The sequence below is a fragment of the Mycobacterium sp. KBS0706 genome (genome assembly GCF_005938675.2).
Taxonomy (GTDB): Bacteria; Pseudomonadota; Alphaproteobacteria; order DSM-16000; family Inquilinaceae; genus Inquilinus.
The window spans coordinates 1-57,671 of the sequence record NZ_VCCH02000032.1; the positions used below are offsets into that span (position 1 = coordinate 1).

Below are 57,671 nucleotides of genomic sequence, written 5' to 3' on the forward strand. Positions count from 1 at the left end.
AGCATGCGCAGATGCCGCGCGGCACGCTCCTCCTCGGGAGTGGCCGGGGCTTCTGAGGTCTGGTCGGTCTGCGCGTTGTTCATAGAACGTATCATGAACAAAAATCGCGGCTAAAGCTATGAACATTGCGTTTACGAATTCCCGCCCTTTGCCGACAGGCGCGGGAGCAGGCTGGATCGCCACGCCCCAATCAAATGATTCGGCCGGCTCACCCTCGCGGCCACGGCTTCGTCATTCCAGTGCCGACGGCCGGAAGGCGCGGCGGGATTTCGTGTTGCGCGAGAGCGAAGAAGTAGCTCAGCGCGAACACGCGGACGGCACTCGACATATTGCCGTCGACCGGCAGGGATCGCTCGATCCGCGTCAGGAGAACGTTGAGCGGCACATCTTCCCGGTCGGTGATGGCGTCCAGCGCCATCCAGAACGGCTGTTCCATTCGAACGCTGGTTCGCCGTCCGGCGATGACGACGTCGCGGGTCGTTGCATCATTCATTCAAGCACGCACCATCACCTGAGTATCGTAGAATCAGCCCCCACCCTGGTTGTGGCGCCTCCATGGCACACGACAAATGCGGACTCAATTGATGGCGTCGACCGAGCTGTCGCCAGCAATGCTGCGTTACAAAATTCCCTGATCCCGCAACGTCCGGAAATTCTTTGTTGATCGGCCGCGATTATATAGGCGGCGTGCTGATCGAATCCTCTCCCCCTCCCCTCCCGCCGGCCGACGCGATGTCGTCCGCCGGGACGCGCCGGCCGCGCCGCCGGATCATCCTCTTCGTTGCCGTGCTGGGCGGCCTCGCTTTGGCGGCGATGGCGGCCAGGCCATGGCTGTTCGCATCCCCGGCCGACGGCCTGATGACCGCCGCGGCCGTTATCGGCGATGTCGAGCAGACCGTGCTCGCGACCGGTACCCTGAAGCCGGCCCGGCTGGTCGCCGTCGGCGCCCAGGTCTCCGGCCGCATCACCTCGGTCAAGGTGGCGCTTGGCCAGACGGTGACCAAGGGCGACCTCGTCGCCGAGATCGACTCCGTGACCCAGCAGAACAGCCTGCGCACGGCCCAGGCCTCGCTCGCCAACCTCCAGGCCCAGCGCACGGAGAAGGAGGCGACGCTGACCCTCAACCAGCTGACCCTCGCCCGCCAGAAGGCGATGGCGGCGCAGCGGGCGGCCTCGCAGGCGGACCTGGAGAGCGCCGAGGCCAATGTCCAGGTGACGAGCGCCCAGATCGAGCAGCTCGACGCCCAGATCGCCGAGGGGCAGGTCGCGATCGAGACCGCGCAGGTCGACCTCGGCTACACCCGGATCACCGCCCCGATCGACGGCACCGTGCTGTCGATCGTCAGCCAGGAAGGGCAGACGGTCAACGCGACGCAGTCGGCGCCGACCATCATCATCCTCGGCGACCTGAGCGTGATGACGGTGCGCGCCGAGATCTCGGAGGCCGACATCGTCAAGGTCAGGCCCGGGCAGCCGGTCACCTTCACCATCCTGGGCGACCGCAGCCGCCGCATCGAGGCGGTGCTGGAGTCGATCGAGCCCGCCCCGGAATCGATCCGCAGCGATTCCAGCTTCAGCACCACCAGCACGAGTTCCTCGACCTCCAGCAGCTCGTCCTCCACCTCCTCGGAGGCGATCTACTACATCGGCGTCTTCAGCGTGCCGAACGGCGACAACTCTCTCCGCACCTACATGACGGCCGAGGTCCATATCGGGCTCGGCCAGGCGAAGGGCGTCCTGACGATCCCGTCGGCCGCGCTCGGGACACGCGGCGCCGACGGCACCGCCGCGGTGCGGGTCGTCGACGGCGCCGGCCAGGTCGCGGAGCGCAGGGTCGCGGTCGGGCTCGACAACGGCGTCGTGGCCGAGGTGCGGTCCGGCCTCAGCGAAGGCGAGCGGGTGGTGACCGGCGAGCAGACGGCGTCCGCCGGCACCGGCGGGTTCGGCCCGCCGCCGATGGGGCCCTGACGCCATGGCCGAACCGCTGATCACCCTGAGGCGACTGCGGCGCGAGTACCCGTCGGGCGACGGCAGGATCACGGCCCTCAAGGACATCGACCTCACCATCGAGGCCGGCGAGATGGTGGCAATCGTCGGGGCCTCCGGCTCCGGCAAGTCGACGCTGATGAACATCCTCGGCTGCCTCGACCGCCCGACCTCCGGCAGCTACCGGATCTCGGGGCGGGAGACCGCCGCGCTGGAGGCCGACGAGCTGGCGGCCCTGCGCCGCGAGCATTTCGGCTTCATCTTCCAGCGCTACCACCTGCTGGGCGAGCTGACGGCGGCCGGGAATGTGGAGATGCCGGCGATCTATGCCGGGCGCCGGCCGGGCGATCGCCAGGGCCGGGCCGCGGCGCTGCTCGGCCGCCTCGGCATGACCGACCGCACCGGCCACCGCCCGGGCCAGCTTTCGGGCGGGCAGCAGCAGCGCGTGTCGATCGCCCGGGCGCTGATGAACGGCGCCGAGGTGATCCTGGCCGACGAGCCGACGGGCGCGCTGGACCGGCACAGCGGCGACGAGGTGCTGCGCATCCTGGCCGAGCTGCAGGCCGAGGGGCGGACGGTCATCATCGTCACCCATGACATGGCGGTCGCCAGCCGCGCCCAGCGCATCATCGAGATCAGCGACGGCACCATCGTCTCCGACCGCCGTGTCGCCGCGCCGCCGGCTGCGGCACCCGCGGCCCGGTCGTCGCCGGCGGCCGCCCTCAGCCCGTGGCGGGCCTGGCTCAACCGCCTGCGCGAGGCCTTCCGCATGGCGCTCTTGACCATGCAGGCGCATCGGCTCCGCACCTTCCTGACCATGCTCGGCATCATCATCGGCATCGCCTCGGTGATCTCGGTGGTGGCGCTGGGCCAGGGGGCGCAGCAGAAGGTGCTGGCCAGCATCGCCAGCCTCGGCACCAACACGCTGGAGATCTTCGCCGGCAAGGATTTCGGCGACGTCCGCTCGGCCAAGGTCACCACCCTGGTCGTCGCCGACGCCGACGCGCTGGCCGGGCAGCCCTATGTCGCGGCCGTCACCCCGACGGTCTCGAGCAGCAGCACGGTGCGCCGCGGCGCGACGGAGGCGAGCGCCCTGATCAACGGCGTCGGCGTGCAGTATTTCGACGTCAAGGGCACCAAGGTCCTCCAGGGCCGCCTGTTCGGCACCGACGCCGTGCGCGGCATGGCGCAGGACGTCGTCATCGACGAGAACACGCGCAAGACGCTGTTCCCGGATTCGGCGGAGGACCCGATCGGCCAGGCCATCCTGGTCGGCAACGTGCTGTGCCGCGTGGTCGGCGTCACCGAGACGCAGCAGGGCGGCTTCGGCTCCAGCCAGAACCTGTCGCTGTACCTGCCCTACACCACGGTGCAGGCGCGGTTCCTCGGCAACACCTCGCTGCGCAGCATCACCGTCCGGGTCAGCGACGAGGTCGGCACGGACTTCGCCGCGCAGGCGGTCACGGCCTTCCTGACCAAGCGCCACGGCGCCAAGGACTTCTTCATCCTCAACACCGACGACATCCGCCGCACCATCACCAGCACGGCCGGCATCCTGACGCTGCTGGTCGCGGCGATCGCGGTGATCTCGCTGGTCGTCGGCGGGATCGGGGTGATGAACATCATGCTGGTCTCGGTGTCGGAGCGGATCTCCGAGATCGGCGTGCGCATGGCCGTCGGCGCGCGCCGGGGCGACATCCTGCAGCAGTTCCTGATCGAAGCGGTGCTGGTCTGCCTGATCGGCGGCGTGCTCGGCATCGGCGCGGCGCTGGGCCTCGGCGCGGCGGTCGGCGCCATCAGCTCCGACTTTTCCCTGATCTATTCGCCGGTCTCGATCGTCGCCGCCGTCCTCTGTTCCAGCCTGATCGGCGTCGGCTTCGGCTACCTGCCGGCCCGCAACGCCTCGCGGCTCGATCCGGTCGTGGCCCTGTCCCGGGACTAGCAAGCCGTTGGCGCGATCGGAGACGTCAGCCCGCCGCGAGGGCCCGGCGCAGGATCAGCGGAATGATCCCGCCGGCGCGCAGGATCTCGATCTCTAGCGTGGTCTCGACGGCGGCGGTGGCCAGCAGCGCCTCGGTCCCGCCCGCGGCGCGATGCAGCGTCACCGCGACCCGGGCCCGCGGCGCCAGCCGATCCGGATCGGCCTCGATCGCGAGGCGGTCGCCGGGCGCCAGCCCCAGCTCCGCCGGATGCCGGGCCAGCCGCAGCGGCAGGACGCCCATGCCGATCAGGTTGGAGCGGTGGATGCGCTCGAAGCCGAGCGCCAGCACCGCGCGGACGCCGAGCAGCGCCGCGCCCTTGGCCGCCCAGTCCCGCGACGACCCCATGCCATAGCGCTCGCCGGCGACGATGACGACGGCCTCTCCTTCGGCCTTGTAGCGCTCGGCGGCGCGCCAGAGCGGTAGCACCTCGCCTGACCCGGCGTGGATCGTGGCGCCGGCGGCGATCCACGGGGCCAGCAGGTTGCGGACGCTGCGGTTGGTGAACAGGCCGCGCAGCATCACCTGCCAGTTGCCGCGGCGCGCGGCGAAGACGTTGAGGTCGCGCCGATCCTCGCCGCACGCGGCCAGATGCTCCGCCGCGGCGCTGTCCGCCGGGATCTGCCCCGCCGGCGAGATGTGGTCGGTGGTGATGTCGTCGCCGAGCACGATCAGGGGATGGGCCCGGTAGGCGCCGAGCCGGGTGCCCGTGCCGAAGCCGGCGAAGGGCGGCCGGCGGATATAGGTCGAGGCCTCATCCCACGGGAACAGCGGCGACTCCGGGGCGTCGAGCCGCGCCCAGTCTACGCTCGCCTCGGCCTGGTCGTAGGCGGCGGCGTAATCGGCGGGGTCGACGGCGGCGGCGAGGGTCGCGTCGATCTCCTCCCCCGTTGGCCAGAGATCGGCGAGCCGGACCTCGGCCCCGCCGGCCGACCGGCCGATCGGATCGGCGAGGATGTCGCGGTTCACGTCGCCGGCCAGGGCGAAGGCGACGACCAGCGGCGGCGAGGCCAGGAACCCGGCCTCGAGCTGCGGATGGACCCGGCCCGGGAAGTTGCGGTTGCCGGAGAGGATTGCGACCGGGAGGATGCCGCGCCCGGCCATCGCCCGCTCGATCGCCGGCGTCAGCGGCCCGGAATTGCCGATGCAGGTGGTGCAGCCATAGCCGACGATGCCGAAGCCGAGGGCTTCGAGATCCTCCAGCAGGCCGGCCCGGCGCAGGATGCGCTCCGCCGTGGGCGATCCCGGCGCCAGCGATGTCTTCACCCAGGCCGGCGGCCTGAGGCCGAGGCGCCGCGCCTTGCGGGCCAGCAGCCCGGCGGCGACGAGGAGGCGCGGATCCGAGGTGTTGGTGCAACTGGTGATCGCCGCAACGGCGACCGCCCCGTCGCCCGGCTCGCCGGCCTGCGGTGCGGCGGATGGTGCCGGCAGCATCGGGGCCAGGGCCGGAACGGTCGCGCTGGCCGGGATCCGATCCTGCGGCCGGCGCGGGCCGGCCAGGCTGACCTCGATTTCGCCGAGGTCGAGCCCGACCGTCTCGCTGTAGCGCGGCGTCGCCGCCGGATCGAACCAGAGGCCCTGGCGGCGGGCATAGTCCTCGACCAGCCGGAGCTGCGCCTCCGTGCGCCCGGTGCCGCGCAGATAGCGCAGCGTCTGGTCGTCGATCGGAAAGTGGCCGGAATTGCCGCCGAACTCCGGCGCCATGTTGGCGACCACGGCGCGGTCGCCCGCCGACAGGCTGGAGACGCCGGGGCCGAAGAACTCGACGAAGCGGTCGGCAAGGTCGATCCGCCGCAGCCGTTCCGTGACAGTCAGCGCCAGGTCGGTGGCCAGCACGCCCGGCCTCAGGCAGCCGGTCAGCCGGACGCCGACGACATCGGGCACCCGCATCATCACCGGCATGCCGAAGCACACGCTCTCGGCCTCCAGCCCGCCGACGCCCCAGGCCAGCACGCCGATGCCGTTGATCATCGGCGTGTGGCTGTCGGTGCCGATCAGGGTGTCCGGCATGGCCCAGGCGACGCCGTCGCGCTCGGCCGTGGCCACCACCGTCGCCAGCCGCTCCAGGTTCAGCGTGTGCATGATGCCGGTGCCGGGCGGGTGCACGCGGACGCCGGTGAGCGCCTTGGTCGCCCATTTCATGAAGCGGTAGCGCTCGGCGTTACGGCCGAGCTCGCGCTCCATATTCCGGCGCATCGCGTCCGGTACGCCGAACACGTCGACGGCGAGGGAATGGTCGGTGGAGACATCGACCGGCAGGACCGGGTTCAGCCGGCGCGGGTCGCCGCCGGCCTCGGCGAGGGCCGAGCGCATCCCGGCGATGTCGACCAGTGCCGGGCCGCAGGTGGTGTCGTGCATCAGCACCCGGCCGGGCAGGAACGGGATCTCCTCACCGCTCGACCCGGTGCCGAGCCAGGCGAGGATCGCCGCGGCCGCGCGCGGCGCGTCCTCACCGGCATTGCGCAGCACGTTCTCCAGCAGGATGCGGTGGATGTGGGGCAACCGGTCGAGATCGGCGCCGGCCGCGTCCCGCAGATCGACGATGCGATATCGGCGGCCGCCGGAGGTCAGCGACGCGGCGGCCATGGCCATCCCTGGTGTTCCCCGAATGCGAAAGCGGCCGGGCCGGTCCGAACGTGGTATCGACCGGCCCGCGTGTCCGCCCTTAATTTGCTTTATATGGAGCAAAATGCAATTTAGATTCAAGGGCACCAGAGCTGCCGCCCCGTCAGCCGGGTTTGGAAGCCTGACGCCGCTGCCTGAAATATTGACCCGTCATGGCGAGCCCCGAAGGGGCTTGGCCATCCAGCGGCACCGGCCACTGGATGGCCACGGCGCTGCGCGCCTCGCCGTGACGAAAAGAGAACTGGGAACGATCTCAAAGGCCGCCAGAACAAGAAGCCGAAGCCGATGACCGAGCCGGGGATCCTCAGCGTGCGAGGAGATACGCCTCCATCGAATCGTCGAGCGCGTCCAGCCACGGCGTGTGGTGCGTCGGCGACATCGTGCCGGTCATCAGCGACCGATAGGCGTTGTTGCGGAAGCCCATGATGTCCTCCGCCTTGTGGTGCTCCCACTCCATGAAGGTCTTGTTCGTGCCCTCGATGTCGAAGCTCGGATAATCGGTCTCGGCCAGCAGCTCCTTCACATAGTCGCCCTGGAACCAGATCATCTGCTCGGCACCATCGAGGGTCTCCTCCCGCGCGCGCCATCTGGCGAAATTCGCCTTCAGCTCCTCTTCCGGCGGCAGCGTGATGCGGCCCATCATGACGTCGCGGGCCCACCAGGCCTGAACGTCGAACATGTTGAACGTATAGAACTGGTCCTGCATGCCGATGTAGAACAGCTGCGGATTCCGGTCGAAGACCACGCCCTTGTACAGGCTGTCGCTCCACAGCCGGTTGGCGGTCTTCAGGCGCAGGTCGTCCGGCAGGAACGGAAAGTGGTGCTGGTAGCCGGTACACAGGATCAGCGCGTCGACGTCCTTGGTCGACCCGTCCAGGAAATGCGCCGTGCGGTTCTCCAGCCTGACCAGCAGCGGCCGCTCCTCGAAATTCTGCGGCCATCTGAAGCCCATCGGCTTGGAGCGATAGCTGGTGGTCACCGACTTGGCGCCGTATTTCCAGCATTGCGAGCCGATGTCCTCGGCCGAGTAGCTGCGGCCGACGATCAGGATGTCCTTGCCCTTGAACTCGAGCGCGTCGCGGAAGTCGTGCGCGTGCAGCACCCGGCCGTTGAAGGTCTTCACGCCTTCGAACTGGGGGACGTTCGGCGTCGAGAAATGGCCGCTGGCGACGACGACGTAGTCGAACACCTCGTCATACATGCGGTCTTCGACGCGGTTGTGGGCGGTCACCGTGAATGTCTTGGCGTCGGCATCGAACCGGACCATGCGCACCGGCGTGTTGAAGCGCACCCAGGGGCGGACATTCGCCTTGTCGACCCGGCCCTTGATGTAGTCCCACAGCACGGCCCGCGGCGGGTAGGACGCGATCGGCTTGCCGAAATGCTCCTCGAAGGAATAGTCGGCGAACTCCAGGCATTCCTTCGGGCCGTTGGACCAGAGGTAGCGGTACATGCTGCCATGCACCGGCTCGCCGTATTCGTCCAGGCCGGTGCGCCAGGTGTAGTTCCACAGCCCGCCCCAATCGGCCTGCTTCTCGAAGCAGACGATCTCAGGGATCTCGGCGCCCTTCTGAGCGGCCGACTGGAAGGCCCGCAGCTGGGCGAGGCCGGACGGGCCGGCACCGATAACGGCCACTCTGGTCATGGATCATTCCCCTGTTGCAGGCATGGTGTTCTTCGTCGTTTCAATCCGGCCAGATCCCGGGGCTGGTCGGGGTGCCGTCATCATAGGCGGAGAGCCAGTTGATCGTGTCCTCGCGGTAGCGCGTCAGCCCCTTGTAGTCGACCAGCTCGGGCGGCAGGGTGCGCAGCACGCGCGGCAGGCGCCGCGCCCATTTCTGCACGGTCACCAGCTCGTTCATGCTGATCAGGTAGCAGCGGATGACGAACAGGATCGCGTTCGAGCGCGGCAGCCGCCACAGCGACTGCAGCTCGACCCGCAGATGCACCTTCTCGCCGACATTGGCCGGCGTCACCGTTGCCCGGTCCGGGCCCCATTTCGGATAGTTCTCGGGGCTGGTGTCGAGGCGCGGGTTGATCGTCATGGTCCAGTTGAACCGGCGCACCGGCTTGCCCTGCTGCAGGTTCAGCAGGAATTTCAGGGCGCGGTCGAATACCCCGATCTGATGCGCCAGCGGCACCGGCCCGTGCCATTCCATGAAGTTCATGCCGATGTCGAAATCGAGCGACCAGTCGGCCTGGGTCGTGACCATGCCGGCATCCATCCAGAGGTTGCCGTTGCGCTGGTCGACGATGCAGAAATCGCCCTGCGCCTGCCGGGTGATGTATTCGAACGGCTCACAGGGCAGCGTCGACGGGTTGCCGAAGGTGAAGCTGTCGTCGATGCCGAGCGGCCGGTTGATCCAGCGCCAGCGGTCGCCGTCCCGGGTCAGGCTGAAATGCTCGGGGTAGCCTTCGGCCTGCTGCTCCATCAGCAGCTCCAGCGTGTCCCATTGCGCGCTCATCATGTGCGGCAGGGCCTGGTAGCGCAGCGGGTCCTCGGCCAGCACCAGCTCGCGGTCGCGCATCTCGGCGACATAGTGCTCGTCGACGTCGATCAGGGTCTCGTAGACCGTGCCGGTCTCGCCGCGGACATGCGGCTCCATGTTGACGGCGTACATGTAGCTGTCTTCGTGGAACGGGAACGGGAAGCGGCGGATGGTCTCCGGGTTGTTGCGGTAGCTGAAATCGTCGCGGAAGGTCTCCTGCCTGAAGACGATCGCCATGTCCGGCCTCCTTGTCCCGCTCCGGTCACAGGTCGAGATGCAGCGTGGTCCCCTCGAAGCGGGACACGCAGACCATGACCTTGCGGCCGGACGCCTTTTCCTCGTCCGTCAGATAGACGTCGTGATGCAGCAGCGTGCCGTCGCAGGCGACGACCGCGGCCTCGCACTGGCCGCAGGCGCCGCCGCGGCACAGGAACGGCGCGTCGACGCCCGCCGCCTCGATCGCCTCCAGCATGCTTTCGTGGCGGCCGACCTGGACGGTCTTGCCGGAGCGCGTCAGCCGGATGGCGAAGGGCTTGCCGGGAAGCGATCCCAGGAAGCGCTCGGAGTGCAGGTTCTCGGCCGGCCAGCCAGCCTCCACCCCCGCCTTGAGCACGCCGTCGATCATCCCGGACGGACCGCAGACATAGAGATGCGTGCCGAGCGGCTGGCTGTCGAGCAGGCGGCCGAGCGGGATGGTCCCGCCCTCCGCATCGCAATACACCGAGACGCGGTGCGGGCCGTAGCGGTCGACCAGCTCGCGCCAGTAGGCGCCGCGATCGCGGCTGCGGATGGCATAGTGCAGCTCGAACTCCCGGCCCTCGCGGTCGAATTGCTGCATCATGGCGAGGAAGGGCGTGATGCCGATGCCGCCGGCGAGCAGCAGGTGCTTGCGGCCGCGCCAATCCGGCTGGAAAAGGTTGACCGGGTGGCTGATCTTCAGCTCGTCGCCTTCGCGCAGCCGCTCATGCAGGAAGGTCGACCCGCCGCGCGACTGCTCGACATGCAGCACGCTGACCTCATAGGCCGAGCAGTCATGCGGCGGCGACATCAGCGAATAGGCGTTGCGGCGCGTATGGCCGCCATCGTCCATGACCACGATGATGTGGGCGCCGCCGGAGAAATGCGGCAGGGGCGCGCCGTCCAGCCGCTCGAAGCGGAAGCGCTTGACCCGTTCGGCGACCGGGGTGATCCGGGCCACGCGGACGGGGATCTCGATGCCGCCGCTCACCGGAACACCTCCTCCGGCGCCGGGGCGCTGCCCGGCGCCTCCGCATCGACATTGACGCCCTGGAAGGCGGCGAGCCGGCGCGAATAGTGGTCGCGCACCAGCAGCGCCAGCCCGCAATGGCTGCAGGGGAAGACGCTGGTGGTCACCGCCTCGGTGATGCCCTTGCAGTGCACGCACTGGACACGCCGGGCCAGCGAGCCGCGATGCTCGGTGATCACCGAGGCGTGGTCGATGCCGTGGTCGAGGGCCACGGCCATCGCCTGGCCGATGAAGCCTTCGGTGCCCGCGAGGTAGAGGCGCGTGCCCATCCGCGCGGTCGCCAGCGTGCCGTTCAGCCGGAACAGCAGCGTCGGCACGGTGGGCGCCGTCCAGCACGCTTTGGCGCCGAGGCCGAGCAGGGCCTGGTCATGCCCCCTGCCCTGCGAGCCGCCGGGCGCATAGAGGATCTCGCTGCGGGACAGGATCGCGCCGTCGAGCGCCGCCCGCTGGTCGAGCAGGGCCAGGGCCCCCTCCCCTTCGAGGGCGAAGATGTGCCGCCGGGCGTGGGGTTGGAGGACGAGGCCCTTATAGACCGGCCGGCTCTTGATGCCCGCGACCAGCATGGCCGGCCCCTAGCCCACCGCGGTCCGCTTCTTCTTCTCCGGGTCGTCGAAGGGCAGCGTGTGGGCGATGGCGGACGCCTCCACCGCCTTGCCGCGGACTTCGAGCTTCGTGCCGTGCACCGCCTTGTCGACGTCGAGCCGGACGATCGCCATGGATTTCCGGGTCAACGACGAATAGCAGGGACAGGTGATCACGCCGACCTTGCGGCCGTCGGCCCAGACCTCGTCGCCGGCATCGGCCGGGCGGTCGGCGTCGATCAGCAGGCCGAAGATCCTGAAGCGCTCGCGGCCCTTCAGGCGGGCATGCTCCTCCGCGCCGCGGAAGCCGGTCTTGCCGGGGCTGACGGTGAAGTCGAGGCCGAGCTCCCACAGTGAATCCCCCGGGCCTTCATCGGCGAAGGGGTACATCTGCGAATTGTCGTAGGGGTAGAACAGCAGGTAGCTCTCGACCCGCAGCATGTCGAGCACGCTGAAGCAGCAGGGGATGATGCCCATGCCCTTGCCCTCGTCGAGGATGGTGTCCCAGACCAGCGGGGCGTCCTGGCCGCGGACGAAGATCTCGTAGCCGCGTTCGCCGGTATAGCCGGTGCGCGAGATCATCACCGGCGCGCCGAACAGCGTCGTCTGCATGTGGTGGAAATATTTGAGGTCCCGGATGCCGGGGACATGCCTGGCGAGATAATCGACCGCCAGCGGGCCCTGCAGCGACAGGTCGTGCAGGTCGTCGTCGAACAGCACGGCACAGTTGCGGCCGGCCGCCTGCTTGACCACCTCCTCATGGCCGGAGCCCGAGCCGTGCACCAGCATCCAGGAATTCGGCCCGGTGCGGTAGGTGATGCAATCCTCGGTGAAATAGCCGCGATCGTTCAGCATGCAGCCATAGACAGACCGGCCGGGGGTGATCTTGGCCATGTTGCGGGTGGTCACGTAGTCGAGCACGGCGATGGCGTGCGGCCCGACCAGATGGACCTTCTTCAGCCCCGACACGTCCATCAGGCCGGCCTTGGTGCGGACCGCCACATGCTCCTGCGACATGTCCTTGTCGTAGGTCCAGGCGGTTCCCATGCCGCTCCAGTCCTCGAGCTTCGACCCGAGAGCGCGATGACGATCCGCGAGAGCCGAAAAGCGCCATGATAGAGCCATGTCCGGTCCCCTGTTTTCACTGTATAGAATATTTGTTTCCTGAATATAAGCGCGGGTTTCTCGGCATGACAAGCCGTTCCTGCGCCCTCAGATGTCGAGGGTCGTGTCCTGCTCCCATTGGGTGAAGTGGGACGCATAGGCGTTCCATTCCTGATGCTTGAGCTTGAGATAGGCGGCGGAGAATTCCGGGCCGACCGCCTGCTTCAGGCCTTCGTCGGCATCATAGGCCCGCAGCGCATCGAGCAGGTTCAGCGGCAGGCGCGGCGCGTCCTTCACCAGATGGCCTTCGCTGTACATGTCGATGTCGTGATGCGGGCCGGGATCGCAGCGATGGCGCAGGCCGTCGAGGCCGGCGGCGATGATCACCGCCTGCAGCAGATAGGGGTTGGCGGCGCCGTCCGGCAGACGCAGCTCGAACCGCCCCGGGCCGGGCACGCGGACCATATGCGTGCGGTTGTTGCCGGTCCAGGTCACCGAGTTCGGCGACCAGGTCGCGCCCGAAATGGTGCGCGGCGCGTTGATCCGCTTGTAGGAATTGACCGTCGGGTTGGTGATCGCGGCCAGCGAGGAGGCATGCTTCATGATGCCGCCGAGGAAATGCCGCCCCTCCGCCGACAGCCCGAATTCGGCCGTCCTGTCGGCGAAGACGTTGACCCGGCCGTCATTGTCCCAGACCGAGATGTGGCAGTGGCAGCCATTGCCGGTCAGCCCCTTGAACGGCTTCGGCATGAAGGTGGCGCGCAGCCCGTGCTTCTCGGCGATGGACTTGACCATGAACTTGAAGAAGGAGTGCTTGTCGGCCGTCTGCAGCGCGTCGTCGTACTCCCAGTTCATCTCGAACTGGCCGTTGGCATCCTCATGGTCGTTCTGATAGGCGCGCCAGCCGAGCTCCAGCATGCAGTCGCAGATCTCGGTGATGACGTCGTAGCGGCGCATCACGGCCTGCTGGTCGTAGCAGGGCTTCGCCGCCGTATCGCGGTCGTCCGAGATCCGGCCGCCATCGGGCGTGATCAGGAAGAATTCGGCCTCGACGCCGGTCTTCACCCGCTTGCCCTCGGCCTCGGCCTCCTGGACCAGCCGCTTCAGCACGTTGCGCGGGGCCTGGGCGACGAGCTGGTCGTCCATCCTGCAGTCGCCTGCCACCCAGGCGACCTCCTTCTTCCAGGGCAGCTGGATGACCGAGGACGGATCCGGCACGGCGAACAGGTCGGGATGGGCCGGCGTCATGTCGAGCCAGGTGGCGAAGCCGGCAAAGGCCGCCCCCTCCTCCTGCATCGCCGTGATCGCCTGCGCCGGCACCAGCTTGGCCCGCTGGCCGGCAAACAGGTCGGTGTAGCTGATCATGAAATATTTGATGCCCTTGTCTTTGGCAAAGGCAGCAAGGTCCAGCGTCATTCTCGTCTCCCGTGAAGCTCCCAGAAACATTTTGTTCTTTTGCTTGGCCGGGCTGGTTCGCCCGGTTGCCCCTAGGTGCCTCCCTTGCCGGGAATCCAGTCCGTGCCCGCGAGCGGCACCTGCGCCATGGCGGCAGCGGCGACCGTCACAGCGCAGAGATCTTCGGGTTCCAGGTTGTGCACATGGTTCTTGCCGCAGGCGCGGGCGATGGTCTGGGCTTCCAGCGCCATGACCTTGAGGTAATTGGCGAGGCGGCGGCCGGCCACTTCCGGGTCGACCCGCTTCATCAGCTCCGGATCCTGCGTGGTGATGCCGGCCGGGTCCTTGCCCTCATGCCAATCGTCATAGGCGGCGGCCGTGGTGCCGAGCGCCGCGTAATCCGCCGCCCAGCGCGGATCGTTCTCGCCGATCGCGATCAGCGCCGCGGTGCCGATCGACACGGCATCGGCGCCGAGCGCCAGGGCCTTCGCCACATCGGCGCCGTTGCGAATGCCGCCCGAGATGATGAGCTGGACCTTGCGGTGCATGCCGAGGTCCTGCAGCGCCCGCACCGCCGGCCGGATGCAGGCCAGCGTCGGCATGCCGACATGCTCGATGAAGACCTCCTGCGTCGCCGCCGTGCCGCCCTGCATGCCGTCGACCACGACGACGTCGGCGCCGGCCTTGACCGCCAGCGCGGTGTCGTAATAGGGCCGCGCGCCGCCGACCTTCACATAGATCGGCTTTTCCCAGTCGGTCAGCTCGCGCAGCTCGAGGATCTTGATCTCGAGATCGTCCGGCCCGGTCCAGTCGGGATGGCGGCTGGCCGAGCGCTGGTCGATGCCCTTCGGCAAAGTCCGCATCTCCGCCACCCGGTCGGAGATCTTCTGGCCCAGCAGCATGCCGCCGCCGCCGGGCTTCGCCCCCTGGCCGATCACGATCTCGATGGCGTCGGCGCGGCGCAGGTCGCGCGGATTCATGCCATAGCGGGACGGCAGGTACTGGTAGACCAGCCGCTCCGAATGGCCGCGTTCCTCCTCGGTCATGCCGCCATCGCCGGTCGTGGTCGAGGTCCCGGCCATCGTCGCGCCACGGCCGAGCGCCTCCTTCGCCGGGCCGGACAGCGACCCGAAGCTCATGCCGGCGATGGTGATCGGGATCTTCAGCTCGATCGGCTTCTTCGCATGCCGCGCGCCGAGCACGACATCGGTGCCGCATCTCTCGCGATAGCCCTCCAGCGGGTAGCGCGAGATCGACGCGCCGAGGAACAGCAGGTCGTCGAAATGCGGCAGCTGGCGCTTGGCGCCGCCGCCGCGGATGTCATAGATGCCAGTGGCGGCGGCGCGCCGGATCTCCGACATCGTGTATTCGTCGAAAATGGCCGAGATCCGGGGCTGGGTGGGCGGGTTGTGATAGCTCATGACGGACCCCGATCAATAAGCGTCGGCATTGTCGACGTGGAAATTGTAGAGCTTGCGCGACGACCCGTAGCGGCTGAACTCCTGCGGCCGGACGTCGGTGACCCCGGCCTTGTCCAGAAGCCCGGCCAGCAGCTCGACATGCTCCGGCCGCATCTCCTTCTCGACGCAGTCGGCACCGAGGCTCTTGACCTTGCCGCGCACGAAGATCCGCGCCTCGTAGAGGGAATCGCCCAGGGCCTCGCCCGCATCCCCCAGCACCACCAGGTTGCCGGCCTGGCCCATGAAGGCGGACATGTGGCCGATGCTGCCGCGCACGACGATGTCGATGCCCTTCATCGAGATGCCGCAGCGCGACGAGGCGTTGCCTTCGATCACCAGGAGCCCGCCGCAGCCGGTGGCCCCGGCATACTGGCTGGCGTCGCCTTTGACGATGACCGTGCCGGACATCATGTTCTCGGCGACACCCGGCCCGGCGGAGCCGTGGATGGTGATCGTCGCCTCGTCATTCATGCTGCCGCAGTAATAGCCGACGCTGCCCATGACATCGATCGTCACCGGCGCGTGGACGCCGACGGCCACGGCATGGTGGCCGCGCGGATTGACGACGCTGAACTGCCGGTCGTTGTCGCCCGGGGCGATATTGTGCAGGGCCTGGTTGAGGTCGCGAAGCGGGGTCGCGGCAAGGTCGTAGGTTGGCATCGTGTCGCCCTGAAATGAAAGGAAGAAGGCGGCGCCTAGCGCTCCCAGAAATAGACGGTCGCCGGCTCGGGCTCCCAGACCCGCGCCGCATCGATGCCGGGCAGGCTGACCAGGGCCCGGTATTCGGACCCGAAGGCGACGTAGCGGTCGGTCTCGGCCATGATCGCGGGCTTGCAGGCGATGGCGTCGCGGACGACGCCGAAGCCGGATTTGGTGCCGACGACGAAGGTGAAGAAGCCGTCCAGGTCGTCGACCGCGCCTTCCAGCGCCTGGCCGAGATTCTTGCCCTTGGCCATCTCCGCGGTCAGGTAGGCGGCGGCGACCTCGGTGTCGTTCTCGGTCTCGAACGCCATGCCCCCGTGCTTCAGGGTGCGGCGGAGGTTGTTGTGGTTCGACAGCGAGCCGTTGTGCACCAGGCACTGGTCGGACCCGGTCGAGAACGGATGGGCGCCGAGGGTGGTGACGGCGGATTCCGTGGCCATCCGGGTGTGGCCGATGCCGTGCGTGCCGGACATCCCGGCGACGCCGAAGCGCTCCAGCACGTCCTTGGGCAGGCCGACTTCCTTGTAGATCTCGATCGCGTCGCCGCTGCTCATCACCCGGATGTCCGGGCGCAGCCGCGCGACGGCCGCCCGCCCCTCCTCCGCCTTGTCCTGCGGCAGCAGGATGACGGCGTGGGTGCTCTTCACCTGGATCGACACCGGGGCGTCGAGCGCCCCCTGCAGCTCGCCCGCGAGGCCGGCGAAGTCGCGCTTCGGGTCGGCGGACTGGACGGTCAGCTTGGCGTGGCGGTGGTCGGCATCGCCATAGATCGCGATCCCGGCGCTGTCCGGCCCGCGATCCGTCATCGTCACCAGCATGGAGGAGAGCATCGCCCCGAGCCGTGGCTCGAGGCTCCTGTCCTTCAGGAAGAGACCCACAATCCCGCACATGGCCGGACCCTCCGCTAGCGTTCGGATGACGAGCGGCAGGTCCCTCTCACCCGCCTCAATTATGAAGAATAAATTTTTCTCTTAAGGCAAGTCAACCCTTACCCGGCTTGTGCGGATAGCTGATGATCGAGAGATAGCGGGCCGGCAGCTTCACCAGCACCTCGGGCCCGTGCGGCGCATCGGCATCGAAGAACAGGCTGTCGCCCGGCTGCATCGGAAACAGCTGGTCGCCATGGCGATAGACCACCTCGCCCTCCAGCATGTAGAGGAACTCCATCCCCTCGTGCTGGAAGGTCGGGAACACGTCCGAATCCGCCGTCAGCGTGATCAGATAGGGTTCGACCACCACGCCGCTGGCGCCGCCGCCGATATAGCCGAGCAGGTTGTACTGGTGGCCGGCGCGCGTGCCGCGGCGCTCGAGCTCGACGCCCTGCCCGGATTTGACGAACACCGCATTGTGCGGCTCCTCATAGCCGCGGAAGAACGCCGTCAGCGGCACGCCCAGCGCCCGCGACAGCGATTGCAGCGTGGTTAGCGACGGCGAGATGTTGCCGTTCTCGATCTTCGACAGCATGCCGAGCGAGATGCCGGTGGCGGCGGCGAGATCCGTCACCGTGATCCCCAGCTTCTTGCGATAGGCCCGGACCTCGTGGCCGATCGCCATCTCGAGATTGTTGTCCTTCGGCTCGCGCACCGCATGCGGATCCTGGGAGAAAACGGCCTTGCCGCGTGCCGGCTTCTGCCCTGCGGAATCCTTGGTCTTGCCTGTCATCGATCGGTCCTGGCGAAGTGTCGCATCCGACGGCAACGCTATCGCCATGGTGAAATTCCCTCAACTCTGGAGAAAGTCGCGGCCGCCACCGCAGGCCTTGAGGACCATGCGGGACAGCGCGCTCCGAAGCCGCGTGAGGTGTTGCCTCTCCCGCTTGCGGGAGAGGTCGGAGACGCGAAGCTGCTCCGGGTGAGGGGAGTTTGTCGAGGCCTGGGCCAGCCCTCACCCGGTCTCGCTGCGCGAGCCCGACCTCTCCCGCCAGGCGGGAGAGGCAATGCGAAGACGCTCGACATCCTTGTCAGCCCCTGCCCGAATGCACTGACCTCACCCGACCTCAATCCGTTCCGCTCTACGCCCGCGGCCGCGTCTTCTGCGGATCGTAATGCGACAGCGGCACGATGACGGCCGGCAGGCGCTTCTGGTGGCCGTCGAGCTTGCCGATCTCGACCGCGGTGCCGACCGCGGCATGGGTCACGTCGATCCGCGCCAGGGCGATGGTCTTGCCCAGGATCGGCGAGCGTGTGGCGCTGGTCACCACGCCGATCTGCGCCCGGCCGATATGGATGCAGTCGCCATGGCCGACCGCGTCATTGGCCTGCACGTCCAGCCCGACCAGCCGATGGCGCGGATGCTCCTTGCGCTCGATCAGCGCCGTACGGCCGATAAAATCGTCGGTCTTCGACTTCAGCGGCACGGTGAAGCCGATGCCGGCCTCGAACGGGTCGGTCTGGTCGGTGAACTCGTGGTTGGCGAAGACCAGCCCGGCCTCGATGCGCAGCATGTCCAGCGCCTCCAGCCCCATCGGCATCAGGCCGTGCGGCTGCCCGGCCCGCCAGACCGCGTCGAACACCGCCACCGCGTCCTTCGGATGGCAGAACACCTCGTAGCCCAGCTCGCCGGTATAGCCGGTGCGCGACACCACCACCGGGGCGCCCTCGAAGCCGCCGATGCGGCCGACGCTGAAGCGGAACCATTCCAGCTCGGCGATCGTCGGCTGGCGCGGCGCGGTCCAGACGATGTCCTTGAGGATGTCGCGGCTGGCCGGCCCCTGCACGGCGATGTTGTGCAGCTGGTCGGTCGAGGAGCGGACCCAGGCCTTGAAGCCCTTCGCCTCGGCCTGCTGCCGCAGCCACAGGCCGCTGGCGTCGTCGCCGCCGATCCAGCGGAAGTTGCGGTCGCCCAGCCGGAACAGCGTGCCGTCGTCGATCATGCCGCCATGCTCGTAGCACATCGCGGAATAGACCACCTGGCCGGTCGACAGCCGGCGCACGTCGCGGGTCAGGCAATATTGCAGCAGGTCCTCGGCGTCGGGGCCTGTCACCTCGAACTTGCGCAGCGGCGACAGGTCGATCACCGCGGCCTTCTCGCGGCAGGCCCAGTATTCCGCCACCGGCCCCTCGCCGGCGAAGCGGTTCGGCAGCCAGTAGCCGCGATACTCCGCATAGTCCCGCGTCAGCGCGGAGAAGCGGGGATGAAAGGCGGTCTCGCGCGTCAGTTCGGGATCGGCGTCGGGCGTCATGCGAATGGCCACCGCTCGTGTGAAGGTCTCTCGGCCGGAAAAGGTGCGGACATGGATGTCGGTCGGGTCCCAGCCATTCGCCGCGTCGATGTCGTCCGGGCAGGACGAGGAGACGCAGACCAGATCCGTCAGCGCCCGCATCAGCACATAGTCGCCCGGCCGCGACCATGGCTCGTCGAGATACAGCTGGTTATTGTGGTCGATATTGGTGTTGTAGAAGTAGTTCAGCGCCTCCCAGCCCTTCCGGGCTGCAATGCCATAGGGGGCCAGGGCGGCGTTGAAGTTGTCGGTGCAGTTCACATGCCCCGGATAGCCCATGTCGTCGTAGTAGCGGGAGTTGCAGGCGGTGGCGAAGGCGTCGTGCCGGCCGACCGTGTCCTGGACGATCTCCACCAGCGGCTCGAAATCCCGGTCGAAGGCTTTCGACGGCAGGCCCGGCAGCGGATAGCTGCGGCCGAGCAGCGTGCGGGTGACGGTTGAATCCAGGGCGAGGTCGAGGCCCTTGTCGACCTTGCGGGCCGAGAAGGCCTGGAAGTCGGTGCATTGCCGGCCGAAGACGTCGATCACCTGGATGAACTCGCCGGCCCGGACGAGATAGGCGGAGGCCGTCCCGGCCCGGATCCGGATGTCCTCGATCGGGTCGGCCAGCGGCTCGGGCAGGGCCGCGGCATAGTCACGGACCGGGCGGGCGCGCCGGACCCGGATCTCGACCGGCGTCGCCGTGTCCTGGTCCTGCGGCAGCATGGCGACGGCCGGCACCGCCGCGATCAGCAGGCCGGCTCCGGCGATGGTGAGCTCCGCCTGCTCGCCCGGCCTGGAGCCTGCTCCGAAGATGCGGGCGGCGCCGGCGGCCGCGAGATCGGCGCCGCGCCGCGCCAGGGCGGCCCGGGTGCGCGCCGCGCCTTCCCCTCCGGCGGCGAGGCTGGCCAACAGGCCTTCGGCGGGTCCGGTGAAGGGGATGCCGAGGCCGGCGGCGAGAAAGCGCCCGCTTTCGTCCAGGAACGACAGCTCGCAGGCCTGGCCGCCCTCGGTGTCCGTCACCGTCACCCGGTCGCCGGCCTCGACCCGGATCACCAGCGAGCCGCCGCCGCGGATGCGATAGCGCTCGGTCCCCGGCGGCAGCGCCCGGATGCCGGGAGTCAGGACCAGGCTGGGAGAGGCGGGGCGCACGCCGGCCGTCATCGGACCGAGATCTCGCATGGGACCCTCGCGGGAGATGGCGCGGTCGAGCACGCATCGAAGGTTACAAAATGCGGGGGCAAAGTAAAGTTATATTGACCAAGGGGAAAAGTTCTTCACTATGCATAAAGGCCTTGGAGGAGGGTCCGCAGGGGGAGCGCGGATCACCAAGACACCGGCGCAGGCGGGTCGCGCCGAGGGAGGCACATCCAGGAAGACGTCCGAAGAAGCGTCCTGGACAAAGACAGGGGAGCATCACCAATGGCAGATGTGTTGGACGGTGCGATCTCGACCGGCACCGAAGGCAAGTTGATCCGCGCCCTGGACTGGAAGGGCGCGTTCTGGGTGGCCGCGGGCGTGCCGCCGCTCGTTCTCTTTTCCATCGGCGGCATCGCAGGCACGACGGGCAAGCTGGCCTTCGTCGTCTGGATCATCTCGATGGTCATGGGCTTCCTGCAATCCTTCACCTATGCGGAAGTCGCCGGCATGTTCGGCAACAAGTCCGGCGGCGCCTCGGTCTATGGCGCGACCGCCTGGCTGCGCTATTCGAAGTTCATCGCGCCGCTGTCGGTGTGGTGCAACTGGTTCGCCTGGTCGCCGGTGCTGTCGTTGGGCTGCGCCATCGCCGCCGGCTACATCCTCAACGCCTTCTTCCCGATCCCCGGCGCCGACTCTCAGCCGGTGCTGGACTGGATCGCCGCCCACGCGGCCTCGGTCACGGCCGACAGCCCGCGCGTCGCCGAATGGCTGGCGGCGCATGCCGGGTCGACGCCCGACGACGCCGTCAAGGCGCTGCTCGGCGCCGACGGCGTCGCCGCCCTGACGCCCGCGATCCGCACCTGGTCGCTGGCCAGCTTCGGCATCCCCTACCTGGCCACCGCCAACATCAACGCGACCTTCTTCATCGGCGCGATCCTGATGCTGATCATCTTCGGTATCCAGCATCGCGGCATCGCGCAGACCGCCAGCGTCCAGAAATGGCTCGCCATCATCGTGCTGGTGCCGCTGCTGCTGATCGGCCTCTACCCGATTTTCAGCGGCCAGATCCAATGGGCGAACGTGACCGGCCTGGTGCCGCCATCCGCGGCCTATTCCGCCGTGGAGGGCAGCTGGAGCAACGGCGGCTGGACGCTGTTCCTCGGCGGGCTCTACATCGCCGCCTGGTCGACCTACGGCTTCGAGACGGCGGTCTGCTACACCCGCGAGCTCAAGAACCCGAAGACCGACACGTTCAAGGCGATCTTCTATTCGGGCCTGGCCTGCTGCCTGTTCTTCTTCCTGATCCCCTTCACCTTCCAGGGCGTGCTCGGCCATGAAGGCATGCTGGCGACCGGGGTGGTCGACGGCACCGGCGTCGCCGAGGTGCTGGGCGGGCTGATCAGCGCCGGCCCGATCATCACCCAGATCCTGGTCGCGCTGATGATCCTGGCGCTGTTCCTGGCGATCATGACCGCCATGGCCGGCTCGTCGCGCACGCTGTACCAGGGGTCCAAGGACGGCTGGCTGCCGAAATATCTCGAGCATGTGAACGAGAAGGGCGCCCCGACCCGGGCGATGTGGACGGACTTCACCTTCAACCTGATCCTGCTGGCGATCGCGTCCGATGTCGGCGGCTACTTCTTCGTCCTGGCGGTGTCGAATGTCGGCTACATCGTCTTCAACTTCCTGAACCTGAACTCCGGCTGGATCCATCGGGTCGATTCCGGGCACATCGCGCGGCCGTGGAAGGCCCCGACCTGGCTGATCGGGCTGAACACAGTGCTGGCCTTCGTCAACGCGCTGTTCCTCGGCGCCGGCGCCAAGGTCTGGGGTTATGAGAACGCGCTGTGGGTCGGCTTCGCCTTCGCCGCCCTGATCCTGCCGGTGTTCGCCTTCCGCCACTATGTGCGCGACGGCGGCAAGTTCCCCGCCGGCGCGATGGAGGATCTCGGCCTGATCGGCCAGGATCTCGGGGTCAGGAAGGCCGGGATGCTGCCCTACCTGACATTGGCAGCAGGGTTGGCGATCGTGCTCATCGCCAACTGGGCGTTCCAGCTGCCGGCGTAACGGCCGGTAGGATCGGAGCCTGTGCACCGTGCGAAGAGGCCGGTGCACAGGGCCATCCGCCTATGACGGCAACGGCTTGCCGGCCTGCTCGCTGACGATGTACTCGGCGTACCAGTCCGGCCAGTTGGCGTCGTGCTGCCCGCCGTTCCGCTTCTCGTGTTCGCCATGCGCGGCCGCGGCCCGTCGCAGCGTAGCGGCGAGGTCGGTGGACGAGGCGAATGTCGTATCCCCCTGGACACGTCCGGGCAGCCGCGCCGTGATCTCCTGCAGGATCCAGACATTGCCGTCCGGATCGCTGAACGAGGCGAAGGACGCGTAGCTGCGCCGCTCCGGATCCGGGCCGCTGAGGCGGCCGGTCCGGCCGGCCTGGTGGAACACGCCGCCGGCATCGTGGAACACCTCGACCTCGGCGCCGCGGGCGACCAGGTCGGCGGACGCCGCCTCGATGTCCGACACCACGAGATAGAGCCCCTGGGCCGAGCCGGGCGCGGCCGAGGTGACGCCCTTGCCGAAGATCACCGAGGCCGGCGAACCGGGCGGCGTGAACTGGAGGACCCGGAAGCCGTCGTCGCGGACGAAATCGGCGTCGAGCCGCCAGCCCAGGCCGCCATAGAAGCGCTTGGCGCGATCGACGTCGGACACCGGGATGACGGCGATCTCGAGCTTCAGGTCGACCGGCCGCGCGGCCGGGGTCGCCGTTTCGCTGTGGGTCTGGGTGCTGCTCATGTCGAACTCCTAGGATTGATGGGTCGAGAGGGCGGCGGGCGTGTCAGGGCAGCCGGCGCAACGGCCGGAAGGCGGCCCGGACCTCGGCGGAGAACAGCGCCGGCTGCTCCCAGGCGGCGAAGTGTCCGCCTTTGTCGACCTCGTGGAAATACGTCAGGTTGGGGTAGGCGCGGCGGGCCCAGCTCTCCGGGGCCAGGTAGGTCTCGCCCGGGAACACGGTGACCGCCACCGGCAGCGCGATCTCGGCGGTCTTCTCCGCGGCGGCGGAGACGACGCTGCGGCCGCCGACCTCCCAGTACAGCCGCGCCGCCGAGGTCGCGGTGTTGGTCAGCCAGTAGAGGGTGATGTCGTCCAGCACCTCGTCCGGCGACTTCTCCGGATCGCTGCCGTCCCAGGTCCAGGACGAGAAGCCCGGATGACCGAGCAGGAAGGCCGCCAGGCCGGAGGGGGAATCCGCCAGGCCGTAGCCGATGGTCTGCGGCCGGGTGCCCATGATCGTGGCGTAGGACCGGTTGCCCTTCTTCGCGGCGGCGCTGAGCGCATCGAACGCCGCGCGCTCCTTGTCGGTCAGGCCGACCGGCGCGGGCCCGCCATCGGCCAGCGCCTTGATGATCTCCGGCGGCACCGTCGCCGGCAGGTTGATGTGGATGCCCAGCAGCCCCGCCGGCGCCAGCCTCGCCATGGCGCTGGAGACCGGCGAGCCCCAGTCGCCGCCCTGGGCGACGTAGCGGGTGTAGCCGAGGCGCTGCATCAGCACCGCCCAGGTCCGGGAGATGCGGTCGGGGCCCCAGCCGGTGTCGGTCGGCCGGCCGGAGAAGCCGTAGCCCGGCATGGACGGGATCACCACGTCGAAGGCGTCTTCGGCGGATCCGCCATGGGCGGTCGGGTCGGTCAGCGGGCCGATGATCTTGAGCTGCTCGAACACCGATCCCGGCCAGCCATGGGTGATGATCGCCGGCAGGGCGCCCGCATGCTTCGACCGGACATGGATGAAGTGGATGTTGAGGCCGTCGATCGTGGTGACGAACTGCGGGAGGGCGTTCAGCATCGCCTCGGCCCGCCGCCAGTCGTAGCCGCTGCCCCAGTGCTCGACCAGCGGCCGCAGCTTCGCCAGCGGGATGCCTTGCGACGGGTCGGTCTCCTGGTCGGGCCAGCGCGTCGCGGCGACGCGCCGGCGCAGGTCGGCCAGATCGGCCTCGGGGATGTCGACGCGGAACGGCCGAATGGCGTCGCCCGATGCCGCAGCCCCGGCTGCCGGACGGGCGGGGACCAGGCCGGCTGCGCCCGCGACGGCGATGCCCATCGCGATGGTGCCCAGGAATCGACGGCGATCGATTATCTGGCCGGTTGCTGCCGTGCGCATCGACACTCTCCTGCGTCAGCGGTGGAACGACGATTGGCTGACACGGAATATGCGCCGCGGCGGGACAATAGACCCGTTAGCTGCCGTGAGGCGCCGTTGGCTCTTGTCAGCCGGCGCGGGGTGAATGGGTAGGCCGGATCAAATGGCGGCGTTCTGAAAAGGTCTCGCACGCGGCGCAGAGCAATTCTGAGATGACACGCCGGTTCATTTTCGTCATGGCGAGGCGCGCAGCGCCGTGGCCATCCAGGGGGCCGGCGCAAGCGGCTCTGGATGGCCACGCCCCTACGGGGCTCGCCATGACGAATCAATATTCCGGGCCGGTTGTATCAGGCGGCGTCCTTCGCCGGCGCGTCCACCTCGTGCACGGCGCGAAGGCCGATCTGCGCGATGGTCAGGCGCGGGGTCATCTGTAGCTCTCCCTGAGGACAAGGCTGGTCGAACGGGCGTCGCGGATCGCCCAGAGGGTCAGGAGCACCCCGAGAGCCGCCGGGAGCGTGACGGCCGGAAAGTCGCGGATCAGCACCGACGGCCCGCAGATGCCGACGGCGACCTCCCAGTAGTGGAACAGGGCATGGCCGCCGAGCCATAGGGTAGGCGCTGCCCAGGAGATGACGCGGTACCGCGGCTCCATGACGCCGACCAGGTAGGCGGTGCCGACGAACAGGAAGATCAGGCCGATATCGCGGATGAAGTGCTGGTTGAACGGGCCGGTGTCGGTCACGCCGGGCACCGCGAAGTACCAGGCGTCCGGCGACACCAGCATGAACACGCCGTTCGCCAGGGCCAGGAACCCCATCAGCAGGGCCACGCCGATGCAGAGAGTCTTCAGCATCACTCAGTCCTTTCTTGCTGTCGGTGCCGCCGGCTACTTCTTCGGCGGCGGGGGAACGTTGGCCAGCCACCAGTCGATGCTGGTGGCGCCGAGGCGGGCGTCCGGGCCGGGCATCAGCGACCGGTCGTCCACCTTGATGCCGTAATACGACGCCGCCGGATCCGTGATCACCTGGCGCGGATCCTTGTCGAAGGCCAGGACCTTAGCGATCATGTCGTCGAGATGGACCGGGACGGGCCCGCCGACTTCCCGCATCCCGTTCACTGGCGCGGCCAGCGCCGCCTCGGCGACCGCGGCCGCGACGTCCTGCGCCGCCATCGGCTGGAACAGCGTGTGCGGCAGGCGCACGGCGCCATCCGCCATGGAAATATCCGCGATGGTGCGGATGAACTCGAAGAACTGGGTGGCGCGAACCAGGGTGTAGGGGATCGGCGACGCCTTGATCAGGCTTTCCTGCGCCAGCTTGGCGCGGAAATAGCCGCTGTCCTGCAGCCGCTCGGTGCCGACGACCGACAGCGCGACATGGTGCCGGACGCCGGCCTTCACCTCCGCCGCGGTGATGTTGCGGCCGGCGGTCTGGAAGAACTCCATCGCCGGCCCGGCCTCGAAGGACGGGGCGTTGGCGAGGTCGACGACGACATCGGCGCCCCTCAGCGCCTCGTCCAGTCCCTTGCCGGTGACGGTGTCGACACCGGTGCTCGGCGCGGCGGCGAGGGCCTGGTGGCCCTTCTGGGTCACCTTGGCGACGACCTTCGAACCGATCAGGCCGGTCCCGCCTATGACGACGATCTTCATGGCTTCACCTCGCGCGAAAGGGGCACCGGGCGTCGTCTCGGTCGAGGGCCTCCCCCTTCGCCGCACGACCAGTGCCTGGAAACCAGGATCGTGGATTTCACGTCCCTCCTCCATTGTGCCGACCGGTAGTCCGGCACACCGAAGGATGGGTCATCCTGTCCCTGGGGACAGGTCAGGCCGGGTCGGGCTCGGCCGGAAGCCAGAGCCGGAAGGACGCGCCGCCTTCGGGGCGGTTCGAGGCCGCGATGCCGCCGCCATGCGCCGTCATGATCGACTGGCAGATGGCGAGGCCGAGGCCCATGCCCTCGTCCTTGGTGGTGAAGAAGCCCTCGAAGATGCGGTCGAGATCCTCCTCCGGGATGCCGGGCCCGTTGTCCCGGATCACGAAGACGACCTCGCCGCCGGGGCCGAGCCCGGTGCTCAGCTCGACGCGGCCGTCCTTGGTGCCGGCCTGGGCGACGGCCTGGACGCTGTTGACCAGCAGGTTGACGATCACCTGCTGCAGCTGGACCCGGTCCCCGATCACGCGGGGCAGGCCGAGGCCGAGCCTGGTCGACAACCGGATCGAACGGGACTCGATGTCGTGGCGCAGGAACAGCAGCGCCTCGTCGACCACCTCGTTCAGATCCACCGGCAGGCATTCCGGCGCATGCTTCGCCGTCATCGCCCGGATGCGGTGGACGATCTCGTTGGCATGGCGGGCGCTGGCCACGATCCGGGTGGTCAGTTGCACCACCTTCGCCAGGTTCGGCTCGTCGCGCGACAGCCAGCGCAGGCTGGTCTCCGCATTGGTGAAGATGGCGGCCAGCGGCTGGTTCACCTCATGCGCGATCGAGGTGGCGAGCTCGCCGAGGGTCGAGATCCGGGCGGCGCGCGTGAAATCGGCCTGAAGCTGGCGCAGCTGCGCCTCGGTGCGAAGCCGGTCGGTGAGGTCTTCCAGGCCGACCACCGTCACATCCAGCTGCTCGGGCGGCGTCGGGAAGGTCACCGCGATCTGCACATCGAGCAGCCGGCCGTCGAGCGTGCGCAGCTTCATCACCTCGCTATGGCTGCGGCGCCCGTCGAAATGCGCGATCATGACCCGCCGGGCGGTCTCGGGGGACGCCTCGAACAGGCATTCCACCGACCCGACGAGATCCGCCGCGCTTCGCGCACCGAACAGCTGCGCCGCGGCCCGGTTGCCCTCGGTGATCCGCACGCTCTGCTCCGCGAAGGCGATCAGCTCCGGGTGGTCATCGAGGTAGGCGCCGATGTCGCAGACGCCCTCTGCCTTCAGCCGCGCGAACACCCGGCCCATCACCCTGGCGTCGACCCGGAGAAGCGGGTTGGGCATGTGGTGGATGAGCTTGCGGTAGCGCTCCTCGCTCGCCCGCAACGACCAGTAGGACCGGCGGTCGACCAACGCGCCCTTCACGGTCACGAACATCGCGTCGGCGCCGGTCTCCTGCGAGCGCCACACCGTCAGCACGGGGTCCTGCAGCAGCAGCGAGGTGATGTCGCGCGTCCGCGTCGCATCGGGCGACCGGTCGATCGCAACCGCGGCGATCAGCTCGGCGAGGTCGGCCTGGCTGTCCGGCGGCCAGAACTCCGCGATGGGCCGGCCGATCATGTCCTCGCGGCCGTCGAGAGCCCCCACCAGATGCACGGCCCGCTCGTTGACGTCCACGACACGCGAGCGCGCCAGCACCTCTCCCACCCAATTCGCCTGGCGCGGCTCGCCGCCCGGCGGGCCGGCACTGACGAATGTCCGGGCGTCCGCCGTGTCGAGCTCCCAATAGGGTGACCCGCGATATAGCGCATCGATCTCCAGGACGATCCTGGACTCAGGCTCTCTGGCCGAAGGCCGCGTCTTGGACATGTCAGCCTCCGGGTGAATCGTCTTCGTCCTGGCCCAGAGCCGACCTCAGGTGACCGAGCAGCGCGCAGTCATCCACCGGCTTGGCCAGATAGGCGCAGGCGCCGTCCGCCAGCGCCCGCGCCCGACCCGCCGGATCGGGGGCGGAGGTGATCATGACCACGGGCATGGCCGAGCCGAGGGCCCGCAGCCGGCGCTGCAGATCGATGCCGTCCATCCCCGGCATCCGCACGTCGGTGATCAGGCAATCGAACCGTCCGGGTGCGAGATCCGCAAGGAAGGCCGCCGCGCCATCGAACGCCTCGGTCGAGAAGCCCATCACCTGAACGAGCTCGGACAACGCGTCGCGCATGGCTTCGTCATCATCGACGATCGCGATAACGGGCACCTTGGACAAGCGATCGGCCTTCATTGACGCGGTTTGACGGCCATGACGCGCCATCCGCGGTCTCTTCGTAACTATCCCGTGGTCTAGGTCGGCTCGCCCTCGCGCAGCTCGGCGGGAAGGGCCTCCCATGCCCGGATCAGCTCACCGACCGAGCTTGCGTGCATCTTTCTCATCACGTTGCTGCGGTGCAGCTTGACCGTGACCTCGCTGATGCCGAGGTCGTAGGCGATCTGCTTGTTGAAGCGCCCGAGCGCCACGGCGTGCAGCACCTGGCGCTCGCGTGGGGTCAAGGTCTTGTGATGGTCGACATGCAGCCGGGCGACCCGGGCCTGGGCGCGCTGCGCGACGTCGCGCTCGATGCCGGCCGTGACGGCATCCAGCAGGGTCTGGTCGCGGACCGGCTTGGTCAGGAAATCGATGGCGCCGGCCTTCATGGCCTGGACCGTCATCGGGATGTCGCCATGGCCGGTCAGGAACACGATCGGCTTGGTCCTGCCGTTGGAGGCGAGCTGCTGCTGCAGGTCGAGGCCGCTGGTTCCGGGCAGGCGCACATCGAGCACCATGCATCCGGAGCGGTCCGGCAGAGTCGTGTCCAGGAGCTCGCGCGCCGAGGCGAAGCCGGCGGCATCGAGCCCCACCGAGAACATCAGCTCCTGGAGCGCCAGGCGGACGGCCTCGTCGTCATCGACGATCAGCACCAAGGGACGCTCGGGTATCGCGGCGGCCGGGTTCATGGGCAAATCCGATTCTATGAGGCGGTTGACGCAACGCCGGATCTGCGGCCGCGGCCATTGACCCGGTGGTCGATCCACTCCTGCAGCTCGTTCGCGAATTCGGGCGGCGCCTTGCGGTAGACGGTCGCCGCGACATCGGCCAGGGACTGGGCGGCCAGCGACTCCCGCATCGCCTTCTCCGCCCGCAGCATCACCGCATGGATCGAGCAGGTGCCGGCCATCGCCCAGCCGGGCGGGCTGTCCCCGAACACGGCGCAGCGGCCGCGGATTTCCTGGCAATCGAACAGCGGCTTGCGGCCCTCGATCGCATCCACGACCGCGAGGACGCTGATGTCCTCCGGCTTTTGGGCGAGCACGTAGCCGCCGCGCACGCCCTCCGTCGCGCGGACGATCCCGGCCTTTTCCAGCTTGGCGAAGATCTTGGCGAGGAAGGTCGGCGACAGGCCCTGGAGCTCGGCGAGGTCGCGGCAGCTCAGCGGGGTCTCACCCTTGTCGATGAGCCAGAGCAGGCAATGCATGCCGTATTCGACGCTTGCGGTGACGTGAGCCATAACGCGGACTCTATCAGTCCGAGTTGTGGCTCACAACGACAAACGCGGATAGATTGTATCTTAGTTTAAATTGAACCGCTCAGAGCAGCGCCATGCCGCCATCGACCCGCAGGTTGATGCCGGTGACGAAGCTGCTGGCATCGGAGGCGAGGAACAGCGCTGCCCGCGCCAGCTCGTCCGGTCCGCCCAGCCGGCCCAGCGCGATCCCCGCGGCCATCGCCGCGGTGAAGGAGGCGCGCTCCTCGGGCGGGACGCCCAGCTTCTCGAGAATGGCCGTGTCGACCGGGCCCGGGCTCAGAACGTTGACCCGGATGCCGCGGTCCTTCAGCTCGATCGCCCAGCTGCGGGCGAAGGCGCCGATCGCCGCCTTCGAGCCGGCATATACCGCGTGGCCAGCAAGGACCTTCTCGCTGGCGAGCGACCCCACCAGGATGATCGCCCCGCCGTCGCGCAGGATCGGGGCCATCTTCTGGACGCCGAAGAACACACCCCGGGCGTTGATGCCGAACTGCATGTCGTATTCGGCCTCGGAGACCTCGGCCGAATGCGTGATCTGGTTGACCCCGGCATTGGCCATGTAGATGTCGAGAGGGCCGAAGCGCCGGGTCACCTCCTCCGCGACATGGGCATGATGCGCCGGATCGGCGACATCGCCGTCGATGCCGAGCGCGCCGAACCCGATCTCCCGCACCGCCTGGTCGACCACGGCCCGGCGGCGGCCGGTGATCACGACCTGGGCGCCTTCGGCCGCGAAGGCCTTGGCGGCAGCCAGGCCGATCCCGCTGTTGCCGCCGGTCACCAGCGCGACCTTGTCCCTCAGCTTCTGCATCTGATCATCCTCGGAGTTGCCGTCGCGGCCGCACCGAGGGCCGCGCCGCAATCTCCGGCAACCAAGGATCCGGCCGACACTGTGCAGATGGCTGGTTTGGCACACCGATGGCGAGCCGACCCTGGACCTCGGCATGGGTTGCGTCAGCCTGCCGACCGCTTACGGAAGACGGTCTGGATGGCCCCCAGGAAGAAATGATGGCTGCGGCCATGCGCCGGCCCCTGGCCGGCGAGCGCCCGGGCTTTCTCGACACGCGCGGACAGGCTGTGGGCGAGATCCTCCGCCAGGGCCGGGCGGTTCTCGATCAGCGGTCCGAAGGCGGCCTGGTCGATCTCGTAGACGGTCACGCGGGTCAGGGCCTCCAGCGTGCAGGCCTCCCCCATGCCGGCCAGCAGCCCGGTCTCGCCGAAGAAGTCGCCGGGCGCGAGCCGGCCGGCCTCGCCGCCGCCGCGGCGCATGACGACGACGCCGGCGCGGACGATCATCAGGGAGGACAGCGCCTCTCCCTCGCGCACGATCACATCACCCTTGCGGTACTCCCGCGGGACGACGGTGTCGGCCAGCGCCCGCTTCTCCTCCGGCGTCAGCACGGCGAAGATCGCCATCGCCTCGATCAGCTCGACCGGAGAGACCTGCGGCGGACGGGCCGTCTCCTCCGCGGGCAGATCCTGGGGGGCGATCCCGACGCCCGGCGGCAGCGCCAGCAGCAGCCCGGCCGCCTTGCAATGGCGGTAGACCAGGTCGACGACCTCGTTCCGGGCCTGTGTCCGTTTCGCCGGGCTGGCGACCCGAAAGCTCAGCTCGATCTCCAGCGCCGTCGCATCCAGCCCCTTCAACGCGACGCTCGGCGGCGGCTCCTTCAGGGCGGTCTCCGAACTGAGCAGGGCCGCTTGCATGACGTCCGCGATGATCGCCGGCATGCGCGTCGGGGCGACGCGCATGATCAGCGACACCGAATGCGACTCGTCGGGTCGGCTGACATTGGTCAGGCCGAGCCCGGCCAGGACGCTGTTCGGCAGCACGACCTCGTTGTTCGAGCCGGTCAGGAGATGGGTCGACCGCCAGGTGCTCTCGACCACCCGTCCCTCGGTGCCGTCGCTGAGCACGATCCAGTCGCCGATCGCGAAGGGCCGGCCCAGCGTCATGGCGATGCCCGAGAAGACGTCGCCCAGCGTGTTCTGCAGGGCGAGGCCCAGGATGATGGCGATCACGCCCGAAGTGGCGACCAGGGTGCCGATCGGAATGCCGAAGACGAAGGCCAGGACCGACAGGGCCACGCCGAGATAGACGGTGCCGACGACCAGATCCTGCAGCAGCCGCGCCTCGCGGGGATGCCGATCGAGGACGAGATAGATCCGCACGAAGCCGATGATCGCCCAGGCCAGATGCACCCACCAGAGCAGCCGGGCGGAGACGACGAGCAGGGTGCTGTCGTCCGCGGTCCGGTGGCCCTCGAGGATGAAAGGCGAGACATTGCTGCGCAGGAGGATCGTGGTCATCACCGCGAAGAAGCCGATCTGCACCACGAGCCGGGTGTTCGACCGCCGCCTCGGGATCAGGTACCACGCCAGGATCCCGGCGAGCCCGGCCAGATCGAGATGCGCGAGCGGGGACGCCAAAAGCGCCGAGGCGGACATCTGATCCATCGCATGCCCTGTTCCGGCCGGCGACGAGAGAGCGGATGCTCACGCCGGTCGACAGGCAAGCCTATCCTGCGGCTGCGGCCCGGAGCGATCCGGACCGAGGGCGAGGTCGGCTCATACCGCGGGATAGGTGCCTGGCTTGGACAGGCGGTCTGGTCAGCGCTCCGCCAGCAGCCGCCGGGCCACCGGCACCAGCGCCTCGCCGATCGCCCGGGTGTTGGCGGCATCGAGATGCACGCCGTCGACCGGCGACGCCACCGCCACGCCCGCCGCGTCGAAGAAGGCGCAGCCGCAATGCTCCGCGGCGTCGCGGTAGCGCGGGGCCAGCTTCTGCGATTCGGCGATGCTGCGGCCGCCGGCCGGCTGCCAGTCGCCGGCCACGGTCTCGCCGAACAGCGGCGGCGCGACGATCAGCACCTGCGGGACGCGGCCATTTCCGCCATACGGATAGGTCCTGGCGATCTCGACCAGCCGCTCGATCCCGGAGCCGGCGCCCAGGGCGGTGCCGCAGAGATGCGGCTTCAGGTCGTTGGTGCCGAGCAGGATGACCACGAGGTCGAGGGGGGAGTGGCTGCCCAGCAGCGTCGGCAGGATGCGGGCGCCGTTGCGGTCGGCCGCCGCCCCGTGATCGTCGAACATGGTGGTGCGCCCGCCGAGGCCCTCGGCGATCACCCGGGCGGATCCCCCCAGCCCCGCCTCCAGCACGCTGGGCCAGCGGTCCTCGAAGCGGTGGCGCCCGCCGCTCACGGGGTCGGCGCCCCAGGTCAAGCTGTCGCCGAAGGCGAGGATGGTCTTCACGTCGCTCAAGCTCGTCGCTCCGTTGTAACGCCGCCCGCCCCAGCAGCGTCGGCCGCTCCAGCGGCCCGGCATTGGTGTTGACCCGGCGGTCCAGCCGGACGTCGCGGTCGCCGAAGGTCGGAGTCACCGTGTCACAGAACGCGGTCTCGACGAAGCGCCAGGTCATCTCCAGCCGCCATTCGTCGCGCCTGCCATCCCCGGTCTTCGCCGCCAAGGGGGCGCCGGCTTGGCCGCTTACCGGGGCCTTGTCGGCATCGCTGCGTTGAGAGCGGCCGCGTCCTGCGGGCGTCGACCATGATCGATAAATTGCATAATATATTAATATAAGTCAATTTTAATTTGCACACGAGGACGCCGCCAGCCCTCGCGGCACAGCTCGGGGCCTAGCCAAGAGTGCCGTCGGCTTTCAGCTTGAGGGCGTAGTCGAGGTGGAAGCGGATGAACTCGGCCGCCTTGGCGAAATCGCCGGCCTCGAGCAGGTCGAGGATGCGCAGATGCTCCAGCGACTGGCCGACCAGGCGGCTGCGGTCGACCGTCTTGCGGTACTCCGCCAGCCGCCGGCTGGCATTCACCCGCTTGATCGATTCGATGAAGTAGAGATTGCCCGAGCCGGCGACGATCATCTCGTGGAACTGCGAGTTGATCTCGAACAGCTTGGTGCGCGACAGCGTGCGGTAGTCGCCGTCCAGCAGGGCCTGCTGCTGCGCCCGCGCCCGGCGGAACGCCTCCTCGTCGACCGTGTAGCCCGGCTGCAGGATGGCGGCGGGCTCGATGGCGATGCGGAACTGATAGGCCATGCGATAGGCCTCGCTGGAGGTCAGCACCGGCAGGAAGCCCCAGCCCTTGCCGGGCAGGCGCTCGACCCACCCCTCGCGCGCCATCCGCGTCAGGATCCGGATCGCCTCGCTGCGCGACAGGTCGTAGCGCCGCATGATCTCGTTCTCGCTGACCCGGTCCGGCAGCCGGCCGGACAGCCGATCGTCGGCGAGCTGGAAATAGGCCTCCTCCCCCGCCTCCGGGCCGGCATCGGCGGCGATCTCGGCGGCGAGCGCCGCCGGATCCTGCGCCAGGAAGAAGCCGCGATTGGCCTCGCGCCGGACGACGCCGCGGGCCTCGAGCAGCTTCAGCGCGTCATTGACGGGGGACCGTGACACGCGAAACACGTCGGCCAGCTTCTGCGCCGGCAGATGGTCGTTCGCCCGCAGCGGCTGGTCGCGGGCGTAGTCGATGATGCGGGCGGCGATCTGCGGCGTCAGCGGCGATGGCGGCATCGGCCCCTCTGGTCAGGCCGGCCGGTACGGGCGATGACGGGCCGCGCTGATGCAATTGTACTTCGAGTCATCTTTGTGCAATAGGCCATATCGGCCTGTTCTTGGCAATTGCACGATGATGCCGCCGGCAACGCGCCCGCTCACCCCCAGGCGCGACGATAGAGGTCCTGGATCGCGGCGGCATCGGGCACCCGTGGGTTGTTGGCGGGCGAGCCCGAGGCCAGGGCCTGCTCCGCCATCAGCGGCAGCAGCCCGTCCCAGCGCCGCGGGTCGAGGCCATAGGCCCGCGGCGTCGGCACGTCGAGCTCGGCATTGATCCGGTGCAGGGCTTCGACCAGGCGGGCGACCGCGGCCTCCTCGCCCTCCTCCGCCCGCGCCAGCCCCATCGCCACGGCGCAGGCGGCGTAGCGCGGCAGGGCGGCCGGCGCCGACCATTCGGTCACCACCGGCAGCAGCATGGCGTTGGACAGGCCGTGGGCGACGTGGAAATGGGCGCCGATCGGCCGGCTCATGCCGTGCACCAGCGCCACCGAGGCGTTGGAGAAGGCGATGCCGGCCTGCAGCGAGCCCAGCATCATCCCTTCCCGAGCGGCGCGGTTGCCGGGGTCGTCGCAGGCGGTGCGCAGATGGGCCCAGATCGACCGCATGGCGGCCAGCGCCATGCCGTCGCTGAAGGACGAGGCGCGGCGCGACACATAGGCCTCGATCGCATGGGTCAGGGCGTCGATGCCGGTGTCGGCGGTCAGCCGGCGCGGCTTGCCCAGGGTCAGCTCGTAATCGACGATGGCGATGCTGGGCAGATAGGCCAGGCCGGCGCAGAGCATCTTCTCCTCCGTCGCCTCGTCGGTGACGATGGTGAAGCGCGTGGCCTCGGAGCCGGTGCCGGCAGTGGTCGGGATTGCGATGATCGGCAGGCCCGGCGCATCCTCCTGGTGCGGCGACTTCAGCGCCCGCATGGTGCCGCCCCGCACGCCGAGGACCGCGGCCGCCTTGGCGGTATCGATCGGGCTGCCGCCGCCGAAGCCGATGACGCAGTCATGGTCGCCTTCGCGGATGAACCCCACGGCGGCGTCGACCACGGCCGAGGTCGGGTCGGGAATGGTGTCGGTGAAGGCCCGCACCGGGATGCCGGCTTCGGCCAGCACGGCGCGGAGGCGGTCGAGCGCGCCGTTGCCGGCCAGGAACCGGTCGGTGACGACCGCCGGCCGCTTCAGCCCGAGCTGCGCCAGGGCCTGCGGCAGCTCGTCGAGGGCGCCGGCGCCGATCCGCATCAGGCGCGGCAAGGCGATCGCGGACATGGGGGTCTCCTGTCAGCGGGTTGCAAGAGTCGGGCTGAAGGGGCCGGTCAGGTCACGCCTGGCCGATGTCCCGAAGGGCCGCCCAATGTGGCGCCAGGCTTTTGCCGACCGCCTGCCACAGGGCGAAGCGGCGGCGATAGAAGCCGGCCAGGCCGGGATCCGGCACGATCTCCCGTGACGGCGCCACCATCGCGGCCGCGGCCTCGTCGAGGCCGGCGAAGCGGCCGGCGCCGACCGCGGCGGCCATGGCGGCGCCCAGCGCTCCCGTCTCCGCCTGCGCCGCGACCCTGACGGGCATCCGCAGCACGTCGGCGATCATCTGCGGCCAGACCGGGCTGCGGGCGCCGCCGCCGGAGATGGTGATGCCGCGCAGCCGGGCGCCGGCGGCGAGCAGCTTCTCGACATGGGCGAGATGGGCGAAAGCGACGCCCTCGAACACCGCCCGCACCATGTCGCCGCCGTCGTGCCAGCCGGCCAGGCCGAAGAAGCCGGCCCGCGCCGCGGGCTCGCCCGCCGCGCCGTAGAGATAGGGGTGGTACATCGGGCCGCCGGCCTTGGGCGGCGCCGCCGCGGCCAGGGCGTCGGCCAAAGCGAAGGCGCTGCCGCCGTCCCGCCGGGCATCCTGCGCCAGCAGGTGATGGGCCAGCCATTCGAGATTGGCCGCCGAGGTGGCGGAGTTCTCCATCGACAGGAAGCGGCCGGGCGCCATGCCGGCCGACATGAACACCCCGTCCAGCGGCGCGTCGACCACCACCTGGTTGATGCTCCAGGTGCCGAGGATGATCGAGGCCTGGCCCGGCCGGGTGACGCCGGCGCCGACGGCGCTGGCCACCACGTCGAAGAAGCCGGCCACCACCGGCGTGCCCTCGGCCAGGCCGGTGCGCGAAGCGGCCTCCGCCGACACCGTGCCGACCCGGTCGGTCGGCCAGTGCAGCGGCGGCAGCTTGGCGGCGACGCCGCCGAGGCCGTAGACCGCGAGCAGCCCGTCGTCGTAGCGGTTGTCGGGCAGGCGCAGCAGCCCGGCCCCGCCCATATCGGTGATGTCGGTCGACACCCGCCCGGTCAGGGCATGGACCACTAGGTCCTTGCACATCAGCACATGGGCGGCGCGGTCCAGCAGCTGCGGCCGGTGCCGCGCCATCCAGGCCAACAGCGCCGGGGTCTGCGACGGCCAGGGCCGCTGCAGGCAGATCGCCGCCGCCGCCTCCCCCACCCCGGCGGCCGTCCACTCCTCGACCAGCCCGGCGGTGCGGCTATCGAGCGACTGGATCGCCGCCAGCGGCCCGCCCTCGGAGTCGAGCAGGTAGAGGCCGTTGCCATGGCCCGAGGTGCCGATGCCGGCGATGTCGCGGCCGTGCAGGCCGCTCTTGTCCAGCAGCTCGCGGACGAGGTCGGCGAGGTCGGCGCGCAGGCGGCCGATGTCGCGCTCGACCATGCCCGGCTCCGGGCTGTGGCCGCCGGTGTCGCGATGGGCGCAAGCCAGCTCGCGCCCCGCATCGTCGAACAGCAGCGCCTTGACCCCGGTGTTGCCGGCGTCGATGCCCAGCCAGGCGCTCATCGCCCGCCCCCGTTGCGGTAGATCGCCCAGGCGGCGTCGCCGTCGGCGCCGTCATGGATCATCGCCATCAGCGCCGCCACCACGGCGCCCGGATTGTCGTGCTGGTAGATGTTGCGGCCATAGACCATGCCATGCGCGCCCTGGGCCATCAGCGCGGCGGAGGTGTCGAACACCCGCCGCAGGTCGGCCTTGCCGCCGCCGCGCACCAGCACCGGGCAGCGTGCCGCCTGGACCACATGGCGGAAATCGGCCGGGTCGTCGGTCGGGTCGGCCTTGACGATGTCGGCCCCCAGCTCGCGCGCCAGCCGGACCAGGGTGACGATCTTCTCGGCGTCGCCGTCGACCAGGTAGCCGCCGCGCTCGTTCGGCTGCATCACCAGCGGCTCGATCATCAGCGGCATGCCGTATCTCTCGCAGTCATTGCCGAGCCGGCTGATGTTCTGCACGCATTGCCGGAACAGCCCCGGCTCGTCCGGCAACATGAACAGGTTCACCACCACGCAGGCCGCGTCAAGCCGCAGCGCCGGCAGGATCGGGTCGGCCTCGTTCTGCAGCAGCGCCCACATCTCGCGATGGCGCTGGCGGTTGTAGGGGTTGCCCATATCGACCCGCATCACCAGCGCCGGCCGCCCCTGCCCCGGCATCGACTGCAGCAGGTCGGCCTGGCCGTAATTCATCTGGATCGCGTCCGGCCCGGCCTCGGCCAGCATGCGGACCACGCCGGCCATGTCCTCCAGCCCGGCCATGAAGGACGGCTCGTTGCAGACGCCGTGGTCGATGGCGACGTCGAGGCAGCGGCCGTTGCGCATCAGCCGGTTCAGGCGGACCTTCTTGGTCAGATACATCGGAGTTCCCTCAGTGTTGCCCGGCCTGCACGCGGTGGCGGCGGGCCATGATGTCGTCGAAGCGAGCGGCGGCGGCGGTGGTCTCGGCCTCGCTCCAGCCCAGGGCGGAGGCGACCAGATCGCCGGCCTCCGCCACCAGGGCCGAGGTGATCCGGCCTTCCATGCCCAGCAGGGTGCGGCGCAGCAGCAGATCGCCGATGTCGCGCACTCGTTCGGTCTCGATCAGGTATTGCAGCTCGCGCCGCGAGTAGTCGGGCGCGGCGGCGACCGGCGCGTCCTGCCCTTGCCCGAGGAAGCGGGCGACGGCGACGGCGCGGCTGCCGTAGCGCTCGCTCAGATCCCGGAAGCGGGCCAGCGGCAGGCCGGCGGCGGCGGCCTGGTCCCGCTGCCAGCGCGACCGGGCCTCGGCGTCGCGCGGGAAACCCCGGCCGCCGCCGATCGCCAAATCATGGGTGCCGACCCGGCGCGGCCGGCCGAGCTGGGCCAGGGCCAGGTCGGCGACCTCCTCGCCGAAGGCGCGGAAGGTGGTCCATTTGCCGCCGATCAGGGTCAGCACGGCGAAGGGCAGCCTGCCCGCCGCCTCGACCTCGACCGCATGGTCGCGGCTGATCCGCCCGGTCGCCTCGTCCTCGCTGACCGGCAGGGGCCGGACGCCGGTGAAGACATGGACGATCTCGTCCTCGCGCACCGCCAGCTCCGGGAAGATGCCACCGAGCGCTTCCAGCATGTAGCGCTTCTCATCGTCCAGGCAGACCGCGTCGTCGGGGTCGTCGACCCGGATGTCGGTGGACCCGACCATGGCGGCGCCGGCATGGTTGAAGGCGATGCAGATGCGGCCGTCGCCATTCTCGAAATAGATCATCCGGTCGCCCAGCGCCTCCTGCAGCGCCTGGTTGCGGATCATCAGATGCGAGCCCTTGGTGCCCTGGACCCGGCGGCGGTTGCTGGCCGGGCCGATGGCGCCGCCCACCACGTCGACCCAGGCGCCGGTGGCGTTGACCACCACCCGCGGCGCGATCCGCCCGCTGGCGCCGGTGATCCGGTCGCGCCAGGCCAGGCCGTCGCCGTCGCGGCCGGTGATCTCGGTGTAGGAGAAGGCGCGGGCGCCGGTCTCGGCCTCGGTGTCGAGCAGCAGCTCGATGCCCAGCCGCTCGGGGTGGGTGACGCGGGCGTCGTAGTACAGCACCCCCGCCACCGCCCGGCGGGTGATCCCCTTCGCCAGCCGCTGCAGCTTCGCCCGGCCGATGCCGCGATGCCGCGGCATGGTCCGGCTGCGCCAGGACAGGAGGTCGTAGAGGGCGAGGCCGGTGCGGATCATCAGCCCAGGCCGCGCCTGCGGCCGCTCGGCGATTCCCAGAAAGGCGCCGATCGTCGCCAGCGTGCCGCGCAGCCGGGCCGTCACCGGCACCAAAGTCGGCAGCGGCGAGACGTAGTGCGGCGCGTTGCGCAGCAGCCGGTCGCGCTCCTGCAGCGACTGGCGGACCAGCCGGAACTCCCCGTTCTCCAGGTAGCGCAGGCCGCCATGCACCATGCGGGACAGGGCGGCGCTGGCGCCGGAGCAGAAATCGTCGCGCTCGACCAGCACCACATCGATGCCCTGCAGCGCCAGCTCGCGGAAGGTGCTGATGCCGTTGATGCCGCCGCCGATCACCAGGACATCGGCCCGCTCGGGGATGGCCCGCTGGGGGATGGCCGAGCCATTGCCGGTCATCGTGTCGTGTCCTCACTCGCGGCGGGCTGATGGGGAACTCGGACGACCCATCCCGATTGCCTCTCCCGCCTGGCGGGAGAGGTCGGGCTCGCGCAGCGAGACCGGGTGAGGGCTGGTCCAGGCCTCGACAAAGGGCCCTCACCCGGAGCCGCTTCGCGTCTCCGACCTCTCCCGCAAGCGGGAGAGGCAATCTGAGCGTTGCCGAAGATCTGCAAAGTGGACATTCGCTGGAGCCAGTCCTACGCGGCCGCCGCGACCGGGCCGAGATGGGTGGCGATGGCGCGGTCGATCGCCGCCAGCTCGTCCGCCGCCAGGCGCAGTTCGCCCGCCCGCGCATTCGCCCGGGCCTGGTCGGCGTTGCGGGCGCCGCACAGGGCGAAGGTGATGCCGGGCTGCGCCAGGGTCCAGGCGATCACCACATCGGCGACCGCCACGCCATGGTCGCGGGCGATGCCGCCGAGATCGGCGGCGAAGGCGGCGACGAGCCGGCGGTTCTCGGCCGAGAAGCGCGGGTTGGTGCGGCGCAGATCGTCGCCGTCGAAGGCGCGCTCCGGCCCGATCCGGCCGGTCAGCAGGCCCAGCGCCAGGCTGGAATAGCTGATCACGGCGATGCCGGCGTCGCGGCAGGGTGGGAGCAGCGTCCGCTCCAGCCCGCGGTCGAGCATGTTGTACGCCTCCTGCACGCAGTCGACCGGCCCGGCGGCGCGGTAGGCGGCGAGGTCCTCGACGCTGGCGTTGCTGATGCCGATCGCCCTGGCCTTGCCCTCGGCCTTGAGCGCCAAGAGGGCCTCCATGGTCTCGGCGATCGGGGTCGTCGGGTCCTGCCAATGGGTGATCAGCAAGTCGACATGGTCGGTGCGCAGGCGGCGCAGGCTGGCCTCCAGCTCCTGCCGCACCGATTCCGCGCCGAGATAGCGGTGGATGGTCTTGTCGTCCTGGCCGACGAAGGGGCGGCCCTTGTCGGTGTCCCAGACCAGGCCGCATTTGGTCACCAGCACGACCTCGTCGCGCCGTCCCTCGATCGCCCGGCCGACCAGCTGCTCGGCCCGGCCCAACCCATAGGCCGGGGCGGTGTCGACCAGGGTGACGCCGGCGTCGAGCGCGGCGCGGATCGCCGCGACCGAGGCGTCGTCGTCGCCGCCGCCCCACAGCCAGCCGCCCATGGCCCACGTGCCCAGCCCCACCGCGCTGGCAGGGATCCCGCTGGCCCCGATCTCACGCTGCATCTGCATCCTTGCCCTCCAGCTTGTCGACGACCGCACGCGCCGTCCGGTCATCCGTGATCAAATGGCCCAGCGCGCCGCCGCGCAGCACCGCGGCGATGGCCTCGACCTTGCGTTCGCCCGAGGCGACGGCGATGCGCCGCGGGATCCCCGCCAGCTCGTCCAGCGTCAGCGCCACCAGCCGGCGGTTCGACGGGTGGTCGCAAGGCCGGCCATCATGGTCGAGCAGATGGGCCAGCAGCTCCGCCTCGGCCCCCACCCGCTCGATCGCGCCGCGGTCGGCGGTGTCCGACAGGGTCAGGTAGGTGGCGTGCTCGTCGCGCACCGAGCCGATGCCGAACAGCGCGACATCAGCGGACCGCGCCATGTCGAGCACGCCGCGGATGGTCGACACCGACAGCAGCGCCGCCCGCTCCGCCTCGTTCGCTGCGAAGATCGGGGCGTGCAGCTGGTAGGCCCTGCCGCCCAGCTTCTCCGCCAGGGCGACGGCGACATGGTTGACGTCGGTGCGGAACTTGCCCTGGACGCCGCCGGTGGCCGGCACCACGCGGACGTCATAGGCCCGCGGCGGGGCCAGCGCCTCGATCGTGGCGCAGAGGGCGACGCCGCCGGAGACGGCGATGGTCATGCCGTCGGCCAGGCCCTCCAGCAGCGTGGTCGCCGCCGCCTCGGCCGCCGCCTTCAGCACGATCGCCGGGTCGGTCGAGACCGCGGGCACCGCTACGGCCGAATCGAGGCCGCCGAGGCGACGCAAAGTGGCCGACAGCCCCTCCTCCGCGTCGAAGGGCGAGCGGATGCGGATGTCGACCAGCCCGCGCTCATGCCCCTCGCGGATCATGCGGTTGACGCTGGCCGGCGAAATGCCGATCTCCGCCGCGATATCCGCCTGGGAGCGGTGCTCCTGGTAGAACATGACCAGGACGCGGTGGATGTTTCGCAGTCTCTCGGATTCGCTGTAGAGCGGGCGCGGCATCGGTCTCAGCCCCGGGCTTTGTTCATGTTGAGGAGGTGATCGATCGTCACCGCCACCAGCAGGATGGCGCCGCGGATGATGTCCTGCCAGTACACCGGCACGTTGAGCAGGATCAGCGAGGAGGTGACCAGCGACAGCAAGGCCGCCCCCAGCACCGCGCCGGCGATGGTGCCGGCCCCGCCGTTCAGGCTGGCCCCGCCGATCACCGCGGCGGCGATCACGCTGAGCTCCATGCCGACGCCGAATTGCGGGGTGGCCGCGCCGAACCGGGCCATGTAGATCACGCCCGCGACGCCGGCCAGCGTGCTGCACAGCGTGGCGCAGATGATCTTGGTGCGCCTGGTGTCGATGCCGGAGAAGCGGGCCGCCTTCTCGTTGCTGCCGGTGTAGTAGACCCGCCGGAACAGCACCGACTTGCGCAGCAGCACGTCGAACACGGCGATCAGCACCAGGAAGATCAGGATCACGAAGGGCAGGCCGCCGACGCTGCCCTGGCCGACGAACTTGAACTCTTTCGGCAGCGAGAACAGCGACTGCGGCGTGCCCTGGGTCAGCAGCAGGCTGAGGCCGCGGGTGATCACCATGAAGGCCAGCGACACGATGAAGAAATGCAGCCCGATGCGAGTGACGCACAGCCCCATCAGGAAGCCGATGGCGCCGCAGCACGCGACCGCGATCAGGCTGGCCGACCAGGGGTCGAGCCCGGCCAGGAACAGCGTGCCGCCGATCACCATCGACAGGCACACCACCGACCCGACCGACAGGTCGATGCCGCCGACGATCAGGAGGATGGTCATGCCGATGACCACGATCCCCTCGATCGAGAAGGACAAGAGGATCGCCCGCATGTTCGACAGGGTCAGGAAATAGGGCGAGGCGAAGCTCATCGCCACGAACAGCAGGGCGATGATGGCCAGGAGGCCGAATTCGCGGACCCGGACGACGCGCATCATCGGCGTCACGGCGGCCATGCTCATCTGATGTCTCCCATGGCGGCACGGCGCGTCGCGCCCTGCCCGCTCTCTTGGAATCCGAGGCCCGAGGCCAAATGCATGATCGCCTCCTCGCTCATCTCGCCGGGCCCCAGCTCGCCCGCCAGGCGGCCTTCATGCAGGACCAGGATGCGGTCGCTGATGCCGATCAGCTCCGGTAGCTCGGACGAGATGGCGACGATGCCGGCGCCCTGGTCGGCGAGCTCGCGCAGGATGGCGTAGATCTGCGCCTTGGCGCCGATGTCGACGCCGCGCGTCGGCTCGTCGACGAACAGCACGCGGGGGTTGACCGCCAAGAGGCGGGCCAGCGCCACCTTCTGCTGATTGCCGCCGCTGAGCGTCGCCACCGGCTGCTGCACGCCGGCACAGCGGATGCCCAGGCGCTGGCGCATCGTCTCGGCCAACGCCGCCTCGCGCCGGCGGCTGACCATGACCCGGCCCGACACCAGACGCAGGTCGAGCGATGAGATGGTCTGGGCGATCGGCAGGTCGAGGAAGACGCCGTTGCCCTTCCTGTCCTCGCTGAGATAGGCCAGCCCCTGCCGCACCGCGGCGGGGTAGTCGCCCGCCGGCACCTCGGCGCCGTCGCACATGACCTTTCCGGCGGCGCGCCGGGCCAGGCCGCAGATCGCCTGCACCGTCTCGGTGCGGCCGGAACCGATCAGCCCGCCCAGGCCGACGATCTCGCCCGGCCGGACCTCGAAGCCGACATCGCGGACGATGCCGCCATCAGACAGGCCCTCGACCTTGAGCAGCGGGGCCGCGACGGCCGGCCCCCGGCGCGGCGGATACAGGTCGAGCAGCGGCCGGCCGACCATCTTGGCCGCCACCTGCTCCGGCGTCGTCGCCGCGGTCGGCAGCGTCTCGACATAGGCGCCGTCGCGGAACACGGTGATGCGGTCGGCGATGGCGAAGATCTCGGCCATGCGGTGGCTGATATAGATGATGCCGATCCCCCGCGCCTGCAGGCCGCGGATGATGGCGAACAGCGCCTCGGCCTCCGCCTCGGTCAGCGCCGCCGTCGGCTCGTCCAGGATCAGCACCCGGCAGTTCAGCGTCAGGGCCTTGGCGATCTCGACGATCTGCTGGCTGGCGATCGGCAGCTCGGCGGCCCGCACATCGACCGGCACCGGATGCAGGCTGGCCAGCACCGCCTCGGCCCGCCGCTTCAGGTCGCGCGTGTCCATCCACAGGCCGCGCCTGACGCCGCGGCGGCTATTGGTCTCCGCCATGAAGATGTTCTCGGCCACCGTGGCGTCGGGGCACAGCGCGATCTCCTGGTGCACCAGGCCGATGCCCAGCGCCTGGGCCGCGGCCGGGCTGGGGATCCGCACCGGCCTGCCGTCCAGGCTGACCGTGCCGCGGTCGGGCTGGTGCACGCCGCCCAGCACGTTCATCAGCGTCGACTTGCCGGCGCCGTTCTCGCCCATCAGGGCGTGCACCTCGCCGGCGCGCAGCTCGAACCGCACGCCGGACAGCGCGCGGACCGGGCCGAAGCTCTTGGCGATGTCGTGGACGGAGAGGAGCGGCGGTGCGGTCACGTCGACGGCTTTCCTGGGTCGCGGAGGCCGGCCAGGGCGGTCCCGGCCGGCGGTCGGGCAGCGGTTATTCCTCGATGCCCTTGGTGCCGCGGCGCTTCAGGTACTTGTCCCAGTAGAACTCGTCGGCATTGGCCGCCGTGACCACGGCGTAGCCATTGTCGATGAACGGGATCACCATCGGGTTGCGCCCGGCGCTCTTGGCGTCGTTCATCGGGTCGATCAGCTCCGGATGCGCGGCCATGTACAGCGCCATGAAGCCCATATAGCCCTGCATGCCCTGGTTCGGGTTGACCGAGCCGAAGACCTGGCCGGCCTTGATCATGTCGAGGATCTTGGCGTTCACGTCGGCGGTCATGACCTTGATCTTGCCGCCGAGCTCGACGCTGGCCTGGGCGGCGCCGAGGGCCGAGTTCGCCTCCGGCATGAACAGCGCGCCGAGATCGGGGTTGGCCTGGGCCATCGACAGCACGGCCTGGTAGGCCTTGTTCGGGTCCTGGTTCGAGGCGGCGCGGGCGACCAGCTTCATGTCCGGCCACTTCTCCTCCATCCGCTTGATGAAGGCGGCGACGCGGCGGTCGTGGTTGTCCTGGCCCGGATTCTCCAGCACGCCGTATTCGCCCTTGCCGCCCATCGCCTCGGCCACCGCATCGGCGGCGCCCTTGCCCTCGAGGTCGTTGTTCGAGGTGATGAAGGCGGTACGGTTCGAGTTCGGCGAATCCGCGGCGAAGGTGACGATCGCCGTGCCCTGCTCCATCGCCCGGTTGATCGGCTCGATGAACGGGTCGGAGTTCATCGGATGCACCAGGATGCCCTTGGGCTGGCGGGCCAGGATCTGGTCGAAGCTGGCGATCTGCTTGGTCACGTCATAGTCGGGCGTGCCGGTGTAGATGGTCTCGCAGCCCATCTGTTTGCCGGCCTGCTTGAACATCTCGTAGACCGGGAACCAGTACTCGACGCCCGAGACCATCACGTTCATGGCGTAGAGCTCGCCGGGCGCGCAGCGGAACGGCTCCGCGGCATTCGCCGGGGCCACCGACGCGCCGGACAGGGCCATCGCCAGGGCGGCGCCCGCCAGGAACCGTGCGCGAAGTGTCGTCATCATTCATCCTCCCCTGATCCCGGCGGCGTCCTGCACGGCCGGTTGTTGATGTATATTTCAATGACTGAAATTTCTTCCGTTCAAGAAAGCGGGGTTTGTGGACGGCGTCAAGCGCTTTGTCGGCGGGCAACGAAAAAGGGGCGCGCCGACGGAATCGGCGCGCCCCTTTGGCGACGATGGATTATCGACGGCCTTTGATCGACTCTCCGGCCCTACTTCCTTTCGTCATGGCGAAGCCCGTAGCGCCGTGGCCATCCAGGGCCGCTGGCACCGGCCCCTGGATGGCGACGCCCCTTCGGGGCTCGCCATGACGGGTCAATATCTCGCTGGCAGAGGACGGGCCGCGGGCGATCAGGCCGCCTGCGGGATGCGCGCGATGACCTTGATCTCGAAATCGAAGCCCGCCAGCCAGTTCACGCCCACCGCGGTCCAGTTCGGATAGGGCGGCTCGCCGATCGTCTTCAGCCGGATCGTATTGAACGTCTCCCACTGCGCGGCCGGGTCGGTGTGGAAGCTGGTGATATCGACGACGTCCTCGAAGCTGCAGCCGGCAGCCTTCAGCACGGCCGTGAGATTGTCGAAGGCGAGCTGGACCTGCTTGGCGAAATCCGGCTCGGGCGACCCGTCCTCGCGGCTGCCGACCTGGCCCGAGACGAACAGCAGATCGCCCGAGCGGATCGCCGCCGAATAGCGGTTGATCTCGTAGAGCGCCTGCCGCCCGGCAGGGAAAACCGCTTCGCGTCTGGCCATCGCTTTCACTCCTTTGAGACAGACCTGACCTTCCTGCCGTCGCGACGATCGCCGGGCTTCGGGTTCTGGTCCTGACTGGGACGAGCACTCAGATACGCCCCGTATGTCGCCATATCGGAACATACGCCGCGTATGTCAATGCGCATACGCGCGCAAATCTCTGAAAACGGAGTGGATCGAGGTCATTCGTTCGGCCAGGGCCGACGGGATTTCGAGCGAACATCCAGTCTTGAACCCTCCTGCCTACAGGAAATAACTCACATTTATTCCTACTTCCGGGTTGACGCTCCTATCGTTCTCAAGGAAGAATTAATTGCAACTCTGAATTCAAAATATGAAACAAACAGTCGCATTCTTGCTGCTTGCTCCGGCCAAGGGGTCGACAAAGGTTTCGGGGAGCCTTGTGCAAGAGTACGGGGCATTCTCGAAGCGTGCCTTCGTCGCCAGCCTGGCTGAGTGGGCAGCTCCCGTCCTCCCTGCCATTGTTGTGCTTGCCTTGGCAATTTCGCCCCCGGCCGCCAAGGCCGAGACCATCGAGGTTCAACTCCAGCCGAACCAGACTCTCCGACAGCTTTCCGAGCAGTATCTGGGCGACCCTGATCTCTGGCCCGAGATTCTCAAGGCTTCCGACATCGCTTCAGTCGCGCAGCTGCCGTCGGGCCAGCTGCTGCGGGTGCCGGTAGATCTGATCGCCGCCGCCGAACGCACCCTGACGCGCTGCGCCGACCAGATCAGGCTGGCGAACCTCGCCGGTGCGCAACTCTTCGCGCCGGATGAGATCAAGGACGCCATCGATCTCTACGACCGGGCGCTCGACCGTCGCGTTGAGCGCCTCTGGGGCGACGCCAAAGACCTCGCCCTCAAATCTCACTCGGAAGCTGCGAAGGCCCTCGCCCTGTCGAGAGAACGGCGCGACGAGGCGGCTGAGGCACTGCTGAGCGACAGGAACGGATGGGTCGAAGCCCAGAAGCCGAAGGACCTCGGATGGAACGATGCCCAACTCCGCGCCGTCCTGGTGGAGCAGGAAAAGGTTCGCACCCTGTCGGATTCGACGGCGCAGCTGACCTTCCGGGACGCCAGCCGGCTCAGGCTCAACGCCAACTCGAACGCCGTCATCCAGGAGATGCGCTACGACCCGCTGACCAAGCATGAGGAGGCGAAGGTCAGCCTGATCGAGGGCGATCTCTACGCCCTTCTGGCCGGAGAAAGCGACCGCACGAGCTTTGCCGTCGACATTCCCGAGGCCAAGGCCCGCATCGAGTCCGGCGACTTCTGGGTCAGCAGTGGCGATGCCGGTGCCAAGTTCGCCAACTATGACGATCGCCCCGTCTCGGTCGCGGCCAGCGGCGAGACGGTCGTGCTCGGGCGGAACGAGGGCCTCGTCCTCTCCGCGGATGGCGATATTACCGAGAAGCGCAATGTCCTCGGCGCGCCTCGGCTGTCGGCGCCCGCGGATGACGGCGTCGTCTACAACCCGCCATTCGATCTCGCTTGGTCCGGCTCCCCGGATGCCGGGGGCTACTGGCTCGAGATCGGGGCCGACCAGTCATTCGACGGCATGCTTGTTTCGGAGTTCGGCCTTGCGAAACCGACCTTCCGTGTCGAGGACCTGCCTCCCGGCACGTACTACTGGCGGGTCTCCGCCCTCGATGCCTTCGGCTTGCCAGGACAGCGGAGCGCTCCCTGGCGATTCAGCGTGGCGATGGACACTGCCCCGCCCTTCCTGAGGCTCGACGCACCGGGCGAGGGAGCGATCGAGCGCGACGCCGCGATCGAGATCCGGGGCGAGACGGAGCCCGGCGCAACCGTCGCGGTGAACGGCCGGCCGGTCGAAGTGGCCGCCTCGGGGCGGTTCGCCGGGCCGATGACGGCCAGCGAGGGGGAAAACCGGGTCGAGGTCGTGGCCGCCGACGCCGCCGGCAACGTCACCCGGCTGATGCGCGGGATCCGCTACATGCCGGACCGGTCCGAGGCGGTGGTCCTGGATGCGTCGGTGCCCCGGGATCCGGCAGGCCGGATCCTGAGCAGCGGCGATGTCGTGTCCCTCATCGGCCACACCACGCCGACGACCCGCATCGATGTCGTCGGCGCCGACGGCGCTCCCCGCGGATCGACAGCCAGCGATCCGGCCGGCCGCTTCGCCCTCAATATCGGCCTCGGCGCTGACACGGAAGCGCTCTCGGTGATCGTGACCGCCCCGTCGGGTTTCCGCACTTCGCACAGCTTCGACATCGTGGTCGACCGCGAGCGGCCGACCATCACGCTTGCGGAGGAGTTGCCCCGGCTCACCGCATCCGAAACGCTGCCCATCAGGGGGCGGATTGCCAAGACCGGGGCGACGCTCCGCCTCAACGGCGGCGCGGTCGGGCTGAGGGATGGCGCCTTCGCCGAGACAATCAGCCTGCGCGCCGGGGACAACCCGATCGAGCTCGTCGCCACCGACACGCTGGGCAACACCGACGTGGCCCGGTTCACGGTCACGCTCGACAAGGATCCGCCCCGGCTGGTGGCGGCGAAGCTCACCCCCGAAAAGGGCCCCGCCGGGACCTTTGCGGCGCTCGAGATCCGCGCCTCCGACGCTTCGGGGCTCGCGGCGACCGCGCTGGCGACCGTGGGCCATGGCGGGCAGGCGGCCAATGCGGTGCTCCGCTTCAACCGTGCCACGCAAACCTATCGGGGCTCGGTTCCCGTTTCCCGCCGAGAGCTGAAATCGGCGGCGGTCAGAACGGTGGAGCTCACGGATGCCGCCGGCAACCGGCAGTCATACCGGATGGATTGAGCCGGAGATGTTCGAGGAAAGGTCGGTCGGGGCAAGAGCATGAAGGCAGGTCACCCGAGGAGAGCACTGTTCGGCGTCGCCCTGGTCGTGCTGGCAGGCGCATGGACGTTGCCGGCGCATGCCGACGAGAGACCGGCTCTTGTCACCTACGGCGGGGACGCGCCCACCAGGGAGGGCGATTTCTACGGCGATCAAACGATCTACATCAGCGTGCCGGAGGACTCGACCGGGCGGCTGTGGATCAATGTGTTCGACCCCGGGATCGGCCCGGCGTACGACAAGCCCGCGGGTCCGGGCAGGACCCGCTACGCGGTGTTCGGCGGCCCCGCCGCCTTCTCGCTTCCCCCGGTCGCCCCGGCTGATCCGCCGCCCGAAGCCGCGGCCGCGGGCACGCTGATCGCGGAGCGGGTCTTCGGCAACGAGCCGGACGCGGTCGGGCAATGGAAGACGGTGGCCGTCGTCGATCCGAGCCAGGGCGACGCCGTCGATGGACGCAGGATCTTCCGCCTGCTGGTGCAGGGGTTGGAGGGGGCGGCGGGCAACGTCTTCGATGTCGCCGTCAGCGCCCGCGGGACGGAGCCCATCGAGCCCGAGGGGCTGGAGATCTTCGCCTATCGGCTGACCGTCCGCGCCCCCGATCCGAAATCCTTCGCGGAGCTGCGGTTCCACCCGCCCGCAGGAGCCGACCGGCTGGTCGTCCATGGCTTCGACCTGGCCTATGGCACCCTCGATCTGACGACCGCGTTCTCTTCGGTCCCGCTCAAGGCGTCGGGCCAGGACAGGTGGCGGGCGACCGAGATCGCTCTCGACCCGCGCGCGGGGGGAGCGATGGCCGCTCTCGACTTCGGCCGCGGCGTAGAAACGCCGAACGACGCCACCTTCATGATTGCCGATGCCGCAGGCAAGCCGGTGCGGTTCGAGCTCCCGGTGCGACTCTGGCCGGCCCTGGTCCGGCCGAAGCCTGCGGTCGACCGGTCCGACCTGGCGGCCTGCGGATCGGTGTCGTTCGACGCCGGCCGGTCCGTGGATCCGAAGGGCGGGCATCTCACCTACCGATGGGATTTCGGCGACGGCTCCGCCGCCGAGGGGCCGCTCGTCCGCCACGACTACAGGGCGCCGGGCCGGTACAAGGCCCGCCTGGAGGTTCTCGGCTCCTCCGCCAAGATCGGCGACGGCGCCGCGACCGATTTCACCGTCGACGTGAAAACGCCCCCGGACGCCCGGATCGCATCCCCCGCATCCGCGGCAACCGGCGCCGAGGTGGCATTCGACGGCAGCGGCTCGGTCGCCGACAGATCGCCGATCCGGCACCGGACCTGGCGCTTCAGCGACGGGACCACGCTCAAGGGCGCCAAGGTCAGCCGGCGCTTCGACGCGCCGGGCCGCTATCTCGCCAGCCTGACGGTCGACGACGGCTCCGGCCGGCCTTGCGGCACCGACACCACGGAAGCCTCGATCCTCGTCAACACGACACCGGTCGCCGTGCTCGGCCCCGACCGCCGCGCCTCGGTGGGCGAGGATGTCGCCTTCGACGCCCGCCGGTCCTTTGATGCCGATGGCCGGATCACGGCCTATGCCTGGGATTTCGACGACGGCACGCGAAGCGACGCCGCCCGGCCGGCCCATGCCTATGATCGGCCCGGAACCTACATCGTCCGGCTGACCGTGGCGGACGATGCGGGGCTGCCCAATTCGATGGCGTCGGCCACGACCTCGATCACCGTCAATGCCCCGCCGACGTCGGTGGCCGGCGCCGATCAATCGGCGGCCGTCGGCGAGCCGCTGGTGTTCGACGGCTCCGCCTCCAGCGACCCGGACGGCCGCCTCCTGGCCTGGGACTGGGATTTCGGCGATGGCCAGGGAGGGGCTGGGGAACAGGCGACCCATGCCTTCAGCCGGCCCGGCATCTATCGGGTCAGGCTCACCGTGCGCGATGATTCCGGAACCAGCTCGGCGACCGGCGAAAGCACGCTCAGGGTGCGCGTGAACGATCCGCCGGTCGCGGTCGCCGGACCCGATCTGGTGGTGACCGCCAGCGCGGTCGCCTTCGACGGCATCGGCTCCTTCGATCGCGACGACGCGATCGCGGAGTATGCCTGGGATTTCGGCGACGGCGGCACCGGCACCGGATCCAGGCCGACCCATGTCTACGAGACCCCCGGCCGCTATCCGGTCCGCCTGACGGTGACCGATCGATCGGGGACGAAACGCAATTCGGCGAGCGACACCATGACCGTGGTGGTCAACGCCCGGCCAGTGGCCGATCCCGGGCCCGACAGGATCGTCGCGCCCGGGGAGAAGGTGGTGTTCGACGGCAGCCGCTCGCTCGACCCGGACGGCGACATCGCCGACTATCGCTGGGACTTCCGCGACGGCAGCGAGGGCAAAGGCCGCATCGCCTCGCACGGCTTTGCCAGGCCGGGGGTCTACGATGTCAGGCTGGCGGTGACCGACGACAGCGGCGATGCCGATGCCGTCGACTACAAGGAGGCCAGGATCACCGTCAACGCCGCGCCGGTCGCGGACCTGGGCGGAGACCTTATCGCTGCGCCGGGCGACATCGTCAGGCTGAGCGCCGCGAGCTCCTATGATCCGGACGGCCGGATCGTGAGCTATCGCTGGGACTTCGGCGACGACGCCCCCCCCATCTCCACTGCGCAGGTCGAACGGACATTCAGCGCGCCAGGGCTCTACACCGCCCGCCTCACCGTGGCGGACGACAGCGGCGCGTCCAACGGCTTCGACTCCCGGGAGATCAAGATCGCCGTCAATCACGCGCCTGTCGCCGATGCCGGTCCTGAGATGATGACCGAAAGCCTGATCGTGTCCTTCGATGGCACTGCCTCGACCGACCCCGATGGCGACGCCCTGACCTATCGCTGGGATTTCGGCGACGGGACGTCGGCGATCGGCGCCCGGGCGCAGCACACCTATGCGGCCGCCGGCACCTATCCGATCATCCTCGTCGTCGATGACGGCAAGGGGCTCGGGAACTCCATCGGCCGGATCGCCCGATCCCTCGTCATCCACCAGCCGCCGATCGCGAATGCCGGCGGCAATCGTGAGGTCTGCACCGGGGACGCGATCACCTTCGACGGGTCGAAATCCCTCGACCCCCAGGGCGGCGCCCTGCGCTATGCCTGGGATTTCGGCGACGGGACGGCCTCCGACATCGTCAACCCGACCAAGACCTATCGGAAGGCGGGGGTCTATCCGGTCACCCTGGCCGTGAAAGACAGCGCGAACCTGCCGAACAGCGCCCATGCCGACCGGGTCTCGATCAAGGTCGATCAGGGCGCCTCCGCGAATGCCGGCCCGGATATCGAGGCCTGCGCGATGTCGCCGGTCGATTTCGACGCCTCGCGCTCCTTCGATCCCAACGGGACGATCAAGCGCTACGACTGGGATTTCGGCGACGGCAAGGTCGCGGTCGGCGAGAAGCCAAGCCATGCCTATGAACGCCCCGGCGACTACCGGGTGTTCCTGAAGATCGAAGGCCAGCGTGCCGGCCGATGCGATCCGCATTCAACCGACGAGATGTCGGTCAGGATCCTGGCGGGGCCGGTGGTCAAGATCGATGCCCGCAACGCGGCGCCGCTCGGGGAGATCGCCTTCGACGGCTCCGGCTCGGATATGCAGGGCGGCAAGATCACCGGCTGGCATTGGGACTTCGGGGATGGCGGCACCGCCGAGGGCGCGACCGTCAGGCACGTCTTCACCGAGCCCGGCCGCAAGACGGTCACCCTGACTCTGGCGAGCGACTCGGCCTCGCCCACCTGCCGGCGCGTGAGCGGCACGCATGTCCTGGACATCAATGCCCCGCCCATCGCGGTGATGACGGCACCCGAGAGCCTTTCGGAGGGTGAGGAGCTGCTCCTCGATGCCGGCCGATCGCATGATCCGGACGGGGCGATCGCGGCCTACAGCTGGGACTTCGGCGACGGCGGCACGGCGACGGGCGTCCAGGTCAACCACCGCTTCACCGCCGCCGGGACCTACAAGGTTCGCCTGACGGTCACCGACGATGCCGGCGTGGAGAACTCCTCCGCGACGGTCGAGCAGATACTGATCGTGCGCCCGCCGCCCACGCCCGACATCGACCTGCCGGTCGCCGCCTGCACCGGCGAGGATGTCCATCTCGTCGTCGACGCTGCCGCGAAGCCTGCGGATGGCGGCTGGCGCGATGCCGGCGAGACGGATGGGGGCCACACCTTCGTCAGGCGCTTCGAGCAGCCGGGCCGTTACGACGTGACGGTCATCACGGATGACGGACGTGACCTGGCCGGCAGCCGCCGGCCGAAGACCCGAATTCTCCACGTCAACCGGCCGCCGGTGGCGATGCCAGGTCCGCAGCGCACCGTCTGTCCGATGACCGAGGTCGCCTTCGACGGCACCTCCTCCTATGACGCCGATGGCCGCATCGTCCGCTATCAGTGGGACTTCGGTGATGGCAACGCTGCCCAGGGCCCGAAGGTCACCCATGTCTTCGAGACGCCCGGGACCTACGACATCGCGCTGACCGTGACGGACGATACGGAGTCGAGCTGTGCCGCGACCCGCAGATCGGCGCGGATCGTGGTCAACGCACCGCCGGTCGCCGATGCCGGACCGCCGTTCGAGGCCTTCGTGGGCGGTGCCGCGGACGCAGTGCTCCTCGACGGCACGCGGTCCAGGGACCCCGACGGAGGCGCCCTCACGCATGTGTGGCGAGTCGGCGACGGCACTATCGAATCTGGGGAGCGCGTCCGCCACCTGTTCCGGCAGACCGGCGACGTCCCGGTGGAGCTGACGGTCACCGACAGCTCGGGTCTGTCCTGCGGCCAGGCCACCGACCGCACCGTCGTCACGGTCCGTCGGCGCTCACCGATGCTGGTGACCGAGACGCCTGCGGCCGGACCTCGGGAATGAGCCCGGTCTCCTGGCCCATGTCGCTGAGTCTCCGCCGCAAGCTGCTGCTGTTCTCAGCGCTGATCGCGGCGCTGCCGCTCCTCTTTGCCGGCCAGTCCCTGATCCGGATCGCCCGCGACGAGATGAAAAGCTCCGCCAATGAGCGGCTGGTTCGGACGGTCCGCGAGGTGACAGGCCAGATCGACGATATCTATGAGCGCGCCTGGCTGCCGCCCCTGCTGATGATCCGCAGCACGCTCGACAGCGAAAAGGTGGGCGTCGGAGAGAAGGTCGCGGTCCTCACCCACGGAATTGCCGAGCTGCCGGACATCGTCGCGCTGCAGATCACCCTCGATGGCGGCCGCCTGCCGCTGGTGATCTCGCAGGACCGCTTCAGCGCGAAGCTCACGGAGGCGGGCATCCAGCCCTTGAGCGTGCTCAGGGTGTCGCCGGAAACGATCATGGCCGCGGCGGGCACGGAGGCAGCGCCGCCCGTGCGGGTCAGCGCCGTCGACTACGAGCCGAAGACCGGGGCTTGGCTCGCGACCGTGATCCTGCCGCTCCAAAACCCGGTCAGCGGGGCGCGTGCGGTACTCTCCGCCAGGATCGATCTCGGCCGGATCCGGGACTTCATCAGGGACCAGCCGTTTCGCCAGGTCGGCATGATCACCACGGTCGACGCGCAGGGGCGGACGCTGTTCGATCCCGAGCAGGCCGGGTCCGGCGAGACCGAGCCGCCGAGCCAGGGCGAGATCGTGACCGAGGCCCTTGCCGCACGGAAGGAAGGCCGCTCCCGCGTGGTCAGCGTCGACACCTATTCGCGGCCGGACGGAACCCCGATGCTCGGCACCTTCGCCCCGGTCCGCAACTTCGACTGGACCGTCATGGTCGAGCAGAAGGAGGCGGACGCCTACTATGCCGCCGGGGTCATGATGAACAGCCTGTCCCTCTGGACGATCGGCGGGCTTGTCATCGCCGTCCTGGGGTCGGTGGCGTTCTCTCTCGGCATCAGCCGCCCGATTCTCGCGATCGGCGAGGCCGCGAACGAGGTGGCCAAGGGGAACTACAAGGTCCAGGTCAAGACCGTGCGCTCCCGGGACGAGATCGGCGAGCTGGCAAAGCGCATCAACAACATGATCGTACAGATCAACGAACGCTTCGAGCTCGCCAAATTCGTGTCCCACGGCACCATCAGCGCCATCCAGCGTTCGGAAGAGACCGGCGTCGCGCTGGGCGGAAGCCGCTGCGAGGTTGCAATCCTTTTCGTCGATATTCGCGGCTACACGGCATTTGCCGAGAGCCGCGACCCGGAGACAGTCGTCGAGACGCTGAACTTCTATCTCGCCAGGCAGGCCGACCTGGTCGCCAGTCACAATGGCGACGTCGACAAATTCGTCGGCGACCAGGTCATGGCCGTGTTCCAGGGGCCCGCCATGGCCGCCAACGCCCTCCGCTGCGCCCTCGCCATGCAGAAGCACATGACCGATGCGTCGGCCAACCGCCCCGACCGCACACTTGCGATCGGAATCGGCATCGATATGGGCGAGGTCGTCATGGGCGCGATCGGCGCCAGGGATCGCATGGACTTCACGGTGCTGGGCGATCACGTCAACATCGCCGCGCGCCTTTGCTCGGCCGCGAAACCCCGGCAGACGCTCGCAACGGCCGTGGTGATCCAGGCCGCGATGGGGTCGCACCCGGATTTGCCACTCACCTCCCACGCGCTCGACCCGATCACCGTCAAAGGCAAGAGCGCGCCGCTCAGGGTCTATGACATCCAGCCGGCGCGGCAAAACAGTCAACTCAAGCGAGCAGGCGGTGGGGCGGCGGAGCTATGACCGGTTCCGGCGCCCTGGGCCGAACCATCCTCGCCGTGATGTTCCATAAAGAGCTCCCGGACAGAAACGAGGGGCGCACCGGATGGCACGCCCCTCGATTGCTCAGCCGCTGAGTTCAGGCAGCAGGTGCGCCTACTTCATCGTCGGCATCACGAACTCCGCGCCGGCACGGATGCCGGTCGGCCAGCGGGTGGTGATGGTCTTCATCCGGGTGTAGAAGCGCACCCCTTCCGGCCCGTGCATGTGGTGGTCGCCGAACAGCGACGACTTCCAGCCGCCGAAGGAGTGGAAGGCCATCGGCACCGGGATCGGCACGTTGATGCCGATCATGCCGACCTGGATCTGGCTGGCGAACTCACGCGCGGCGTCGCCGTCGCGGGTGAAGATCGCCGTGCCGTTGGCGAATTCGTGGCGGTTGATCCAGCCGGCCGCGGTCTCGTAGTCCGGCGCCCGGGCGATCGACAGCACCGGCCCGAAGATCTCCTCGCGGTAGATCTTCATGTCGGTGGTGACATGGTCAAACAGCGTGCCGCCGATGAAATAGCCGTCCTCATAGCCCTGGCGGCGGAAGTCGCGCCCGTCGACCACCAGCTTGGCCCCCTCGGCGACGCCGGAGTCGATATAGCCGCGCACCTTGTCGAGATGCTGGCGGGTGACCAGCGGCCCCATCTCGGCCTCCGGGTCGGTGCCCGGGCCGATCGCCACGGCGCGGACCCGCGGCTCCAGCCGCGCCAGCAGCGCCTCGGCGGTCTTCTCGCCGACCGGCACCGCGACCGAGATCGCCATGCAGCGCTCGCCGGCCGAGCCGTAGGCGGCGCCCATCAGCGCGTCGACCGCCTGGTCGAGATCGGCGTCCGGCATCACGATCATGTGGTTCTTGGCGCCGCCCAGCGCCTGGCAGCGCTTGCCGGTGCGCGCCGCGGTCTCGTAGATGTAGCGGGCGATCGGGGTCGAGCCGACGAAGCTGATCGCCGAGATGTCGGGGTCGAACAGCAGCGCGTCTACCGCCTGCTTGTCGCCATGCACGACGTTGAACACGCCGTCGGGCAGCCCGGCCTCCTTCAGCCATTCGGCCAGCAGCAGAGAGGCCGAGGGGTCGCGCTCCGACGGCTTCAGGATGAAGCAGTTGCCGCAGGCCAGCGCCACCGGGAACATCCACATCGGCACCATGGCCGGGAAGTTGAACGGGGTGATGCCGGCGACGATGCCGAGCGGCTGGCGCAGCGAGTGGCTGTCGACGCGGGTGCCGACATTCTCCGTGATCTCGCCCTTCAGCAGCTGCGGCGCGGCGGTGGCGAACTCGACCACCTCCATGCCGCGCTGGACCTCGCCGCGGGCGTCGCTCAGCACCTTGCCGTGCTCGGCGGTGATGGCGGCGGCCAGCTCGTCGGTGCGCTCCTCCAGGATGCGCAGGAAGCGGTTCAGGATGCGGGCGCGGCGTAGCGGCGTGGTGCCGGCCCAGTCCGGAAACGCCTGCTTCGCCGCGGCGACGGCGGCGCGGACATCGTCGACCGAGGCCAGGGCGACGCTGCCGCTCTGCTGGCCGGTGGCCGGGTTGAAGACCGGGGCGCTGCGCCCGCTGACGCCCGGAACTCGGCGGCCGCCGATGAAATGATGGATCTCGGTGGGCATGGTCGTCTCCTCCTCTGCTGCCGGCACCTTCCCGCTTTACCCGGCGCGCATCAACGCACAGGATCGAGCAACCGTTGTGCGGGATTTCAAGCCATGGACTGGGACCATCTGCGCGTCTTCCTGGCGGTCGCCCGGCACGGCCAGTTGCTGGCTGCGTCGCGCAAGCTCGCCCTGAACCACGCCACCGTGGCGCGCCGGCTGGACGCGCTGGAGGCCGATCTGGGCACGGTGCTGTTCGACCGCCGGCCGGCCGGGTCGGTGCTGACCCAGGCCGGCGAGCGGCTGCTGCCGGTGGCCGAGGGCATCGAGACGGCGCTGCTGGGCGCGGCGGAAGGGCTGCGGGATGACGAGGCGGAGGTGTCGGGCACCGTGCGTATCGGCGCGCCGGACGGCCTCGGCAACCACTTCCTGGCGCGGGAGCTGGGACGCTTCGCCCGGCAGTATCCGAGCCTGACGGTCGAACTGGTGCCCCTGCCCCGCAGCTTCTCCCTGTCCCGCCGCGAGGCCGACCTGGCGATCGGGCTGGACCGGCCGGTGGAGGGGCGGCTGATCGTGTCGCGGCTGACCGATTACAGCCTCGGGGTCTATGCCGCGGCCGACTATCTCGCGGCGGCGGGCACGCCAAAGGATGCGGACGAGTTAGCGGATCATGTCGTGGTGACGGGGGTCGAGGACTACGCCTATGCCCCGGCGCTGGACTATGCCTGGGCGCTGGAGGACCGGTCGGCCCGGCGCTTCCGCTGCGCCAGCGTCACCGGGCAGATGG

General features: G+C 69.1%; 43 protein-coding genes (1 of these 43 running past the window's edge). 7 read left to right on the forward strand and 36 right to left on the reverse strand.

Annotation, left to right across the window (positions count from 1 at the left end; genetic code table 11):
* Positions 1–208: 208 nt before the first annotated feature.
* A complete protein-coding gene (locus FFK22_RS18400) occupies positions 209–493 on the reverse strand; it encodes a ribbon-helix-helix domain-containing protein (RefSeq protein WP_138889532.1) in 285 nt (94 codons plus the stop codon).
* Positions 494–732: 239 nt separating this feature from the next.
* Between FFK22_RS18400 and FFK22_RS18405 the strand changes: the two genes are divergently transcribed.
* A complete protein-coding gene (locus FFK22_RS18405; RefSeq protein ID WP_138889531.1) occupies positions 733–1,968 on the forward strand; it encodes an efflux RND transporter periplasmic adaptor subunit in 1,236 nt (411 codons plus the stop codon).
* 4 nt (positions 1,969–1,972) lie between these two features.
* Positions 1,973–3,928 carry a MacB family efflux pump subunit gene (locus tag FFK22_RS18410; protein WP_138889530.1) on the forward strand — a complete coding sequence of 652 codons (1,956 nt, stop codon included), beginning with the start codon at positions 1,973–1,975 and terminating at the stop codon, positions 3,926–3,928.
* A gap of 25 nt (positions 3,929–3,953) precedes the next feature.
* Here the strand turns inward: FFK22_RS18410 and acnA are convergent, their stop codons facing one another.
* From acnA to FFK22_RS18470, 12 genes are all read right to left on the reverse strand, one after another.
* Positions 3,954–6,557 (reverse strand): aconitate hydratase AcnA, encoded by a 2,604-nt coding sequence (gene acnA / locus FFK22_RS18415; RefSeq protein ID WP_306770131.1) that lies wholly within the window; start codon positions 6,555–6,557, stop codon positions 3,954–3,956.
* A gap of 337 nt (positions 6,558–6,894) precedes the next feature.
* Complete coding sequence (locus tag FFK22_RS18420) at positions 6,895–8,235, reverse strand: NAD(P)-binding domain-containing protein (protein WP_138889529.1); 1,341 nt, start codon at positions 8,233–8,235, stop codon at positions 6,895–6,897.
* Positions 8,236–8,275: 40 nt separating this feature from the next.
* The gene (locus FFK22_RS18425) at positions 8,276–9,316 is read right to left on the reverse strand and encodes a DUF3445 domain-containing protein (protein WP_138889528.1); all 1,041 of its coding nucleotides are present in this window, start codon (positions 9,314–9,316) and stop codon (positions 8,276–8,278) included.
* Between the two features lie 25 nt (positions 9,317–9,341).
* The gene (locus FFK22_RS18430) at positions 9,342–10,307 is read right to left on the reverse strand and encodes a PDR/VanB family oxidoreductase (protein ID WP_138889527.1); all 966 of its coding nucleotides are present in this window, start codon (positions 10,305–10,307) and stop codon (positions 9,342–9,344) included.
* On the reverse strand, positions 10,304–10,909 hold the full coding sequence (locus FFK22_RS18435; RefSeq protein WP_138889526.1) for a dimethylamine monooxygenase subunit DmmA family protein: 606 nt from the start codon (positions 10,907–10,909) through the stop codon (positions 10,304–10,306). The genes FFK22_RS18430 and FFK22_RS18435 overlap by 4 nt, the downstream gene beginning before the upstream one ends.
* A 9-nt stretch (positions 10,910–10,918) precedes the next feature.
* The gene (locus tag FFK22_RS18440) at positions 10,919–12,052 is read right to left on the reverse strand and encodes an aminomethyltransferase family protein (protein ID WP_138889525.1); all 1,134 of its coding nucleotides are present in this window, start codon (positions 12,050–12,052) and stop codon (positions 10,919–10,921) included.
* Positions 12,053–12,139: 87 nt separating this feature from the next.
* On the reverse strand, positions 12,140–13,447 hold the full coding sequence (gene glnT / locus FFK22_RS18445) for a type III glutamate--ammonia ligase (protein WP_138889524.1): 1,308 nt from the start codon (positions 13,445–13,447) through the stop codon (positions 12,140–12,142).
* A gap of 71 nt (positions 13,448–13,518) precedes the next feature.
* The gene (locus FFK22_RS18450; RefSeq protein WP_138889523.1) at positions 13,519–14,847 is read right to left on the reverse strand and encodes an FMN-binding glutamate synthase family protein; all 1,329 of its coding nucleotides are present in this window, start codon (positions 14,845–14,847) and stop codon (positions 13,519–13,521) included.
* 12 nt (positions 14,848–14,859) lie between these two features.
* On the reverse strand, positions 14,860–15,546 hold the full coding sequence (locus FFK22_RS18455) for a GXGXG domain-containing protein (RefSeq protein ID WP_138889522.1): 687 nt from the start codon (positions 15,544–15,546) through the stop codon (positions 14,860–14,862).
* Positions 15,547–15,581: 35 nt separating this feature from the next.
* Entirely contained in the window at positions 15,582–16,478 is an 897-nt protein-coding gene (locus tag FFK22_RS18460) for a glutamine amidotransferase family protein (protein WP_138889521.1), read from the reverse strand.
* A gap of 91 nt (positions 16,479–16,569) precedes the next feature.
* Positions 16,570–17,250 carry an XRE family transcriptional regulator gene (locus FFK22_RS18465; RefSeq protein WP_138889520.1) on the reverse strand — a complete coding sequence of 227 codons (681 nt, stop codon included), beginning with the start codon at positions 17,248–17,250 and terminating at the stop codon, positions 16,570–16,572.
* Positions 17,251–17,599: 349 nt separating this feature from the next.
* The gene (locus tag FFK22_RS18470; protein WP_138889519.1) at positions 17,600–19,969 is read right to left on the reverse strand and encodes a DUF1989 domain-containing protein; all 2,370 of its coding nucleotides are present in this window, start codon (positions 19,967–19,969) and stop codon (positions 17,600–17,602) included.
* 240 nt (positions 19,970–20,209) lie between these two features.
* Between FFK22_RS18470 and FFK22_RS18475 the strand changes: the two genes are divergently transcribed.
* Complete coding sequence (locus FFK22_RS18475; RefSeq protein WP_138889518.1) at positions 20,210–21,994, forward strand: APC family permease; 1,785 nt, start codon at positions 20,210–20,212, stop codon at positions 21,992–21,994.
* Positions 21,995–22,054: 60 nt separating this feature from the next.
* On the opposite strand, the gene FFK22_RS18480 is transcribed toward FFK22_RS18475, so the two are convergent.
* From FFK22_RS18480 to FFK22_RS18585, 22 genes are all read right to left on the reverse strand, one after another.
* Positions 22,055–22,720 (reverse strand): VOC family protein, encoded by a 666-nt coding sequence (locus tag FFK22_RS18480; protein WP_138889517.1) that lies wholly within the window; start codon positions 22,718–22,720, stop codon positions 22,055–22,057.
* A gap of 43 nt (positions 22,721–22,763) precedes the next feature.
* The gene (locus FFK22_RS18485) at positions 22,764–23,945 is read right to left on the reverse strand and encodes an epoxide hydrolase family protein (RefSeq protein ID WP_221938696.1); all 1,182 of its coding nucleotides are present in this window, start codon (positions 23,943–23,945) and stop codon (positions 22,764–22,766) included.
* A 541-nt stretch (positions 23,946–24,486) separates the two neighbouring features.
* The gene (locus tag FFK22_RS18490; protein WP_186002535.1) at positions 24,487–24,915 is read right to left on the reverse strand and encodes a hypothetical protein; all 429 of its coding nucleotides are present in this window, start codon (positions 24,913–24,915) and stop codon (positions 24,487–24,489) included.
* A gap of 33 nt (positions 24,916–24,948) precedes the next feature.
* A complete protein-coding gene (locus FFK22_RS18495) occupies positions 24,949–25,710 on the reverse strand; it encodes an SDR family oxidoreductase (RefSeq protein ID WP_138889514.1) in 762 nt (253 codons plus the stop codon).
* 172 nt (positions 25,711–25,882) lie between these two features.
* Positions 25,883–27,568 (reverse strand): ATP-binding protein, encoded by a 1,686-nt coding sequence (locus tag FFK22_RS18500; protein ID WP_138889513.1) that lies wholly within the window; start codon positions 27,566–27,568, stop codon positions 25,883–25,885.
* A 1-nt stretch (position 27,569) separates the two neighbouring features.
* On the reverse strand, positions 27,570–28,007 hold the full coding sequence (locus tag FFK22_RS18505; RefSeq protein WP_221938691.1) for a response regulator transcription factor: 438 nt from the start codon (positions 28,005–28,007) through the stop codon (positions 27,570–27,572).
* 29 nt (positions 28,008–28,036) lie between these two features.
* Complete coding sequence (locus FFK22_RS18510) at positions 28,037–28,687, reverse strand: response regulator transcription factor (protein ID WP_138889512.1); 651 nt, start codon at positions 28,685–28,687, stop codon at positions 28,037–28,039.
* Positions 28,688–28,701: 14 nt separating this feature from the next.
* The gene (locus tag FFK22_RS18515) at positions 28,702–29,238 is read right to left on the reverse strand and encodes an Rrf2 family transcriptional regulator (protein WP_138889511.1); all 537 of its coding nucleotides are present in this window, start codon (positions 29,236–29,238) and stop codon (positions 28,702–28,704) included.
* A gap of 79 nt (positions 29,239–29,317) precedes the next feature.
* Positions 29,318–30,067, reverse strand: coding sequence for an SDR family NAD(P)-dependent oxidoreductase (locus FFK22_RS18520; protein WP_138889510.1), 750 nt, complete (start codon positions 30,065–30,067; stop codon positions 29,318–29,320).
* Positions 30,068–30,210: 143 nt separating this feature from the next.
* Positions 30,211–31,713 carry a mechanosensitive ion channel family protein gene (locus FFK22_RS18525; protein WP_221938692.1) on the reverse strand — a complete coding sequence of 501 codons (1,503 nt, stop codon included), beginning with the start codon at positions 31,711–31,713 and terminating at the stop codon, positions 30,211–30,213.
* A 153-nt stretch (positions 31,714–31,866) separates the two neighbouring features.
* Positions 31,867–32,508 carry an SGNH/GDSL hydrolase family protein gene (locus tag FFK22_RS18530; RefSeq protein ID WP_138889535.1) on the reverse strand — a complete coding sequence of 214 codons (642 nt, stop codon included), beginning with the start codon at positions 32,506–32,508 and terminating at the stop codon, positions 31,867–31,869.
* Between the two features lie 383 nt (positions 32,509–32,891).
* Positions 32,892–33,779, reverse strand: coding sequence for a GntR family transcriptional regulator (locus tag FFK22_RS18535; protein WP_138889509.1), 888 nt, complete (start codon positions 33,777–33,779; stop codon positions 32,892–32,894).
* A gap of 140 nt (positions 33,780–33,919) precedes the next feature.
* A complete protein-coding gene (locus FFK22_RS18540) occupies positions 33,920–35,077 on the reverse strand; it encodes an iron-containing alcohol dehydrogenase (RefSeq protein WP_138889508.1) in 1,158 nt (385 codons plus the stop codon).
* Between the two features lie 52 nt (positions 35,078–35,129).
* Positions 35,130–36,635: an FGGY-family carbohydrate kinase gene (locus tag FFK22_RS18545; protein ID WP_138889507.1), complete on the reverse strand. Its 1,506-nt coding sequence runs from the start codon at positions 36,633–36,635 to the stop codon at positions 35,130–35,132.
* Positions 36,632–37,480 carry a class I fructose-bisphosphate aldolase gene (locus FFK22_RS18550; RefSeq protein WP_138889506.1) on the reverse strand — a complete coding sequence of 283 codons (849 nt, stop codon included), beginning with the start codon at positions 37,478–37,480 and terminating at the stop codon, positions 36,632–36,634. The genes FFK22_RS18545 and FFK22_RS18550 overlap by 4 nt, the downstream gene beginning before the upstream one ends.
* Before the next feature lie 10 nt (positions 37,481–37,490).
* Positions 37,491–39,191, reverse strand: coding sequence for a glycerol-3-phosphate dehydrogenase/oxidase (locus FFK22_RS18555; RefSeq protein ID WP_138889505.1), 1,701 nt, complete (start codon positions 39,189–39,191; stop codon positions 37,491–37,493).
* 239 nt (positions 39,192–39,430) lie between these two features.
* Positions 39,431–40,423 carry an aldo/keto reductase gene (locus FFK22_RS18560; RefSeq protein ID WP_138889504.1) on the reverse strand — a complete coding sequence of 331 codons (993 nt, stop codon included), beginning with the start codon at positions 40,421–40,423 and terminating at the stop codon, positions 39,431–39,433.
* Positions 40,407–41,387 (reverse strand): sugar-binding transcriptional regulator, encoded by a 981-nt coding sequence (locus FFK22_RS18565; protein ID WP_138889503.1) that lies wholly within the window; start codon positions 41,385–41,387, stop codon positions 40,407–40,409. The genes FFK22_RS18560 and FFK22_RS18565 overlap by 17 nt, the downstream gene beginning before the upstream one ends.
* Positions 41,388–41,392: 5 nt before the next feature.
* The gene (locus FFK22_RS18570) at positions 41,393–42,364 is read right to left on the reverse strand and encodes an ABC transporter permease (RefSeq protein WP_138889502.1); all 972 of its coding nucleotides are present in this window, start codon (positions 42,362–42,364) and stop codon (positions 41,393–41,395) included.
* Positions 42,361–43,920 (reverse strand): sugar ABC transporter ATP-binding protein, encoded by a 1,560-nt coding sequence (locus tag FFK22_RS18575; protein ID WP_138889501.1) that lies wholly within the window; start codon positions 43,918–43,920, stop codon positions 42,361–42,363. The genes FFK22_RS18570 and FFK22_RS18575 overlap by 4 nt, the downstream gene beginning before the upstream one ends.
* 64 nt (positions 43,921–43,984) lie before the next feature.
* Positions 43,985–45,022: a substrate-binding domain-containing protein gene (locus tag FFK22_RS18580; RefSeq protein WP_221938694.1), complete on the reverse strand. Its 1,038-nt coding sequence runs from the start codon at positions 45,020–45,022 to the stop codon at positions 43,985–43,987.
* A gap of 348 nt (positions 45,023–45,370) precedes the next feature.
* A complete protein-coding gene (locus FFK22_RS18585; protein WP_138889500.1) occupies positions 45,371–45,769 on the reverse strand; it encodes a RidA family protein in 399 nt (132 codons plus the stop codon).
* A 334-nt stretch (positions 45,770–46,103) separates the two neighbouring features.
* Between FFK22_RS18585 and FFK22_RS18590 the strand changes: the two genes are divergently transcribed.
* Genes FFK22_RS18590 through FFK22_RS18600 form a run of 3 tightly spaced genes read left to right on the forward strand, consistent with a single transcriptional unit; the run spans position 46,104 to position 55,273 of the window.
* Positions 46,104–48,548 carry a FecR domain-containing protein gene (locus FFK22_RS18590; RefSeq protein ID WP_138889499.1) on the forward strand — a complete coding sequence of 815 codons (2,445 nt, stop codon included), beginning with the start codon at positions 46,104–46,106 and terminating at the stop codon, positions 48,546–48,548.
* 39 nt (positions 48,549–48,587) lie between these two features.
* Positions 48,588–53,456 (forward strand): PKD domain-containing protein, encoded by a 4,869-nt coding sequence (locus tag FFK22_RS18595; RefSeq protein ID WP_138889498.1) that lies wholly within the window; start codon positions 48,588–48,590, stop codon positions 53,454–53,456.
* Positions 53,453–55,273 (forward strand): adenylate/guanylate cyclase domain-containing protein, encoded by a 1,821-nt coding sequence (locus FFK22_RS18600; RefSeq protein WP_138889497.1) that lies wholly within the window; start codon positions 53,453–53,455, stop codon positions 55,271–55,273. Before FFK22_RS18595 ends, FFK22_RS18600 begins: the two co-directional genes overlap by 4 nt.
* Positions 55,274–55,405: 132 nt before the next feature.
* Here FFK22_RS18600 and FFK22_RS18605 read toward each other — a convergent pair whose 3' ends face one another.
* Positions 55,406–56,905 (reverse strand): CoA-acylating methylmalonate-semialdehyde dehydrogenase, encoded by a 1,500-nt coding sequence (locus tag FFK22_RS18605; RefSeq protein WP_138889496.1) that lies wholly within the window; start codon positions 56,903–56,905, stop codon positions 55,406–55,408.
* A 93-nt stretch (positions 56,906–56,998) separates the two neighbouring features.
* On the opposite strand from FFK22_RS18605, the gene FFK22_RS18610 reads away from it, so the two are divergent.
* Positions 56,999–57,671, forward strand: the 5' portion of a protein-coding gene (locus FFK22_RS18610; RefSeq protein WP_138889495.1) for a LysR family transcriptional regulator. Its footprint extends 215 nt past the window's final position; the window shows 673 of its 888 coding nt (coding positions 1–673); the start codon lies at positions 56,999–57,001; its stop codon lies beyond the right edge, outside the window.

Coding starts and splice junctions, on each gene's coding strand:
- FFK22_RS18540 (WP_138889508.1), bottom strand. CDS start 35,077: ATGTCCGCGATCGCCTTGCCGCGCCTGATGCGGATCGGCGCCGGCGCC.
- FFK22_RS18405 (WP_138889531.1), top strand. CDS start 733: ATGTCGTCCGCCGGGACGCGCCGGCCGCGCCGCCGGATCATCCTCTTC.
- FFK22_RS18595 (WP_138889498.1), top strand. CDS start 48,588: ATGAAGGCAGGTCACCCGAGGAGAGCACTGTTCGGCGTCGCCCTGGTC.
- FFK22_RS18515 (WP_138889511.1), bottom strand. CDS start 29,238: ATGGCTCACGTCACCGCAAGCGTCGAATACGGCATGCATTGCCTGCTC.
- FFK22_RS18535 (WP_138889509.1), bottom strand. CDS start 33,779: ATGCCGCCATCGCCGCTGACGCCGCAGATCGCCGCCCGCATCATCGAC.
- FFK22_RS18545 (WP_138889507.1), bottom strand. CDS start 36,635: ATGAGCGCCTGGCTGGGCATCGACGCCGGCAACACCGGGGTCAAGGCG.
- FFK22_RS18480 (WP_138889517.1), bottom strand. CDS start 22,720: ATGAGCAGCACCCAGACCCACAGCGAAACGGCGACCCCGGCCGCGCGG.
- FFK22_RS18435 (WP_138889526.1), bottom strand. CDS start 10,909: ATGCTGGTCGCGGGCATCAAGAGCCGGCCGGTCTATAAGGGCCTCGTC.
- FFK22_RS18560 (WP_138889504.1), bottom strand. CDS start 40,423: ATGCAGATGCAGCGTGAGATCGGGGCCAGCGGGATCCCTGCCAGCGCG.
- FFK22_RS18590 (WP_138889499.1), top strand. CDS start 46,104: ATGAAACAAACAGTCGCATTCTTGCTGCTTGCTCCGGCCAAGGGGTCG.
- FFK22_RS18490 (WP_186002535.1), bottom strand. CDS start 24,915: ATGCTGAAGACTCTCTGCATCGGCGTGGCCCTGCTGATGGGGTTCCTG.
- FFK22_RS18585 (WP_138889500.1), bottom strand. CDS start 45,769: ATGGCCAGACGCGAAGCGGTTTTCCCTGCCGGGCGGCAGGCGCTCTAC.
- FFK22_RS18565 (WP_138889503.1), bottom strand. CDS start 41,387: ATGCCGCGCCCGCTCTACAGCGAATCCGAGAGACTGCGAAACATCCAC.
- FFK22_RS18550 (WP_138889506.1), bottom strand. CDS start 37,480: ATGTATCTGACCAAGAAGGTCCGCCTGAACCGGCTGATGCGCAACGGC.
- FFK22_RS18410 (WP_138889530.1), top strand. CDS start 1,973: ATGGCCGAACCGCTGATCACCCTGAGGCGACTGCGGCGCGAGTACCCG.
- FFK22_RS18400 (WP_138889532.1), bottom strand. CDS start 493: ATGAATGATGCAACGACCCGCGACGTCGTCATCGCCGGACGGCGAACC.
- FFK22_RS18605 (WP_138889496.1), bottom strand. CDS start 56,905: ATGCCCACCGAGATCCATCATTTCATCGGCGGCCGCCGAGTTCCGGGC.
- FFK22_RS18425 (WP_138889528.1), bottom strand. CDS start 9,316: ATGGCGATCGTCTTCAGGCAGGAGACCTTCCGCGACGATTTCAGCTAC.
- acnA (WP_306770131.1), bottom strand. CDS start 6,557: ATGGCCATGGCCGCCGCGTCGCTGACCTCCGGCGGCCGCCGATATCGC.
- FFK22_RS18465 (WP_138889520.1), bottom strand. CDS start 17,250: ATGACAGGCAAGACCAAGGATTCCGCAGGGCAGAAGCCGGCACGCGGC.
- FFK22_RS18505 (WP_221938691.1), bottom strand. CDS start 28,007: ATGGCGCGTCATGGCCGTCAAACCGCGTCAATGAAGGCCGATCGCTTG.
- FFK22_RS18500 (WP_138889513.1), bottom strand. CDS start 27,568: ATGTCCAAGACGCGGCCTTCGGCCAGAGAGCCTGAGTCCAGGATCGTC.
- FFK22_RS18570 (WP_138889502.1), bottom strand. CDS start 42,364: ATGAGCATGGCCGCCGTGACGCCGATGATGCGCGTCGTCCGGGTCCGC.
- FFK22_RS18420 (WP_138889529.1), bottom strand. CDS start 8,235: ATGACCAGAGTGGCCGTTATCGGTGCCGGCCCGTCCGGCCTCGCCCAG.
- FFK22_RS18440 (WP_138889525.1), bottom strand. CDS start 12,052: ATGGCTCTATCATGGCGCTTTTCGGCTCTCGCGGATCGTCATCGCGCT.
- FFK22_RS18555 (WP_138889505.1), bottom strand. CDS start 39,191: ATGACCGGCAATGGCTCGGCCATCCCCCAGCGGGCCATCCCCGAGCGG.
- FFK22_RS18460 (WP_138889521.1), bottom strand. CDS start 16,478: ATGTGCGGGATTGTGGGTCTCTTCCTGAAGGACAGGAGCCTCGAGCCA.
- FFK22_RS18580 (WP_221938694.1), bottom strand. CDS start 45,022: ATGATGACGACACTTCGCGCACGGTTCCTGGCGGGCGCCGCCCTGGCG.
- FFK22_RS18510 (WP_138889512.1), bottom strand. CDS start 28,687: ATGAACCCGGCCGCCGCGATACCCGAGCGTCCCTTGGTGCTGATCGTC.
- FFK22_RS18455 (WP_138889522.1), bottom strand. CDS start 15,546: ATGCCAACCTACGACCTTGCCGCGACCCCGCTTCGCGACCTCAACCAG.
- glnT (WP_138889524.1), bottom strand. CDS start 13,447: ATGACGCTGGACCTTGCTGCCTTTGCCAAAGACAAGGGCATCAAATAT.
- FFK22_RS18600 (WP_138889497.1), top strand. CDS start 53,453: ATGAGCCCGGTCTCCTGGCCCATGTCGCTGAGTCTCCGCCGCAAGCTG.
- FFK22_RS18495 (WP_138889514.1), bottom strand. CDS start 25,710: ATGAAGATCGTCGTCATAGGCGGGACCGGCCTGATCGGTTCGAAGGTC.
- FFK22_RS18520 (WP_138889510.1), bottom strand. CDS start 30,067: ATGCAGAAGCTGAGGGACAAGGTCGCGCTGGTGACCGGCGGCAACAGC.
- FFK22_RS18475 (WP_138889518.1), top strand. CDS start 20,210: ATGGCAGATGTGTTGGACGGTGCGATCTCGACCGGCACCGAAGGCAAG.
- FFK22_RS18470 (WP_138889519.1), bottom strand. CDS start 19,969: ATGCGAGATCTCGGTCCGATGACGGCCGGCGTGCGCCCCGCCTCTCCC.
- FFK22_RS18525 (WP_221938692.1), bottom strand. CDS start 31,713: ATGGATCAGATGTCCGCCTCGGCGCTTTTGGCGTCCCCGCTCGCGCAT.
- FFK22_RS18450 (WP_138889523.1), bottom strand. CDS start 14,847: ATGAGCTATCACAACCCGCCCACCCAGCCCCGGATCTCGGCCATTTTC.